General features: G+C 44.3%; 57 protein-coding genes, 2 tRNA genes, 3 riboswitches and 2 other annotated features (1 of these 64 running past the window's edge). Of the genes, 36 read left to right on the top strand and 23 right to left on the bottom strand.

Annotated features, from left to right (window positions below; translation table 11 throughout):
• Nucleotides 1-185 precede the first annotated feature (185 nt).
• The 10 genes from GX348_05615 to GX348_05660 form a co-directional block, all read right to left on the bottom strand.
• A complete protein-coding gene (locus tag GX348_05615) occupies nt 186-1,457 on the bottom strand; it encodes an MFS transporter (protein NLP41667.1) in 1,272 nt (423 codons plus the stop codon).
• 350 nt (nt 1,458-1,807) lie between these two features.
• Complete coding sequence (locus tag GX348_05620; GenBank protein ID NLP41668.1) at nt 1,808-3,469, bottom strand: ribonuclease J; 1,662 nt, start codon at nt 3,467-3,469, stop codon at nt 1,808-1,810.
• Nucleotides 3,470-3,699: 230 nt separating this feature from the next.
• Nucleotides 3,700-4,593 (bottom strand): glycine/betaine ABC transporter substrate-binding protein, encoded by an 894-nt coding sequence (locus GX348_05625; GenBank protein ID NLP41669.1) that lies wholly within the window; start codon nt 4,591-4,593, stop codon nt 3,700-3,702.
• 6 nt (nt 4,594-4,599) lie between these two features.
• Nucleotides 4,600-5,250 (bottom strand): ABC transporter permease, encoded by a 651-nt coding sequence (locus GX348_05630; GenBank protein NLP41670.1) that lies wholly within the window; start codon nt 5,248-5,250, stop codon nt 4,600-4,602.
• The gene (locus tag GX348_05635; GenBank protein NLP41671.1) at nt 5,244-6,392 is read right to left on the bottom strand and encodes a betaine/proline/choline family ABC transporter ATP-binding protein; all 1,149 of its coding nucleotides are present in this window, start codon (nt 6,390-6,392) and stop codon (nt 5,244-5,246) included. Before GX348_05635 ends, GX348_05630 begins: the two co-directional genes overlap by 7 nt.
• Nucleotides 6,393-6,603: 211 nt before the next feature.
• The gene (locus tag GX348_05640; GenBank protein ID NLP41672.1) at nt 6,604-7,254 is read right to left on the bottom strand and encodes a GntR family transcriptional regulator; all 651 of its coding nucleotides are present in this window, start codon (nt 7,252-7,254) and stop codon (nt 6,604-6,606) included.
• A gap of 137 nt (nt 7,255-7,391) precedes the next feature.
• A complete protein-coding gene (locus tag GX348_05645; GenBank protein ID NLP41673.1) occupies nt 7,392-7,865 on the bottom strand; it encodes a hypothetical protein in 474 nt (157 codons plus the stop codon).
• A gap of 51 nt (nt 7,866-7,916) precedes the next feature.
• Nucleotides 7,917-8,549 carry a phosphoribosyltransferase gene (locus tag GX348_05650; GenBank protein NLP41674.1) on the bottom strand — a complete coding sequence of 211 codons (633 nt, stop codon included), beginning with the start codon at nt 8,547-8,549 and terminating at the stop codon, nt 7,917-7,919.
• A 136-nt stretch (nt 8,550-8,685) separates the two neighbouring features.
• The gene (locus GX348_05655) at nt 8,686-9,411 is read right to left on the bottom strand and encodes a hypothetical protein (GenBank protein NLP41675.1); all 726 of its coding nucleotides are present in this window, start codon (nt 9,409-9,411) and stop codon (nt 8,686-8,688) included.
• A gap of 131 nt (nt 9,412-9,542) precedes the next feature.
• The gene (locus tag GX348_05660) at nt 9,543-10,382 is read right to left on the bottom strand and encodes a hypothetical protein (protein NLP41676.1); all 840 of its coding nucleotides are present in this window, start codon (nt 10,380-10,382) and stop codon (nt 9,543-9,545) included.
• A gap of 176 nt (nt 10,383-10,558) precedes the next feature.
• Here GX348_05660 and GX348_05665 point away from each other — a divergent pair, with 176 nt between their 5' ends.
• Nucleotides 10,559-11,716, top strand: a complete 1,158-nt coding sequence (locus GX348_05665) for a DNA polymerase IV (GenBank protein ID NLP41677.1) — start codon at nt 10,559-10,561, stop codon at nt 11,714-11,716.
• Here the strand turns inward: GX348_05665 and GX348_05670 are convergent.
• Nucleotides 11,713-11,958 carry a DUF1450 domain-containing protein gene (locus GX348_05670; protein NLP41678.1) on the bottom strand — a complete coding sequence of 82 codons (246 nt, stop codon included), beginning with the start codon at nt 11,956-11,958 and terminating at the stop codon, nt 11,713-11,715. The genes GX348_05665 and GX348_05670 overlap by 4 nt on opposite strands.
• Before the next feature lie 26 nt (nt 11,959-11,984).
• Nucleotides 11,985-12,311, bottom strand: coding sequence for a hypothetical protein (locus GX348_05675; protein ID NLP41679.1), 327 nt, complete (start codon nt 12,309-12,311; stop codon nt 11,985-11,987).
• A gap of 238 nt (nt 12,312-12,549) precedes the next feature.
• Here GX348_05675 and GX348_05680 point away from each other — a divergent pair, with 238 nt between their 5' ends.
• On the top strand, nt 12,550-13,680 hold the full coding sequence (locus GX348_05680; protein ID NLP41680.1) for a M20/M25/M40 family metallo-hydrolase: 1,131 nt from the start codon (nt 12,550-12,552) through the stop codon (nt 13,678-13,680).
• Nucleotides 13,681-13,718: 38 nt separating this feature from the next.
• On the opposite strand, the gene GX348_05685 is transcribed toward GX348_05680, so the two are convergent.
• Nucleotides 13,719-14,789, bottom strand: coding sequence for a tetraprenyl-beta-curcumene synthase family protein (locus tag GX348_05685; GenBank protein ID NLP41681.1), 1,071 nt, complete (start codon nt 14,787-14,789; stop codon nt 13,719-13,721).
• A 202-nt stretch (nt 14,790-14,991) separates the two neighbouring features.
• On the opposite strand from GX348_05685, the gene GX348_05690 reads away from it, so the two are divergent.
• From GX348_05690 to GX348_05715, 6 genes are all read left to right on the top strand, one after another.
• Nucleotides 14,992-15,279 carry a hypothetical protein gene (locus tag GX348_05690; GenBank protein ID NLP41682.1) on the top strand — a complete coding sequence of 96 codons (288 nt, stop codon included), beginning with the start codon at nt 14,992-14,994 and terminating at the stop codon, nt 15,277-15,279.
• A gap of 440 nt (nt 15,280-15,719) precedes the next feature.
• Nucleotides 15,720-15,796: transfer RNA gene (locus tag GX348_05695), tRNA-Arg, on the top strand.
• Between the two features lie 231 nt (nt 15,797-16,027).
• A complete protein-coding gene (locus GX348_05700; GenBank protein NLP41683.1) occupies nt 16,028-17,176 on the top strand; it encodes a glycosyltransferase family 4 protein in 1,149 nt (382 codons plus the stop codon).
• A gap of 18 nt (nt 17,177-17,194) precedes the next feature.
• Entirely contained in the window at nt 17,195-17,839 is a 645-nt protein-coding gene (locus GX348_05705) for an acetyltransferase (GenBank protein NLP41684.1), read from the top strand.
• Between the two features lie 35 nt (nt 17,840-17,874).
• Entirely contained in the window at nt 17,875-18,987 is a 1,113-nt protein-coding gene (locus GX348_05710) for a DegT/DnrJ/EryC1/StrS family aminotransferase (protein ID NLP41685.1), read from the top strand.
• Complete coding sequence (locus GX348_05715; GenBank protein ID NLP41686.1) at nt 18,947-20,173, top strand: glycosyltransferase family 4 protein; 1,227 nt, start codon at nt 18,947-18,949, stop codon at nt 20,171-20,173. Before GX348_05710 ends, GX348_05715 begins: the two co-directional genes overlap by 41 nt.
• Here the strand turns inward: GX348_05715 and GX348_05720 are convergent.
• Nucleotides 20,154-21,305: a glycosyltransferase family 4 protein gene (locus GX348_05720; GenBank protein NLP41687.1), complete on the bottom strand. Its 1,152-nt coding sequence runs from the start codon at nt 21,303-21,305 to the stop codon at nt 20,154-20,156. The genes GX348_05715 and GX348_05720 overlap by 20 nt on opposite strands.
• A gap of 33 nt (nt 21,306-21,338) precedes the next feature.
• Entirely contained in the window at nt 21,339-22,328 is a 990-nt protein-coding gene (locus GX348_05725; GenBank protein ID NLP41688.1) for a GSCFA domain-containing protein, read from the bottom strand.
• Between the two features lie 358 nt (nt 22,329-22,686).
• Nucleotides 22,687-22,775, top strand: a riboswitch (cyclic di-GMP riboswitch).
• Nucleotides 22,776-22,978: 203 nt separating this feature from the next.
• Here GX348_05725 and GX348_05730 point away from each other — a divergent pair.
• The 3 genes from GX348_05730 to GX348_05740 all read left to right on the top strand — a co-directional run bounded on the left by GX348_05730 (nt 22,979) and on the right by GX348_05740 (nt 25,569).
• Nucleotides 22,979-24,025, top strand: coding sequence for a GGDEF domain-containing protein (locus tag GX348_05730; GenBank protein ID NLP41689.1), 1,047 nt, complete (start codon nt 22,979-22,981; stop codon nt 24,023-24,025).
• A gap of 175 nt (nt 24,026-24,200) precedes the next feature.
• A tRNA-Arg gene (locus GX348_05735) sits at nt 24,201-24,277 on the top strand.
• Nucleotides 24,278-24,411: 134 nt separating this feature from the next.
• Entirely contained in the window at nt 24,412-25,569 is a 1,158-nt protein-coding gene (locus tag GX348_05740; protein NLP41690.1) for a hypothetical protein, read from the top strand.
• Between the two features lie 48 nt (nt 25,570-25,617).
• On the opposite strand, the gene GX348_05745 is transcribed toward GX348_05740, so the two are convergent.
• Nucleotides 25,618-26,406 carry a hypothetical protein gene (locus GX348_05745; GenBank protein NLP41691.1) on the bottom strand — a complete coding sequence of 263 codons (789 nt, stop codon included), beginning with the start codon at nt 26,404-26,406 and terminating at the stop codon, nt 25,618-25,620.
• 160 nt (nt 26,407-26,566) lie between these two features.
• Between GX348_05745 and GX348_05750 the strand changes: the two genes are divergently transcribed.
• Together GX348_05750 and GX348_05755 are read left to right on the top strand one after the other, a co-directional pair.
• Entirely contained in the window at nt 26,567-27,415 is an 849-nt protein-coding gene (locus GX348_05750; GenBank protein ID NLP41692.1) for a DNRLRE domain-containing protein, read from the top strand.
• Between the two features lie 149 nt (nt 27,416-27,564).
• Nucleotides 27,565-27,650, top strand: a riboswitch (cyclic di-GMP riboswitch).
• Nucleotides 27,651-27,781: 131 nt separating this feature from the next.
• On the top strand, nt 27,782-29,554 hold the full coding sequence (locus GX348_05755; protein NLP41693.1) for a HAMP domain-containing protein: 1,773 nt from the start codon (nt 27,782-27,784) through the stop codon (nt 29,552-29,554).
• A gap of 65 nt (nt 29,555-29,619) precedes the next feature.
• On the opposite strand, the gene GX348_05760 is transcribed toward GX348_05755, so the two are convergent.
• Nucleotides 29,620-30,771 (bottom strand): hypothetical protein, encoded by a 1,152-nt coding sequence (locus GX348_05760; protein ID NLP41694.1) that lies wholly within the window; start codon nt 30,769-30,771, stop codon nt 29,620-29,622.
• A 76-nt stretch (nt 30,772-30,847) separates the two neighbouring features.
• Nucleotides 30,848-31,077, bottom strand: a binding site (T-box leader).
• 194 nt (nt 31,078-31,271) lie between these two features.
• Nucleotides 31,272-31,527 (top strand) — a binding site (T-box leader).
• A 53-nt stretch (nt 31,528-31,580) separates the two neighbouring features.
• Between GX348_05760 and GX348_05765 the strand changes: the two genes are divergently transcribed.
• Entirely contained in the window at nt 31,581-32,963 is a 1,383-nt protein-coding gene (locus GX348_05765; GenBank protein NLP41695.1) for a UbiD family decarboxylase, read from the top strand.
• Between the two features lie 35 nt (nt 32,964-32,998).
• Nucleotides 32,999-34,177 (top strand): tryptophan synthase subunit beta, encoded by a 1,179-nt coding sequence (gene trpB, locus GX348_05770; protein ID NLP41696.1) that lies wholly within the window; start codon nt 32,999-33,001, stop codon nt 34,175-34,177.
• Between the two features lie 72 nt (nt 34,178-34,249).
• On the opposite strand, the gene GX348_05775 is transcribed toward trpB, so the two are convergent.
• Nucleotides 34,250-34,639 (bottom strand): hypothetical protein, encoded by a 390-nt coding sequence (locus tag GX348_05775; protein NLP41697.1) that lies wholly within the window; start codon nt 34,637-34,639, stop codon nt 34,250-34,252.
• 186 nt (nt 34,640-34,825) lie between these two features.
• On the opposite strand from GX348_05775, the gene GX348_05780 reads away from it, so the two are divergent.
• From GX348_05780 to GX348_05795, 4 genes are all read left to right on the top strand, one after another.
• Nucleotides 34,826-36,826, top strand: coding sequence for an EAL domain-containing protein (locus GX348_05780; protein NLP41698.1), 2,001 nt, complete (start codon nt 34,826-34,828; stop codon nt 36,824-36,826).
• A 415-nt stretch (nt 36,827-37,241) separates the two neighbouring features.
• Nucleotides 37,242-37,850 (top strand): UbiX family flavin prenyltransferase, encoded by a 609-nt coding sequence (locus GX348_05785; protein ID NLP41699.1) that lies wholly within the window; start codon nt 37,242-37,244, stop codon nt 37,848-37,850.
• 11 nt (nt 37,851-37,861) lie between these two features.
• Nucleotides 37,862-38,230 (top strand): hypothetical protein, encoded by a 369-nt coding sequence (locus GX348_05790; GenBank protein NLP41700.1) that lies wholly within the window; start codon nt 37,862-37,864, stop codon nt 38,228-38,230.
• Between the two features lie 116 nt (nt 38,231-38,346).
• Entirely contained in the window at nt 38,347-39,030 is a 684-nt protein-coding gene (locus GX348_05795; GenBank protein NLP41701.1) for a manganese catalase family protein, read from the top strand.
• Between the two features lie 168 nt (nt 39,031-39,198).
• Here the strand turns inward: GX348_05795 and GX348_05800 are convergent, their stop codons facing one another.
• Nucleotides 39,199-39,747 carry a helix-turn-helix domain-containing protein gene (locus GX348_05800; GenBank protein NLP41702.1) on the bottom strand — a complete coding sequence of 183 codons (549 nt, stop codon included), beginning with the start codon at nt 39,745-39,747 and terminating at the stop codon, nt 39,199-39,201.
• A gap of 125 nt (nt 39,748-39,872) precedes the next feature.
• Between GX348_05800 and GX348_05805 the strand changes: the two genes are divergently transcribed.
• The 4 genes from GX348_05805 to GX348_05820 all read left to right on the top strand — a co-directional run bounded on the left by GX348_05805 (nt 39,873) and on the right by GX348_05820 (nt 42,898).
• Nucleotides 39,873-40,529: an HD-GYP domain-containing protein gene (locus GX348_05805; GenBank protein ID NLP41703.1), complete on the top strand. Its 657-nt coding sequence runs from the start codon at nt 39,873-39,875 to the stop codon at nt 40,527-40,529.
• A 124-nt stretch (nt 40,530-40,653) separates the two neighbouring features.
• On the top strand, nt 40,654-40,881 hold the full coding sequence (locus GX348_05810) for a purine-binding chemotaxis protein CheW (GenBank protein NLP41704.1): 228 nt from the start codon (nt 40,654-40,656) through the stop codon (nt 40,879-40,881).
• Nucleotides 40,836-41,093 carry a hypothetical protein gene (locus GX348_05815; GenBank protein NLP41705.1) on the top strand — a complete coding sequence of 86 codons (258 nt, stop codon included), beginning with the start codon at nt 40,836-40,838 and terminating at the stop codon, nt 41,091-41,093. Before GX348_05810 ends, GX348_05815 begins: the two co-directional genes overlap by 46 nt.
• A gap of 119 nt (nt 41,094-41,212) precedes the next feature.
• The gene (locus GX348_05820) at nt 41,213-42,898 is read left to right on the top strand and encodes a HAMP domain-containing protein (protein ID NLP41706.1); all 1,686 of its coding nucleotides are present in this window, start codon (nt 41,213-41,215) and stop codon (nt 42,896-42,898) included.
• 122 nt (nt 42,899-43,020) lie between these two features.
• Here the strand turns inward: GX348_05820 and GX348_05825 are convergent, their stop codons facing one another.
• The 3 genes from GX348_05825 to GX348_05835 all read right to left on the bottom strand — a co-directional run bounded on the left by GX348_05825 (nt 43,021) and on the right by GX348_05835 (nt 46,437).
• Nucleotides 43,021-43,665 (bottom strand): polysaccharide deacetylase family protein, encoded by a 645-nt coding sequence (locus GX348_05825; protein NLP41707.1) that lies wholly within the window; start codon nt 43,663-43,665, stop codon nt 43,021-43,023.
• 117 nt (nt 43,666-43,782) lie between these two features.
• Entirely contained in the window at nt 43,783-44,835 is a 1,053-nt protein-coding gene (locus GX348_05830) for a D-TA family PLP-dependent enzyme (protein NLP41708.1), read from the bottom strand.
• Between the two features lie 225 nt (nt 44,836-45,060).
• The gene (locus GX348_05835) at nt 45,061-46,437 is read right to left on the bottom strand and encodes an MFS transporter (GenBank protein ID NLP41709.1); all 1,377 of its coding nucleotides are present in this window, start codon (nt 46,435-46,437) and stop codon (nt 45,061-45,063) included.
• Nucleotides 46,438-46,569: 132 nt separating this feature from the next.
• On the opposite strand from GX348_05835, the gene GX348_05840 reads away from it, so the two are divergent.
• Nucleotides 46,570-47,445, top strand: coding sequence for an EamA family transporter (locus GX348_05840; GenBank protein ID NLP41710.1), 876 nt, complete (start codon nt 46,570-46,572; stop codon nt 47,443-47,445).
• Nucleotides 47,446-47,480: 35 nt separating this feature from the next.
• Nucleotides 47,481-48,416, top strand: a complete 936-nt coding sequence (locus GX348_05845; protein ID NLP41711.1) for a methyltransferase — start codon at nt 47,481-47,483, stop codon at nt 48,414-48,416.
• Between the two features lie 132 nt (nt 48,417-48,548).
• On the opposite strand, the gene GX348_05850 is transcribed toward GX348_05845, so the two are convergent.
• Nucleotides 48,549-48,815 (bottom strand): hypothetical protein, encoded by a 267-nt coding sequence (locus GX348_05850; protein ID NLP41712.1) that lies wholly within the window; start codon nt 48,813-48,815, stop codon nt 48,549-48,551.
• A 261-nt stretch (nt 48,816-49,076) separates the two neighbouring features.
• Here GX348_05850 and GX348_05855 point away from each other — a divergent pair, with 261 nt between their 5' ends.
• The 11 genes from GX348_05855 to thiH all read left to right on the top strand — a co-directional run.
• Complete coding sequence (locus GX348_05855) at nt 49,077-49,844, top strand: LamB/YcsF family protein (GenBank protein NLP41713.1); 768 nt, start codon at nt 49,077-49,079, stop codon at nt 49,842-49,844.
• Between the two features lie 13 nt (nt 49,845-49,857).
• The gene (locus GX348_05860; protein ID NLP41714.1) at nt 49,858-50,649 is read left to right on the top strand and encodes a putative hydro-lyase; all 792 of its coding nucleotides are present in this window, start codon (nt 49,858-49,860) and stop codon (nt 50,647-50,649) included.
• Nucleotides 50,650-50,709: 60 nt separating this feature from the next.
• Nucleotides 50,710-51,939 carry a divalent metal cation transporter gene (locus tag GX348_05865; GenBank protein ID NLP41715.1) on the top strand — a complete coding sequence of 410 codons (1,230 nt, stop codon included), beginning with the start codon at nt 50,710-50,712 and terminating at the stop codon, nt 51,937-51,939.
• A gap of 31 nt (nt 51,940-51,970) precedes the next feature.
• A complete protein-coding gene (pxpB, locus tag GX348_05870; protein ID NLP41716.1) occupies nt 51,971-52,708 on the top strand; it encodes a 5-oxoprolinase subunit PxpB in 738 nt (245 codons plus the stop codon).
• A 1-nt stretch (nt 52,709) separates the two neighbouring features.
• Nucleotides 52,710-53,735, top strand: a complete 1,026-nt coding sequence (locus GX348_05875) for a biotin-dependent carboxyltransferase (GenBank protein NLP41717.1) — start codon at nt 52,710-52,712, stop codon at nt 53,733-53,735.
• A 212-nt stretch (nt 53,736-53,947) separates the two neighbouring features.
• Nucleotides 53,948-55,357: a long-chain fatty acid--CoA ligase gene (locus GX348_05880; protein NLP41718.1), complete on the top strand. Its 1,410-nt coding sequence runs from the start codon at nt 53,948-53,950 to the stop codon at nt 55,355-55,357.
• Nucleotides 55,354-55,692 (top strand): hypothetical protein, encoded by a 339-nt coding sequence (locus GX348_05885; GenBank protein NLP41719.1) that lies wholly within the window; start codon nt 55,354-55,356, stop codon nt 55,690-55,692. Before GX348_05880 ends, GX348_05885 begins: the two co-directional genes overlap by 4 nt.
• Nucleotides 55,677-56,066, top strand: a complete 390-nt coding sequence (locus GX348_05890) for an SGNH/GDSL hydrolase family protein (GenBank protein ID NLP41720.1) — start codon at nt 55,677-55,679, stop codon at nt 56,064-56,066. The genes GX348_05885 and GX348_05890 overlap by 16 nt, the downstream gene beginning before the upstream one ends.
• A 47-nt stretch (nt 56,067-56,113) precedes the next feature.
• A riboswitch (TPP riboswitch) is annotated at nt 56,114-56,221 on the top strand.
• Between the two features lie 86 nt (nt 56,222-56,307).
• Nucleotides 56,308-56,532, top strand: coding sequence for a sulfur carrier protein ThiS (thiS, locus tag GX348_05895; GenBank protein ID NLP41721.1), 225 nt, complete (start codon nt 56,308-56,310; stop codon nt 56,530-56,532).
• A 3-nt stretch (nt 56,533-56,535) separates the two neighbouring features.
• A complete protein-coding gene (locus tag GX348_05900) occupies nt 56,536-57,315 on the top strand; it encodes a thiazole synthase (protein NLP41722.1) in 780 nt (259 codons plus the stop codon).
• Nucleotides 57,316-57,320: 5 nt separating this feature from the next.
• Nucleotides 57,321-57,671 carry the 5' portion of a 2-iminoacetate synthase ThiH gene (gene thiH, locus GX348_05905; GenBank protein ID NLP41723.1) on the top strand. 750 nt of this gene lie beyond the right edge of the window, so the window shows 351 of its 1,101 coding nt (coding positions 1-351); its start codon is at nt 57,321-57,323; its stop codon lies beyond the right edge, outside the window.

Below are 57,671 nucleotides of genomic sequence, written 5' to 3' on the forward strand. Positions count from 1 at the left end.
CAATGTTTCCCACGGTTCTGTTTCCCTAGACAATGTTATCCTCGTACCTGCTATCCTCGTTAAACTGTAGTTGTTAGTTGTTCCAATAATCAATCTTAGGCTTAATGAAAAAAGGGTGCAGGGAATGAACCTGCACCCTTTATCTAACAAAGTAGCGATATACAAGCTGTTGTACACTGCGAAATTTAATATTTCTGAACTGAAAGAATCAGCATGCAAACTGCGGCAACTAAGCCCAGTCCCACTAAGAACATTAGACCGCCGACATAGCTTCCGGTAACGCTGATAAAGAAACCGATCAAGACAGGAGAGAAGGCTGATCCGCCGTTTGATATACCGTTCATCATTCCGGCTCCGGCACCGATGGCTTTGCCGGGAACAATCTGCTGCAGCAGGGTCCACACTGACGGAAGGCCAATGCCGATTGAAGCAATGCCTAGGGATATTAGAATAGCCGCAGTAGTATTATCCGGGGCATGAGCGCCAAAGTATATTCCGGCAGCGGCGCCCAACATAGAGATGGCGCATAAGGGGGCGCGGCGGCCAATTTTATCTGAAAGATAGCCAAAGATTACAACGCTGGCGACACCTAACACGTATGGAAGTGATGACCAGGCTCCCATCGCAACCCAGGAGAAGCCTCGGGCGACTTTGAGATAAGAGGGAAGCCAAGCCATTGTTCCCCAGAATATCGAGGCGAGACAGAAATAGAAGATAGTTATCAGCCAGAAACGATAGTTAAAAATAAAGACCTTCATGTTTTCCCAGAGTGTAGTGTTTTTAGTCTGGGCTTCGGCTTCTTTTTCAGCCCGCTGACCTTCCTCAATAAGATTGAGTTCGGCTAGGTTAACCCGCTTGTGCTGTCGGGGATAATCCGTTGTCCAGAACCATAACAAGATGAGCGGTAGCAATCCTAGGACAACTAATATAAAGAAACTCGCCCGCCAGCCAAAATCCTGAACAATCCAGGTAAAGAAGGGCATTGCAATAGCAGGGCCTACCATTAGGCCGATTATCCAAACTGCATTAGCCTTGCCTCGTTCATGCGGAGGAAACCAATTTTTAACATAACTGCTTTGCATCGGCCAATGCATACCTTCACCCAGGCCAAGAATTACCCGTGCTACAAGCATTGTCGAGAAAGACATTGCAAATCCGCCGATTAATAGTGATACTCCCCACAAAACTATGGATAAAGACATGGCTTTTCGCGGTCCTAATATATCACCTAACGGACTTAATAAAACATTAGAAAAGCCGTAAGCAATCAAAAACAATGTCATTAGCATTCCCATTTGAACCGGTTGCCCTTTAATGCCCATTTCAGTCAGAAAGGCATTGTCGGCGGCTAGGACTGACACGTTTACCCGATCAAGATAAGCTACGAGAAGGGTAATTAATAGTATAAAGACAAGAATATACCTTTGATTAGTGGGTTTCGTTTCAGTATCCAGCATTGGCCCGCCTGTTTTAGCTACCCCGGCATTAGCATTCTCCATCGTGATCCCCCTTTACAATAATACCTGTATGGTTAAAGATTATTTCGTTACAATTGCAGAATCACCTCCTTGGGTATAAATATTTTAATACAAAAGTTTATTAAGAGAGGATAAAAATAATTACAAGGAAATAAGTACACGAATTAGTGCGGTTATGTACGCAGTACGAATACAAACGATGAAATAATAATGTTAAAATGTTAGAAAGCAAAAGGCTGCAATATCTTATAGATATTGCAGCCTTTTGTTAAGGGGTTTAAACATGTTTAGTATTATTGCTGAGTCATTTCTAAAATGCTGTTTGGATGTTAAACTTCCATGATTATTGGCAGAATCATTGGCCGGCGACCGGTTTTTTCGTAAAGATACTTGCCCAAGGCTTCGCGGATTTGAGTCTTTATGGTAGCCCAATCAGTAATTTTACCGTTCTCGAATTTCTCTAAGGCCTGTTTTACTCGACCCTGAGCTTCATTCATTAGAGTCTCGGATTCTCTAATATAGACAAAGCCTCTTGATACCAAATCAGGCCCGGCAAGGACATGGCCGCGTTGCTTGTCAAGTGTAACCACGACAATTAAAACGCCTTCTTTAGAGAGCTGTTGCCGGTCTCTAATAACAATGTTGCCGACATCGCCGACGCCAAGACCGTCAACAAAGACGCGTCCGGCAGTCACCTTGCCGGCAACCCGGCCAGTCTCAGCTGTGAATTCAAAGACGTTGCCGTTTTCACCGATGAAGATATTCTCGCGCGGGATACCCAATGTTTCGGCAATTCTCCCATGCTGCTTAAGCATCCGGTATTCGCCATGGACGGGGATAAAGAATTTAGGACGTACCAGATTGAGAATGAGCTTGACCTCCTCCTTGCTGGCATGACCTGATACATGGATACCTGAGGATTTTTCATACACGACATGGGCGCCTAGTCTAAGCAGACTGTCAATAGTCCTTCCGACCGACTTTTCATTGCCGGGAATAGGGGTGGCTGAAATTACCACTGTATCTTCAGGGTAGATAGCTACAGTTCGATGGTTGCTTGTTGCCATCCGGCTGAGGCCCGACATGGGCTCACCTTGGCTGCCGGTTGTGAGAATCAGTAGTCTATTACTAGGATAACGATTGATTTCCTCAGCATCAATGAGCGTCCCTTCCGGAACATCCAGGTAGCCTAAGTCCATTGCAATGGAAACGACATTTATCATACTGCGGCCAAAGATGGCGACTTTGCGGCCATATTTAACGGCTGAATTAATAGCTTGCTGGACGCGCAGCACATTTGAGGCAAAAGTCGCCATTATAATCCGGCCTTTAGCAGCCCGGAATGCATCATCTAAGGCGACTCCGACCGTTCTTTCCGACTCGGTAAATCCCGGACGTTCCGCGTTGGTGCTGTCAGAAAGCAGTACTAGTACGCCTTGGTCGCCAAGCTCGGCAAACTTATGAATATCAATCATTTTGCCGTCTACCGGGGTCTGATCAATTTTAAAATCGCCGGTGTGAATAACGGTTCCTACCGGGGTTTTAAAATAAATAGCCATTGCGTCAGGGATGGAGTGGCTCACCCTAATGAACCCGACCTTCAGATTCCCAATATCAATTTGGTCGCCAGGATTTACCGGTATCAGTTCGTAGTTAGCGACATTGTTTTCTTTAAGCCGGCTTTCGACTAAGCCTAATGACAGTCGAGCTCCGTAGACCGGGACATTAATTTTCTTTAACAGATATGACAAGGAGCCGATATGATCCTCGTGGCCGTGGGTCAATACTACGGCGCGTACTTTGTCCATATTTTCGAGAAGATATGTAATGTCGGGAATAACTAGGTCAATGCCTAGCAGGTCGTCTTCAGGGAAGGCAAGACCTGCGTCGAGGACGATAATGTCGTCGCCGTAACGAAACACAGTCATGTTCTTGCCGATTTCTCCTAAACCGCCGAGCGGAATAATTTGCAGTTTGTCTTTTTGGTCCATAAATGATCTCCTTTGGTTGGGTACTTTTATATATACCTCTATTATGCCAGAAAAAGCCTTGATAAAACACGTTTTTCTGGCAAACAGGCCGTATTTCCGGGAAATATTTTGCAAATCTATCCAATTTACCGCTTAAAAGCAAAATTGCCGCCTTGCTATCGTTCGCATGACAATAGGAGGGAGTTGTCATGCGAACGATGGAAGCAGGCGGCTATCTCAGCTATTAAATTCTAAATAAGACCTTGAGATTTAAGCCATTCGCGGGCTACTTGTTGGGGATCCTGTTTTTCAAGGTCAACCTTTGCATTTAGGGTAGACATCTGTTTGTCATCCAGTTTGCCGGCCAGCAGGTTGAGGACCTCGGCCAGTTCAGGATGTTTCTTGAGGGTATCCTCGCGGACGATTGGAGCAGCATAATATGGCGGGAAAAAGTTCTTGTCATCTTTCAGCACTTTAAGATTAAAGGCTGGTATGCGGCCGTCGGTTGCGAAAGCATCAATTACGTCTACTTTGCCATCGCGACAGGCGGCATAAGTCAGACCAGGGTCCATGCCTTTGGCTGTACCGAAGTTTAAGCCATAGACCTTTTTGACACCTCTATAGCCGTCATCGCGCTCTAAAAATTCGTGGGTAACGCCGAGGGTAAGGCTAGATTGATGTTCAAGCAAGTCGCTGATTTTTTCCAGACCCAATTGCTTGGCTTGGTCGGCTCTGACTGAAAGCGTATATGTGTTGTTAAAACCCAAAGGCTTTAGCCAGACAATCTGCTTTTTGTCTTTGTACATTTGCTTTACTTTTTGATAGGCGGCTTCAGGATCGTTAATTACCTTCTCACCTAGGATATGCATGAGCCCTGTCCCGGTGTATTCAGCATAGAGATCAAGATCGCCGCGCTCGAGCGCCTGGGCTACAACGTTGGTTCCACCAAGATATGGCTTCACTTCGACTTTAAGATTTGTTTTAGCCTCGATTAAATCCCGCATTATATAGACGAGAATATCTTGTTCAGTGAAGTTCTTACCGCCGATTACGATTTTATCAGAGTTTACTGAGGCGGTACTTGAGCAGCCTACTAACGACAAACTCAGGACAAGTATCATTACCAACAAAATAATTTTTTTCAAATACAATCACCCTTTCATAGTACTTAAGCCTTTCGGCTGAGCGCTGGTTTCCATTCTCTTGAGGGCAAAATCAAAAGCTAAGGCCAAAACTGCCGCCGGGATGGCACCAGCTAAAATCAATTCTTGATTTGCCATTGAAATACCGCGGAATATCAAATCGCCCAACCCGCCAGCACCAATGAGCGCAGCCAAGGTAGCAACGCCAACAAGCAGAACGGTAGCGGTACGAATCCCCGCCATTATTACCGACAGGGCTAATGGCAGTTCGACCATAAACAAGACCTGAAATGAAGTCATTCCCATACCGACCCCGGCTTCGGTAGCGGCCGGGTTAACCCCGAGAATACCGGTATAGGTGTTGCGCAAAATGGGAAGCAAGCCATAGATTGTCAGAGCAATGACGGCCGGAGTAAAGCCGATGCCAAAGAGCGGTATCATTAATCCCAGCAGTGCAAGACTTGGGATCGTTTGGAAAACTGCGGCAATGCCGATAATAGGCTCAGCCCATTTTTGCTTGCGGGTGAGAATAACCCCGACCGGAATAGCAATCAAGATTGCGAGAGCAAGTGAAATAGCTGTTAGTTCAATATGTTGGATTGATGCAGCAAGGATATCATCAGAACGGTCCTGCCAAATTTCAACTATTGTTTTTAACATGCTGCATTAACACCTCCGGCTCGTCGCTGTTTGGTGCTAAAGTTTTTGGCCATAACGTCTACTAAGCTGGCTCTTGTTATTACCCCGAGGAGTTCTCTGTCGCGATTAACTACCGGCAAGTAAGCTACCCGATGTTTGCTGATAAGATAAATGGCGTCATTTAATGTTTGGGTATTAAGTAGCGTGGGGAAATCGCGACGCATAATATCTTCAAGAATCAAATGCTCTTCATTAAAGGAACTTTGAATTTCCCATACGCCAACAATACCTAGCAGCTTTTCGTCCTGATTAACGACTAACAAAGTATCAACCTTCTGCTTCCGCATCGTATTGATGCTTTCTGCCAGGCCCCGGTTAGGTCTTGCCGTTACCGGTTTAATCATCAAATCTTCAATTGTAGGAAGTGTTTCCACCTGACCAATGCGGTTGGCGCCGATAAAACTGCGGACAAAATCGTTGGCAGGATGGCGCAGTATTTGTTCAGGGGTATCGAATTGAATAACTTGACCGCTCTTCATTATGCAGATGCGATCAGCAATTTTAATGGCCTCGTCAATATCATGGGTAACAAAAACAACTGTTTTTTGAAGCTTTTGTTGTAAGTTGAGTAGTTCATCCTGCAATTGTTCCCGGCTAATCGGGTCTAAGGCGCTGAACGGTTCGTCCATTAAAATGATGGGTGGATCAGCAGCTAATGCTCTTATGACCCCAACCCGCTGTTGCTGACCGCCGCTCAGTTCAAGCGGGTAACGGTCGCGATAGACATCCGGGTCGAGGCCGACCATTGCCAGCAATTCATCGACGCGCTGGAGATAAACTTGTTTATCCCATTTTTTTAGTTTTGGGACAATAGCGATGTTATCGGCAATAGTCATGTGCGGTAGCAGGCCTACATGTTGAATAACATAACCGATATTGCGGCGTAGCTCAATCGGGTCCTGTTCGAGAACGTTTTTCCCGTTGATGTAGATGGCGCCGTGCGTTGGTTCGATTAAGCGATTAATCATTTTGAGCGTTGTCGTCTTGCCCGACCCGCTCGGGCCAATCAAAGCCACAATTTCACCTTGTTTAATATCAAGATTGATGTTATCTACGGCACGAAAATCACCATATATCTTTGACAAATTATCGAAAGAAATCATCAAACTCCTCCTTCTTATATAGCTAAATCCCTTAATAGGACAGGAATCAAATGGGATGTAATGAAAATGTTAACTAACAACCCTAGGTATATTATAAGGTTGTTAGGATATAATTGTAAATGTAAATTTTTGGTAATGCCTCTTGACAAGTACAAAAAAAGATGCCCTGAGAGTAGGAATTTACTACTCTCAGGGCATCTTGAAATTTTTTTTAGCCGAAGCTTAAATCTTTCTCTGCAGTTTCATTGGATTTGTTCAAAAAACTGGTCATTTGCTGAAGGACATCATCTTTGCCGACGACAACAATACGATCATTAGCTTGAATAGCTGCCAGCGGCCCCGGCGATATAATTATTTCCGTCCCGCGGCGTATAGCCACCACTGTCGCGCCGGTATGCTGCCACAGCTTGAGCTGAGCAATTGTTTTACCTACAACATGCGAATTCTCGGGGGCTTTAACTTCAATCGGATTATAGGGGGTAAGGTTTTTAAGTCGATCGGAATAACCAATAATATCATTTATAATCTGCTCAAACCGTCGGTCGGTTGCCTGCTTTTCAGCTAGCAGGACCTCAAGTTCTTGTTTCAAAGAGTATACTGATTGCATGCTTTTATGATGCTCAATAAAGTGATAAGCTTCGGCAACTGATATTACTACTACTTCTTTTCCCTGCGAAACTGAAACCACATTAGCATCCTTTAGTAGGCTGACAGCCTTACGAATGGTTTCAGATGAGACATTATAATGACTGGCTAATAGTGTTCGCCCAGAAACCTTGGTGCCGACAGGAAACTCATCATTAATTATTCTTTGTGCAATATCTAAGGCGATAGAATGGTACATGGACATATTGACGCTCATCAATCTCCCTCCGCAGACTTTATTTCGAGGTGCGTAACTTTTCTCCTGCTTAACAAAGGATTAGGACAAAATTTAGCTGATTTAAGCCATTTCTATCGCTCAGTTCAAGTCATTATTGAGTAGGCGTATAACTCAAGCTAGACGGCAAAACCAATCGGGTTGGAAGTTGATTTGATAAAACCGTCTCTTTGATAGTAGTTTTTGATACTGTCATAAATATAGTCAAAGGCGGGGATAAAATCTTCTTTAGCGCTTATCTCAAATTCTTTTCGGCTTAACCCAACTTTCACAAGGAAGTAATCAGAAGCTTTTTTAATTCGTAGAGCTGCTAAGACAACATCCTGCTCACCTGAATTTTTAAGCGTAAGTGAAAAACACAAAGAATAATAGCCGTCAGGGCTGTGGAGCAGAGCTTTTTTGAGGTCGCAGCCTTGTTTGATATCGAGCATATCCTGAGGGGCATAAAATTTTATTGTATCATCAGGGCAGTCTAAATACTCTTTCAAACCGGTAAAAAATTCATCGGTAAATGTGTAACAGTAATCGGCATATTGGTTAAAACGAGCCGATGCCTGTTGATATTCGGCGCATAAATCATCATACTTAGACATTTTGGTCCCTCCTTGGCTGTTATACTTCACTCTATGCAGCCAAGGGGGTGTTTAGTTACCTACTTCAGTTAAAATATCAACAACTTCTTGGTCGGAAGTTTGCGAAAAATCCTGATAATATTGGCCGACTGCCATAAAGTCATAAGGTTGGATAGGACAGATTACGGTATCAACTTGTTTACTTAAATTAGCTGCTACATCAGGCGGGGCAACCGGGACGGCAATGATAATTTTTCCGGGTGTCAGGGTTTTAAGCCATTGGACAGCGGCGTAGATGGTGTAACCGGTAGCGATACCGTCGTCGACGAGCACTATGGTTTTACCGCTTACGTTAGCAATGCGTTCTGTCCCGGTATAGGCAATCAGACGCCGCTTAATTTCCTGGTATTGCTCGCTGACTAGCTCGCTTAGCCTATTATCATCGAGTCCCAGGCGTTCTGCAGCAGCTTCATCAAGTACGGCGGTGCCATCAGGCATTACTGCCCCGATTGCAACTTCGGGATTAAGGGGATGGCCGATTTTGCGGGTAATTAAAACGCCGACACTGAGGCCGAGTTTTTCGGCTATCGGTTGGGCAACGACTATGCCGCCCCGAGGTATTGCCAAAAGATAAGGCTTCTCCAGATTAAGCGCTGCCAGTTTTTCAGCAAGATTTTCGCCGGCTTCGATCCGGTTTTTAAACATAGCTGTCAGTCCTCTCGCATGGATATGTGAGGCGGTAATTTTCTTAGCCTTAATTATTAGTGTGCTATGACGGCTAAGCCGCTATACTAAAAATCTCTCGTCAACTACTGACGAGAGATTTTTCGCACTATTATGGTTAAATTTTAAATTTGCGTACAATATCATGGAGAGCAACAGCTGATTTGGCGAGCGTATCAGCATTGGCATTGATTTCATGCATGCTGGCCGTCTGCTCTTCGGACGAAGCGGCAACTGTTTGGGCATTTGCTGTCGACTGCTGAGCAACAGCACTGATGTTTTCAATCCCAGCTACCATGGATTGTGTTCCCTTAGCGGTTTGGTTTATTGCGGCGGCAATTTGGCTGATGCCGGCTTTGACGGAATCCAATTTTTCAATTATTGCTTTAAAGCCTTGCTGGGTATGTAGCGTGGTGTCCTTGCCTTTTGCCACTTCAAGGCGGGCTTTATCAGCTGAAGCTACTGCGATGGTAATTTCACTACCCATATTGCTGATAATATTAGCAATATCCCGTGTTGCATGGCTGCTTTGCTCGGCCAGTTTGCGGACTTCTTCGGCTACAACGGCAAAACCGCGTCCGGCTTCGCCGGCTCGAGCAGCCTCAATAGCGGCGTTTAGGGCCAGAAGGTTAGTCTGACCAGCAATATTACTGATAACATCAATAATACCTTTAATATCCTCGGAGGCTTTGGCAAGCTTAGCTGTAACCTCGGTAATATCGCTCATGGCGTGGTCAATTGACTCGTTTTGGGCAACAACCTGTCCGAGCATTGCCATGCCTTGATGGGCCTCAGATACAGCCTCTTCACTCCCGGCATTTACCTGGCTAGCGCTGGCGCTCATTTCTTGGGCTCCCGCGGCTACTTCCTCTAAGGTAGCCGAGATGTTTGTTATATTTGTGGAATTGTGATGAGCAGAGGAGGCAATTTCTTCAACACTTTTGGCTACTACCTCGACGGCGTTAAGATTTTCGCTTACAGTCGCGCTAAGCTGCTGGCTGCCGCTACCGTTTCACCGCTGTTTTGAAGCTCGTTGACCATCGCCTTTAATTTATGACGCATGTCAACAATAACCTTTGCCATATCGCCGACTTCGTCATTTAGTGAAGCGTGGATATCGGGGCGGGAAAGATCAAGCGCACCTATCGCAGCCAGTTCTTGATAGATAGCAGTAAACCGCTTATTCATCCAGCGACTGAACAGGACGACCAGGACGACAACTAAGGCAATCATTAGAAAACTTGCGACAAAAACGGTAGTCTTGATTGAAGCAATGGTATTCTCCAGGCTAAGGACGGTATTTGACATAACCTTACTCTGGTGTTCCGAAAGACTGTTAAACTGAGCGTCAGTGTCGGCTACAATCTGGCGGCCTTCGCCAGTATATTTATTGAGATTTGGGTCGTTGGCTTTTTTGGCGGCAATTACTTTATCGCCAACGGCAAGATAACTGGTAATTAGCCTTTCCAGTTTAGCGCCTTCCTCCTTAGTTTCCGGAGTATTGCTTTCGTCTTTATACTTCTTAGCAATCTCGATGCTCTTCTGCATGTCGGCTCGATAGCCCTGTTCATATGCCGAGCCGTCCGGGTAGAGCAAGAACCCCCGCATATTGAGAAGGGCTCTGGTAAAATACATATGCCCGTCTTTTAGGGATACCGAGCGAGCTGCAGTATAGTTGGCCATTGTTTGGGCTTGCTCGCCAACTTTGATTAGATCAAATACGGTGTAACCTAGTAGTGCGAGTAGGAGAATGGTAACTAGTCCAAACATACTAAATAGTTGGGCAATTAAGGGTATCCGTCGTTTGCTGTCCATAGGCTAAAACTCCTTTTATGTAAAGTGTCTTTAAGATTCGTTATTAGATCGTAAAATCCTGTATAATTAAGCCAGTTCTTACAAAATGAGGACATAGGTCCTAAGGCTCTAGTTTAGATCCTTAAAAGCAGGGAATTAGCCACATGATAGAGAAAACATAAGTTCGGGTGAAGAATATGCAACGCTGGATTATTCATATCGATATGGATGCCTTCTTTGCGGCAGTTGAGCAGCGCGACAATCCTGAATTCAGAGGTAAACCGGTAATTATCGGCGGTTTAAGCGGCCGCGGGGTAGTCGCAACAGCATCGTACGAGGCCAGAAAATTTGGCGTGCGGTCGGCTATGCCAATGGTTGAAGCTCGGCGGCGCTGTCCGCAGGGGATGTTTCTGAATTGTAATCATAATAAATATAGCGCTGTTTCCCAAGAGATTATGGCAATTCTGAGTGACTTTTCGCCGCTTATCGAGCCGTTGTCGCTAGATGAAGCCTTCTTGGATATGACGGGAACCGAGTGGTTGTTTCCTGATATAGTAGATGCGGCGAAGCAAATAAAAGCCCGCATAAAAGCCGAGGTCGGTCTGGTAGCCTCGGCCGGAATAGCGCCTAATAAATTTTTGGCTAAATTAGCGTCAGATTTAAAAAAGCCAGACGGATTATATATTATAAGGCCGGGTGAAGAACAAACCGCTATCGCTCACTTGCCGGTTGGCAGGCTGTGGGGCGTTGGCGAGGCGACGGCCAGCATTCTCACCAAACTGGGGATAGCTACCATCGGCCAATTAGCCCAAACCGACTTGAGCGTACTCAGGAAACATTGCGGCAATTTTGCCGCTGACCTTCAAAGGCTGGCGCACGGTATCGATAACCGGCCGGTTATTGCCGAACAAGAGCCTAAATCAATCGGCAAGGAAACAACCTATGATACCGATTTGGTAAGTCCCAAGCAAGTTGAAGCGGAACTTCTCCGTTTAGCCGAAAAGGTGGGGTGGCGGCTGAGGCGTTACGGCTATGCGGCGCGGACTATTACGGTAAAGATTCGCTTTGCATCGTTTCGCACGATTACGCGCAGTAAAACATTGGCTGATCCAACTAATTTCGATGACGTGATATTTTCGGTTGCCCAGGAAATTTGGCATAATACGACCATGACCGAAGGAGTACGATTAATAGGAATAACCGCAGCCAACCTTCAGGCCGGCTGCGGTCAAATGTCATTATTCAGCGAGGAAAATGATAAGCGTCAAGCCATCTATCAAACGGTAGATAAGCTTAAAGCCAAGTTCGGTGAAACTATTATTACTAAAGGCCGGATAAATCGGGACGAAGGTTAGCGGTCTATGGCAGATTTCTTTTCGCCAATGATGTTTTTGATTCTTTCAAACAAAGCGTGGGTGGTATCCGCCGTTACTAAAGTATCGTTAGCTACCGCGATAAAGCTTTCGGCACAGTCGCCGCACTCGCCGAGGCACGGTTCGACGGCAATATCAACATTGGTAAATTCAGTTTTTGTCTTTTCAACCAGCTGCGGCATATCGTCGCGCATGTTGTTCTCACAAAAGCGAAGTGTGTTCATTAAAAGACCTCCTAGTTTGGTTTTAGTCAGCTATGACTGTGGTGATGTCGCCGCAAGTGACGGTCAAGGGAATCGCGGACTTGATCGGGGCCCATGCCGGTAATGTTAATTCTTACGGGTGAGGATAGTTCATCACAAAAGTCGTGGCGAATGTTGCCAAGGCTAATATCGACTCTTTCGGTAAAACTAGAGTATGTGGCTAGAATATCAGGATGGTAGCCTGTACATAAAACGGCGTCGACCTTAGTACCGGGACGTTCTGCGGTAGAATAATCGACTACTTTGTAGCCTTGTTCAGTTAAATATTTAGCAAGTGCTCCCGAGGCAGAATGTAAGGCAATTACTTTCGGCATAGTGTTCCTTTCCAGCGTATAGCTTTACTCATTAGTAGTAATAGTATGCCCGTTCTGGGAAAAGTTTAGCGGTATTATGCTGAATTTTATCCGACGACCAAGACGCTGTAAAACTCCTATCTTATTAAGTAGGAGTTAACAGCATTAAGTCCCCGGATAATTTCGACTAGAATTCAGTGGTGTTAAAGCGCCATCTAGATTAAGTTTCTATTTATCAATTTAATAGCGGAGGTGTGTTATGATCAACCGTAAACGAATGTTGGACGAATTTTTTGAGCTGGTTCAAATAACCTGCACCAGCGGCAAAGAGCGGGAGGTAGCAGACTTAGTCAAGCAGCGGTTGGAGGATTTAGGACTTGAGGTAACTGAAGATAAGGCCGGTGAAAAAATAGGGGGGAATACCGGCAATATTCTAGGATACCTAAAAGGGACTGCCGCCGGCGCGCCGGTGATAATGCTAAGCGCTCATTTAGATAGTGTTGAGCCATGCAGCGGCGTTAAACCGCAGCTGAAAGACGGGGTAATTACTTCGGCCGGTGATACAATTTTAGGTTCAGATGATAAGGCCGGAGTGGCATCAATATTGGAGGCTTTACGGATTGTTACCGAAAAGCAAATACCGCATGGTGATGTGCAAGTTGTTTTTACTGTTCAGGAAGAAAGCGGACTATGCGGGTCTAAAAATATTGACCGCGAATGGATTAAGGCTGATTTTGCTTATGCGCTTGATTCAAGCGGCGAGCCCGGCAAGATTATTATTAAGGCTCCGGGGGAAAACACAATTAAGGTTACCGTCAAAGGTAAAACTGCCCACGCCGGTATCGCTCCTGAAGAAGGCATAAATGCCATAGTAGTCGCCGGCAAGGCTTTGGCTCAACTCAAACAGGGGCGGCTTGATGAGGAAACAACGGCTAATGTCGGCATAATAAAAGGCGGCCAGGCAACCAATGTTGTACCTGACCGGGTGGAGATTGTCTGCGAGGCTCGCAGTCATAATATGGACAAATTACAAAAGGTCACTCAGGATATGAAAGCGACTTTTGAGCGAGTAGCCCAAGAAAATGGCGCCAAAGCAGAAGTTGAAATCATTGAGGACTTCGTGGCCTACGCCTTGAAGGAAGATTCGCAGCCGGTAGCCTTGGCGGTCAAAGCGGCTGCAAGCATCAACCTTAAGCCCCAGCTTGAAGCGACAGGTGGCGGCAGTGATGCCAATGTGTTTAACAGTTTTGGAATACCAACAGCCGTAATGGGCATGGGCATGAGCAAGGTGCATACAACTGAGGAATATATTAAGGAAGAAGAATTATACCAAGGGGCCGAACTTGCAGTAGCCTTAATTAAGGCGGCCGCCGAAACTAATAAGGCATAAATAGTAATCTTCCCCAAGATGCCAACAATGAGCATAGCTTACAAGATGGATTTTTTCCTAAGTAAGCGGCACAATTGATATACCAAACCAGTATAAATCCCGCCGGTTTCCAAAAGCGCAGCACGGATGGCCTGTTCAGCGGGGCGTTCGGTTTTCGGATCGGAAAGATACATTGCCAATAGTCCGTGAATGATAGTTGTTGTGAATATTGGTTCGGGGATATACTCAGCCTGCGCCAAAGCCTGCTTGGTAAAAAGTTCTAGGCGGGTTAGCGTTTCTTGGTGGTCTTTATAGTAAGCAACAAAATTAAGATCGCCGTTCGCCAGGTCTTCGGCAGCATCAATAAAATAGTCGAGCAGAATGTGGAGCCCGTTAATCCAAGGGAAATAGGCGCTGGCAAACTTGGCAGCATCGGAAGGTTTAAGATTGGGATCGCTGGCGGCGGCGCACAACATAAACATCCCTAAAGTAGAGCCAGTGGCTGCCGCAAACTCCCAATTGCTGATTTCAGGATAGTTTCTAAGGTAAGGGTCTATCCAGGTCTTCATCTTGTCCTCCCGGATAGCAAGGTCAAGGTGTTTATAGGTCTGTAATTCACTATATAAAGAAGCAAATTTTAACGCGTCAGCCTTTACTAGGTGATAGGAAGGCAGCTTAGCTACTTCTTGACGGCAAGTTTTTATAAGTTCTTTAAGATAACCGCCATCATCTTTAAAGGGGTAAAACCGGTAGTAGTCATTATCACGACTGCCCGGGTCGAGTGCATCGGTCATGGCCAGATGAAGCTGGCGAAATGCCAGTTCATCGGCAACGCCGGCCCGGTCACATAGATTGTCAAGATAGTCGCTGATGGTCTGAAGGGCAACGACTAGCCGTACGAAATCCGGAGTTGATACTCCGCGGTATAAACTATAGACGCTGCCGCCCTGACAATGAAACTTTTTATCCCTGATGCTGGCAAGAGCCTGTTCGCGCAGTTCATGACAGCCATTTTGTTCGGCGTAATGGCGCCAATGGGCAAGCTCGGCGTTCACCAAGGGGAATACTTGACGGACAAACTTTGTTATCAAGCTCAAACTAGCAGCAGAGTTTTTAAGTGAAGCAAACATGGCGGCCTCCTAATTTTTCTATATACCTTTATTTTACCCCGTTACCAGTATAATGCAAACATACTACCAATTGTTCCTGTTCCTAAACAACCTCATATTACCATAAAAACCAACTCGTACTTGCGTTGGAACTGTTCTGCTTGTTATAATGAGTTCATATGAGAATTTTTAGCCGTTCTATTTTGTAAAGGTGGGTGTACTTATGGCAGATGTATATCGCGTAGCTGTTCATTATGGCAATGACAATGGTTTTGTTGAATACAACCTTGAAACTAAGACGATTAAAGTTAAACTAGCTAATGATGCTAAACGTCGCGAGGCTGAGGAGTATCTGGCCAAGGAACATACTATCGCCGTTGCGGGCGCGGATATTCGTGATTTTGAAGCTCGACAGGTTATAGCGTCGCAAGATGTTGAAAGCTTTAAGCTAGCGCTTACCCGGATGTGGGAAGCCACTGACGTTCATGTTGACTGGAGCCGTCCGGCTTAGCTGGCGATTTATAAAGATACCTAGTCCAAAAGGACTAGGTATCTTTATTTCCATGGCACACACCTCACGAAAGGCTTATTAGTATTCCGCACAACCGTTGTGGATAAGTTTACGCGGTAAACTGCCGCAATAGGGGCTTCCTATCAGCCAGAAGGCCTAGGACAGGAGTCTTATCCACAAAAGTATCCACAAAAACCACTTATCTGTGGATAAGTTAACAATTCCATCGTGGATATTGTGGAAAAATCCTGTGAAAACCGATAAAAGTTAGTCACTGGCTGTGGATAAAATTGTGGAAATGTCGGTAAATCATTTTCGTTGCGGTATTTTCGTTGTGGATAGGCTGTTGATTATAACCAAGTTACATTAGAACAAGTTAATGCTTGACTTTAAATAGTGGGTGTGATAAAATGCTTTTTGTTCACCAAATAAATATATATGACTCCGTAGCTCAGCTGGATAGAGCGTTTGACTACGAATCAAAAGGTCGCAGGTTCGAATCCTGCCGGGGTCGCCATTGATATTTAAGAGCTTTACGAGGTTTTCGTAAAGCTCTTTTTTCGTTTTCATAGCAGTTTTATAAAAAAAGAAATAACCGTCCTCCGGCGGCCCTTATAAGTCTTTATGGTAAAAGTTACACGCTAGCGGTTTTTTTAGTCTCCATAAGTATATTCACCGATAAAATTAAGGGTACATATAATAGCATAAGAAGATCACTTCACTATTTCCGGCCAAAGGAGTTAGTATTATGCTGCGTATAGGGATATTCTGGGTTTGCGGGTTTCGTGCTCAACTGACTGCTGAGGGTATTGGACGACATATGATCAGACTGGCTGACGGACTACTAGCGGTTGATAGTCAGCTCGAAATTATTTTAGTCACTGATACGGTTAACTTTGAGGAAGCTGTAACAGCATTCTCACATGTAGGGCGTAGATATGGAACCAGAATCAACTTTATTGCAGTCGATGACGTGGGATTAGTTAACGCTAATGCAGCCGTAGACATTTGGATTGTTCCTAATGCCGGGTTATGGAAGGCCCTTCAATTAAATAAACCGTTTATTCTTTGTCTGCATGATTTAGGTTATATCCATTTTCCTGAGCGGCCACAGGATAATCATTCGCAGCTAATCGATACCGTTGTTCCGTATTTAGCGCAAAATGCTGCCGCTGTTGTGTGTAATTCAAATTTTGTAAGAGAAAATGAGGGGCTTCGCTATCTTAAACTGCCGCCTGACAAGGTTAAAACTGTAAGATTAGCCTCTCCCCTGGAGGAATATCAGTCTTTCGGCATAATGGAAGAGGCCGCCTTCCGCAAAAAGTATGGCTTTACTACGCCATACTTTGTCTATCCTTCGGCAATGCGCTATTACAAAAATCATTACCGCCTTATCGAAGCTTTTATCAATTTCAGAAATAGCTCCAAAGGATATGATACTAATCTCCTGCTGATAATGACTGATAACTTTTTACATTACCCAGACATGCACGAAATCAAAGAGTTAGCCCCTAAGTGCTTGGATGAAACAGTTCGTAACAGCATTGTGTTTACCGGCCGCTTTCCTGCAAACGAGATGCCGTCTTTATATTCGTATGCTGCAGGGACGATTGTTCCAACCTTATTTGAAGGAAGCTGTCCATTTCCCATCCTGGAGTCGTCAATAGTTGGGACGCCGGTAGCTTTCAGTGATATCTCTGTTGTGTGGGAAGTGATACCCAAAACCAAAGAAGTGATATCCTTTGACCCTTATTCAGTAAAGGATATGGAGAAAGCAATATGCCGGTTATGGCAAAATAGAAAGCTTTGCAGTGACCGGCAGTTTAGAATTCCGGATCGTACATGGCAAGATGTAGCCCGCGAATATATTAGCATTATTCAGACGGTATTAAATTAATAACTAGGTGGAGTGCATATGTTCCATAGCAACGATTTGCTTGTTATTGGCGGCGGCGGTCATGCAAAAGTAATAATTGATATATTGGCGCAACAAAAGACCTTTACGCTGGTAGGGATTATTGACCGAAGAGACCGCATGGGCCAACATCTTAATGGAATACCAATTATTGGCGATGACAGCCAGTTGGAAAGCTTTTTTCGAAACGGGCTACGCAATGCTGTTATTGCAATTGGCGATAATCAGCGGCGGGCGGATTTATATGAAATTCTAAAGAAACTAGGATTCAACATTGTCAGCATAGCACACCCCTCGGCTGTCATAGCAGCCACAGTTCATCTTTCTACGGGCGCGGCAATTATGCCGGGTGCGGTACTCAACGCTGATTGTATGGTAAAAGAAAATGTAATTATCAATACCAAAGCCTCAATTGATCATGATTGTAGAGTAATGGAGCACTGTCATATCGCTCCGGGATGTACGCTGGCAGGCGGAGTGTCGGTAGGGGCGGGAACTTTGCTTGGTGCGGGTACAACTGTGTTGCCCGGTATCGATATTGGGGCATGGAGCATAATCGGGGCCGGGTCTGTTGTAGTTTCGGCGATTCCCGACCGGGTAGTCGCTTATGGCGTTCCGGCTAGAATCATTCGCCACTTAGATTGAGTGGGTTTACATTAAATGGAAAAGGGGTGTAGACTGTGGACTTTATACCTGTGGCAGCACCTGCGTTTGCTGGAAATGAAGTCAAGTATGTAATGGACTGCTTGGAGTCAGTATGGATTTCGTCAAAGGGAAGGTATATCGAGGAGTTCGAGAATAAGTTTGCCCAATATATCGGCTCTAAGCATGCGATAACGGTCAGTAACGGAACGGTGGCGCTCCATCTCAGCTTATTGGCTTATGATATTAGGTCTGGTGATGAAATAATCGTACCGACCTTAACCTATATCGCTACTGTAAACGCTGTTAGCTATTGCGGAGCAACTCCAGTTTTTATTGATTCAGAAATGGCAACCTGGAATATTGATGCCGCAGCAATTGAAGCCAAGATTACAGCGCGCACCAAAGGGATAATCGTAACTCATTTGTATGGTCACCCGGTCGATATGGATCAAGTTATGAAGATTGCCCGCAAATACAATTTGTTTGTTATTGAAGATGCTGCCGAGGCGCATGGCGCTCAATATAATGGGAATAAAGTCGGTTCAATCGGCGATATCGGAGTATTTAGCCTGTATGGGAATAAAGTGATTACCACCGGGGAAGGCGGGATAATTACAACCAATAATGATCAAGCGGCAAAAAAAATTAACTTACTGAAAAGTCAAGGAATGGACACCAAGAAACGGTTTTGGCATACCTGTATCGGCTATAACTATCGAATGACCAATATTCAGGCCGCTATTGGACTGGGGCAGCTGGAACAAATCGACTGGCATATTGAGCGGCGCTTGCAAGTTGCCGCCTTTTATGAGCAGTATTTCGCGGGGAATGAAAAAATCATTTTACCGCCGCGGCAGCCCTGGGCAAAAAATATTTATTGGCTCTATACAATTTTATTGCCGCCGGAATTAGCCGTTTTCCGGGATGAAGTCATGAAAGACCTTGCCGATGCCAATATTGAGACTCGGCCGGTGTTTTACCCTATCCATTTATTGCCGCCGTATAGCAGACTTGCGGAAGGGCAATCTTACCCGGTCGCTGAGTTGATTGCACGCAGCGGAATAAACTTACCAACGCATGCTAATATTTCGGAACGTGAAGTTGAGTATGTATGCAACTGTCTTATCAGGGCTGTTGAACGCTTGTAAGCAGAAACTGAATTATGGTTCGGTGATTACCATGAATATTGGAATTTTTCTTGGCTATGAGGGAAAAGTAGCTTTATCAGGCGAAGGCATTATGCGCTACGCAGTTCGCCTCGCTGAAGGCTTGCTGGGCGTTGATGCTAATCTAAAAATAAGCGTAAGCACGAATCAAGAGAATGCTGCTGAAGTGCGAGAAATCTTTTCGCAAGTAGCAGCTTCTTTTGAAGATAGTATCCAAATAAACGATTTCCAGGATATAAAATTGATTGAGGAACGCGATATTGATGTGTGGGTGGTACCCTACGTCGGAATGGAACTTGCGCTTAAACTACGGAAGCCAATAATCGTATGTTTACACGACCTTGTATATATTCATTTCAGAGAAGGATATTATAATATCTACCCCGATTTTTGCCGCCGCATCGACTATCTGGCCAGAGCCATAACTGAGAAAGCTGAGATGGTAGTATTTAGTTCTGAGTACGTTAGAGATAATGAAGGTTTATCATACTTAAAGCTTCCAGCAGATAAAGTCCGGCTTATAAGGCCGGCCCCAATCCTCAGGGAAGCTGACCTTGCAAAAGTAACGCCTGAAAGCGAGTTTAAAGTAAAATATCAGTTGGCTAATCGGTATATCGTTTATCCGTCAGTTATTCGGCTGCATAAAAATCATGCCAGGCTAATTGATGCCTTTTTACAATTTCGTCGGAGCGCGGAAGGCCAGGGTTCTGAAATTGAGTTGGCCATAACCGACAATTATCAGACCAGTCCAAACTGTCAAGAGATAGCGTCGGTTTTAAAACGGTATCCTAGTGAAATCAGTGCGCTAGTACGGTTCTTAGGCCGACTGCCGTCTAACGATATACCGGCCCTTTACCGCTATGCGTCAGGCACGATAATACCGACGCTTTTTGAAGGCAGCTGCCCGTTTCCCATATTTGAATCGCTTGCGATGGATACCCCTGTGGCTTTTGGCAGAATACCGGTTGTTACTGAGGTGATCGAAAGTACGGCACATTTAATCACTTTCGATCCCTATTCGACCGCGAGTATAAAAGAAGCGATAGCAGCCTTGCAGCTAGGCAGCGGCCATATTTCACAACAAAAAGCCGCATTTAGCGGCTTTTTAAAAAGAAGCTGGCAGGAGGTTGCCAAAGAATATTTGCAGGCTATTTATTCTCGGAGTTGAAATCATTGATGGCTGAGCGGAAAACATCCAGGTATTGCCGGGCGACGTCATCCCAATTATAGGTGATATCTGAGGAGCCTTTAACGGCTGATTTTTTGTACTTGTCGTATTTGGTAACTAACCGGTCAAGGGCGGCTAGAATCGATTCATATGATTCAGGATCGAACCAAATCACTTTAGCGCTGCGTTTGGCTAATTGTTCCCTCATAACGGGGATATCAGAACATAGTACCGGGATGCCCAGATTAAGGGCTTCTTCTACCGGATAACTGCCGCCACCTTCAGAAAGGCTGGGCATAATTAATGCCTTGGCCTTTTTTATTAATGGCGTAACTAGGCTGTCGCCTATATAGCCGAGAGGATATAAATCTTTATCAACTTCGAGTCCAACCCGCTTAATCAGTGATGTCAAAGTAGGTAGGTAAGCTATTTCCGGCCACTCCGGAGGCTGCTTACGCAACTGATCGGTAAGGTAACCGAACAAAACAAGCGGGAGCTTTTTGCGCTGGGCAAATTTAGAATAGGCAAGTAAAAGGTTGTAGTGGTTTTTGTGCGGGGAGGTATTAGCCGGATAAATGATATATTCTGCGGGTAAGTTTAGTCCTGTTTCCGTAGGGACGTCAGCGAAGGCTTTGGCAGGCGATATAGCATGGGGAACTACAGCCGCTTCACGGCACTTTTCACCAAAATGCGCAATTAGCCGACTTTTTACATGTTCGGAAGAAACAACAATTTTAGTGACCGTATCTAGCCAGTCTTTTGAGGTTTCCCAATATTGTCGGGTAAAGGAGCCGGTAACAAAGGGGGGCACATGGTCGAGGATGGTAGTATCATGGTAGGTTATTACATAAGGTTTATTAATTTTTGGGCAGGCCTGGCCATGCGGCCAAAAACAGTAGACCACGTCGGCTTCATTTATATAATTATTGAAGGCGGGCGAATCTTCCCAATATACGATATTAATTTTTGAACTATCGATATTTGCTGTCCGCTCCTTGAATTGTGTTTCTGAGGATATTACCAACGATATAGAGGCTACCTCAGGATTGCTGGCGAAGGCTTTAAGCAGATTAGTTAATAATCGGGAGCCGCCCCCAATAGAAATTACCGTACACCAAATAAGGATTCGCATAGTTTTCTCCTTCCCTTAGTGTAGACTATAAGCTCAAGCATCATATACGCTTAATAGATGGTCAATAATCGCCAGAGTAAAGCTTGGCTGTAAATGGATGGCATCATCGCGCCATACCGTTTCCCGGCGAGAATTCATCGCCATTTCAAAACTGGGGAAGTATTCGATTTCTTCATGGGCTTGAGCCCAACAGTCAGCCGCGGTACGCAGCATAGCTTTTGAATAAGTGTTAGCAGTTAGAATATCCCTGTTCGTAAAAGTAGCATATAGCGGACTAGGGCCCATCATTACGATTATACGGAAGCCGGGCCGGCAATGCTGCTTTAAAAGCGTATAAATTTCCTCAAGGGCAGCCATATTTTGATTAAAGGTCGATACTTCAAATGAAAAACGGTTCGGGTAGTTTTCACTTATGCTGCTGGTAGGGGAAATATTAATATATAATTTTGTTTTATTATCAAACCAGACCTCAGCTACGCCGAGTGTAATCAGAATAACATCACATTCGGTAATTTTCTTAAAAACATTGGTCATCAGGGCTTGGCGATACTGCAGAGCATCTAATTTGTCCGGTACCCCATTAAAAATACGGGTTCCGCCGCCGCCATGCAAATCTACGAAAAGGCCATTACGAGGGTCTTGAACAATAGCCTCTTCAGGAAACCGAAACTTCTTATCCAAGGCCCATCTTAATTCATTCAAGACAGAAAAGCAGTTGTACTTGCTAATGCCGTATTCCTCAATAGAGCAGCCGCGATTTCGCAAGGTTGTTTCTGCCTGGTGCTTATATTCTAAAGTGTGGAGGCAGAGCCTGCCCCGCTTAGCCAGCGCGAAATCTAGCTCACGGGCAAAGCAAGAGCCTATTACGAATAACTTGCTGTCTTTACCAATTATCGGTTTAGGCTGAACGTAAGGAATAACAATATCCGTGCTGTCGAGTCTTGCTTTTACGGAACTTGGGCCATAGTTCCAGAAACCGAATTTATTTTTTGTGAGATTCTGATATGCTTCGACGCCGTCCACTTATTTATGTCTCCTTTCTATGTCTTTGTTTCATTTTATGCTGCAAGCTAGATGATGGTGTTTAGAAGTCGATTGAAATTGTCTTCCAATTGGTTCACAGTAATTAAGGTGTTATACTAATTAACGTTAATTTGCGCCAATGGCTCAGGTGGATAGAGCAGCGGTTTCCAAAAACAATGGTTCCAAGGTTTTTTCCTTGGAACCATTGTTTTTATTGCCCAAATTACTGCCAAAGTGCCGATTTGGGCCATCTGCCGTTATGCTAAACTCTAATTCGGCTTAATTTATTAACTCCCAAATAGGCTTAAATACAATATTTATGTGGATTAATTTGTAAAAAAGAGTTAAAATTATCTTAAGTAAATATTGGCAAACTTACTGAAAAGTAAGGACGCAAAGCCATGAGTCTAAGATACCATTGGGTATTATGACGGTCAGGTTGCCGTTTTGGTCGAGCCAAAATGATTTTTGCCAGACTAAACGTCTGGTTTTTTCATTTATTGAGATGTTCATAGCTGTAGCTATTGAAGGAAGTGATGTCGATTAATACAATCCTTGCAATTCAGTTGAATATTTTTATGGTAATATTATTATTTAGCATTGTTGTGCATGGTTGTTTTAGGCTAAATAGAAAAGAAAAAGCTCATAGGCTGTTTTGGATATTAATATGCTTAACGACATTTATATTGATATTGGAAATTTTAAGTGTGGTATTAAATTCTAGTGAGTATATTAATTACATTGTTGTACATAAATTGGTTGATACATTAGGATTCACATTAACGCCAGTAGTGCCAATTGTTGCAATGCTATACGCTTATAAAAAAATAAATAAGTTCAAAAAAATATCTATAAAGACGTTTGGTTGGCTTGCAGTTCCGTTTATTATTAATGGTATTTTATCGTTAGGTAGTTATCATTTTAATTTAATTTTTAGCATAACTGATGAAAACCTATATGTGCGGGGGCCTTTATTCTTTGTTTCACCAATGACAAGCTTTTTTTATTACATAATACACTTACTGTTTTTATATGATAATCATGAGAAAGTGAGCAAAGAAGAACTAATCATACTGGGCTCGCTCACGCTTTTTCCTGCTGTGCTGTCAATTTTTCAATTGTATTATTTCATTTATTTAACGATTTGGAATAGTATAGGGCTTGCAGTCGTTATTAACTATATTTACATTATGCACGAACAGGCGAAACGTGACCCACTAACAGGGTTAGGTAATCGAATGGCTTATGAGGAATACATTTCAATTTGGAACAGAAAAAGCGATATTACTTTGTCAGTGGTCAATATTGACTTAGATGGCTTTAAAAAAATTAATGATGTTTATGGTCATCAGGAGGGTGATAAAGTATTAAAGTTCTTTGCCAGAAAACTGGAAGAAGTTTTTGGCGAAATAGGTTTTGCCATCCGTTGGGGCGGTGACGAATTTATTCTATTGCTGAATGAGAAAAGAAGAGAAAGATTAGAGCAGTATGTTAAAATACTACATGATAAAATTGATGAATATAATGATAGCAATGACAGAGCTTACCGTATCCAATTTAGTTGCGGTATAGCAATATATGATGATTCATTTGGAAATGTATATGAGTTTATTCAGCATAGCGATAAGCTCATGTACGAAGAGAAGCAAAAGAAGAAGCTATCTGAAAAGTTTGTAGCAATCCCAGTTTCCGATTAAATGCGTTAATAAAGATATCCATTTGCGCCGAATTAGGTAGAGCCTGTCATCATGTAGGAAGAACGCTTAACCGATTAGGTGCTGAACAATTGCCTGTACCATTAAACCCAATGAAATCAATGGTCTTTGACAACATACCATTGATTTGTTATAATGTCTTTTGTATTAAATACGTGCGCCCGTAGCTCAGGTGGATAGAGCAGCAGTTTCCTAAACTGCGTGCCGGTGGTTCGAGTCCTCCCGGGCGCACCATAAAAAAGACAAGGTCTGGAACGCATTTTTAAAAATGTGCTCCAGACCTTATTTTTTATTACATTTCGCTTTTCTCACAGAACAGTTTCATAACACATATTATATACTAGTGGAGTGTATAAGGAGGTATGTTAATGGATAATACTCGCGAGGACGAGCGTAAAAAGTTTTCGCCGTGCTGTGATCCAAAAGAGGTCGCTGATATAATCACCTGTTTAAGTGAACTTAAGGATACCATAGACTGTGTTTTAGAGTGTACCAACGACCATTCCAGTGGTATCAAAGACCGCATCATTCTCTGTAAACTGCTCGATGAAATTCGTAAAATTGAGGCCAAATTGGATAACCCTAAATTCGGTTTGAAAGAAATAAAAGAAGAAATCATCGAAATTAATGATATTGTCAGCAATTCGGTTTTTGGGCTTAAAGAAATCAAAAACGAAGTACGAGATATTGAGGAATTGCTTAGCAACGAGGTTTTCGGTTTAAATGAAATTAAAAATGAAATCATCGAAATCAACGATCTGCTAAACAATGCGACTTTTGGTATCCCTGAGTTGAAGAATGAGATCCGAATTATCGAAAACAATACTGGACTGACTAATAACCTGCTTACTAATGAAATATTTGGCCTAAATGAGATAAAAACTGAGGTCCGCAGTATCGAAAATATGGTTGCTGAAATAGGCAATCGCTCGCTAACCTGTGCTAATGACAGTATCCGGGTCTGTGGCGAGGGTGTTGACAACCGGATTCGGACACTTAGGACAGATATGCATAATGTAACAGCAGCACTGCCAAGCGCCAGTACACAGTCGCAAATCGGCCGATTATTTTCCGTAGCAGGCGGTTTTGATCTTACTGAATCCAACCGCGGGTTTATTCTCCGCAATCCGGCAAACTCCGGACGGCTCATGTATCTGCATAAAATAATTGGCGGCAATGTGCTTGATCAGGATGTTCCAACTAACAATCCAGGTATTCGAGTTGCCATACGAAAAAACCCAACCGCTACTGTAGAAGTGGCCGCTGAGGAACGAGTGCTGAATCTTGCTTTTGCCGACGGTACGAGTGTAGTTCAAACTGAAAGAGCCAATAACATCTTAGGAACAGATCTTGTCCTCTTCATAAACGATGAAGGGCGATTCTCGGAAAGGTTTGATGGGGAAATTATAGTACCACCCGGGCAATTTATAGGAGTTTCTATGTTTTTGTTGAATCCAGCAGCCGATGTACAGCTTTTTGCTGATTTAACTGTAATCTGGTATGAGCTTGATCTCCCTACCCCATAAGTAAGACTCCGCAAGCCAGAAAGCTTGCGGAGTCTTTTTGTGCAGGCTTTAAGCCTGAGCCTGAAAGGTTATGTTTAAATTCGCAGATTGCCCGGGGGCTTGGGATTTGTAGGCAACACGTGCGTAGCGAAGATAATGTGAAGTTGATGCAATATTAAATGCTCCCTGATCTAAGGTTACTTCGGCGCTGTCGTCTACCCATTTAGTATTATCCGGGCTGATTTGTAGTTTAAAAACTGCCGAATTTGCTTCTGCTGAAGTGTTTTCTACAAAGAAGGTAAAGGTGCGCCAAACGCTGACGTCTTGACCGGGCGTGCCGGTGTAGGTATCCGTTGTGGCGAAGGCCCCCAAGTCAGTTTCTGTGTGGGCAATACTCATGACAGCGGTAATGGTATCATCGCTTGTCAGCGGTCTGATATCAAGCTGGCCGGTGTCAGTAGTTTTAATGATGTGGTTTTGAGTGCCGTCATTACCGTATACTGCGACGCTGTCGGTTGTATTAGCCAGATCACGGATGTCGAGGTCGGTGGCAGTAACTGTAACATTATCGCTGCTCGTCAGCGGCCTGATATCAAGCTGACCAGTTTCGGTAGTTTTAATGATGCGGTTTTGGGTGCCGTCATTACCGTATACAGAGACGCTATCAGTTGTATTGGCCAGATCACGTATATCTAGGTCGTTTGCTACAGCAGTCACGGTGTCGGCATTAGTAAGAAGACGGATGTTAGTTCTGCCAGTTTCATCTGCCAGTAATGGCACTACATTTGTGCCGTCGAAACCATAAAGTTGGCTTTTTAACTTTTCAGGTTGATCTTGTAAAACCTTTAAGTTAGCCATAATTACAACTCCTTTACTTTATTCGAAGGATAATAAGTCATCCTGTATTCATTATATGGAGAGGTCATTGTAAACGTTACATATTAGGTTAGCATAAGTATGCTATTCACCTATTTTCATTGCCGGAATATGATATTGATAGGGGTGATAGCATGGGGTAATATATATAAAACCGCCAATTGTCGATACATATATCGTTAGCAGTGGCCCAACCAGCCCGAAGCGCTGTTATTATGATGAACAACTCTTAATCGGGGCGCATAAAGGAAAATATTATCGTACCCTGCTAATATTTGATATGTCTTCGTTACCGCAGTGTTTGCCGATTGTTAATGTACAAATGAAGTTATATTTATCGCTGTGCGAACTGGCCGCAGATACTAAAATCGAAGTGTATCAGGTGATTTCTAAATATAATCCTAAGAAGATATCCTGGCGGCGTCACCCGCTGATTGCTGAATGCCCTGTAGATGTCATTGAACTTAAGGGGAAGCCGGGCATGGCTGTAGCCTTTCGGCTAACGTCATTAGCTGCTAATTGGTACAGCGGGGCAGAGGCAAACTTCGGGGTACTCATTAGAGTAAGCGATGAAACTAGTGGCGGGCGCGCTGGGTTTTGCAGCCGTGAATGGGACGATGCCCGTTGTTGGCCTGTTCTCGAAGTTCATTATGCGCAGCCGGACAAACCTGGCTGTGAGCCAACTTTAGATGTGAGGGAAGACTTTTTGGCTACCAATGAATATACATATTCTTCGGCGCTCGATGTTTTGATTTTTAACTATACTTATGAGTTGCACAATAGCGGCGATTTCCCGGTTGAGGCTTCTTTACAGCTTAGTTTGAATGGCCATGATTGGAGTGACAACGTTCCACCACAAATAATCCCTCCAAACGGGATTGAAGTGCTAATGCCTGACACAATTACTCGTTATGCCAGGCTGCAATTTCGTACCTTAGAGCCGGAGCATACTTCTCCAATTCAGGTCTATATTCAGGGTAGGAAGGGATAGCGTGAGACTCGCTTAGGCAAGCTTATCAAGCGTTTTGGTCAGCGGGTAAATTGACAATCCTACAAAATATACATTAATATCGGGAAATATTGACAAAATTTTTAAAAAGCTGTAAAATTAAGTCAACTCAGATTTAACTTGTCTAAAAATTTTACACTTGCCAAACTTATCGAAAGATAAGGACGCAAAACTATGGGTCTAAAGATGAATTGTCGATGACTGCCAGGTTGCGAATATGTTATACCACCGTGAAATTCCGCGCTCCCAGGCAGAAGCCTGAATTTTTTTTTAGGCATGGGTTTCAAAGAGTAAGGAGGCTGAAACACACTAGTCTTATCAAAACATTAAGGAGGCGACATGATGCAGATTAACTCGATTAAGCACAAAATTATATTGGCAATGATATTAACCGGATTGATTGGATCGCTGCTAGTTGGTGTTTACAACATCTACAGGAGTATCGATGACAATGAGAAGACGGTGAATCAGTATCGCACCCTTCTTTATGAGCAGTTTGACCGCAGTATTAAGCTCCAGGTAGAAACGGCGGTAAGTTTACTGCAGGACGTCTACAATCAGCAGCAACAAGGGCTGCTTTCGGAAGCTGATGCCAAAAAGCGCGGCGCTGACATCGTTAGAAACCTCCGGTTCGATAATGGTAATTACTTCTGGATAGATACTACGGAAGGCGTAAATGTCGTCTTGCTTGGCCAGGATACGGAAGGAAAATCGCGTATTGATGCTGAAGATGCGAAAGGATATCACTTTATTCAAGGGTTCCTTGAAAACGGGAAGAAACCGGGCGGCGGCTATACTGACTACGCATTTCCCAAACCTAATGAAACCCAGGAGTCGCCTAAACGTGCATATTCCATGTTGTTCGAGCCATATGACTGGGTTGTCGGCACAGGTAACTGGACAGACGATATCGATAAATTTGTTGCTGTAAAGACGCAGGAGCTAGCAAGTCAGTTAAAAGCGCAAATAATGATGCAGGTATTGTTCTGCGTAATTTCGCTTGTATTATCAGTTCTGCTTGCATTCTATTTGGGGAATCTCTTCACCAAGCCGATTGCCAGCCTTCGTGAACGGACGATGGAGATGGCTGACGGTGATTATTCAAAGGATATTGATGCGTCACTTATGGAGCGCAAAGATGAGCTTGGTGATATGGCAAAGGCATTTGATACATTAAATAAAAACATGCGTAAAGTTCTCCGCAACATACAAGAGTCGGCTGAGCATGTCGCAGCATCTTCGGAAGAATTGACGGCCAGCGCTGAGCAGTCGGCCACAGTTGTTACGCAGGTTGCCGGAGATATCAATGAAGTTGCCTATGGTGCAGAACAGCAATTAAAGGCTGTTGATGAAACAACTGCCGTTGTTGAAGAAATGTCTGCCGGGATTCAGCAGGCAGCAGCTACTTCTAACCAGGTAGCCGCCCATTCAGCGCAAGCTGCTAATAAAGCCAAAGAAGGCAATACATCGGTAGAAAAAGCCATAAATCAGATGGCTAATATTGAAACAACTGTTAACAATTCTGCGCAAGTCGTTGCAAAATTGGGTGAGAGATCGAAGGAAATCGGGCAGATCGTTGATACGATATCGGGTATAGCCGGGCAAACGAACTTACTGGCCCTTAATGCGGCCATCGAGGCAGCCAGGGCGGGTGAGCAGGGAAGAGGATTTGCCGTTGTCGCCGAAGAAGTCCGTAAGTTGGCTGAGCAATCACAAGAGGCAGCCAAAAAAATAGCGGAATTGATTAGTGAAATTCAGGACGATACCGATAAAGCTGTTGTAGCTATGGATGAAGGTACGCGTGAAGTTAAAGTAGGGACCGAAGTTGTTACTGTAGCCGGAAAGGCCTTTGAAGAAATTGTTGGGTTGGTAGAAGGTGTATCAGGGCAAGTAAGAGAAATTTCGGCTGTTATGCAGCAAATGGCTAGCGGCAGTCAACAAATAGTCGCCTCGGTAAAAGACATAGACAAACTGAGTAAAGCGGCAGTTGGGCAGGCCCAATCGGTATCAGCCGCTACAGAAGAACAATCAGCCTGTATGCAGGAAATTGCTTCTTCCAGTCAAAGTCTTTCCAAGCTGGCCCAGGACCTTCAGGAGGCCGTCAGCCAATTTAGGGTTTAGAATTCAATTAGGCATAATAAAGGCTCCGCAGACGTTTTTAGTCTGCGGAGCCTTTTATTAGAGTATTAAACTGCTTCGCTTATGCCCTGCTCTTTGCGCATTTTAGCATTCTTTCTGATTTTGATTGTACCGACGACAATTTCCGGAAGCAGAACAAAGAGTAAGCCAATATAACCAACCGAACCGTAACCTTTAACAACGATATTAGTTAAGCCAAATACCGAGATGCCAGTGCATATTGCGATAGTAATGAAAGAAATAGCGATTCTCCGAGCACGTAGGCTGTTTAAGATATTCTTTTTAACCAGGACTGGTTCGAAGCGGGCTACTGAGGAGAACACTAAGGATATTCCAGTACCAAGCAAAGCCACAAACAGTATAACACTGTATAAAATTTTCAGCCACGGTATGCCAAGCTCAGTTGTAACATAGTAGACTGGAAGGGTCTGCTTAAGCACTTCAGGACTGAACCCTAGCAACATAATACAGATAACTGCCAAGAAGACGCCGTTTAACAGGGTGCCAAACAGCATAAACATATTGCATTCTTTCGTAGTTTTGATGTTATGCGATACCGAAATGATGGGCAGAACAGTAAAGGCTTGAAAGCCGATATAGATTAGACTGTACCAAACTGCATCGCCAAAATTGGTGCCAAAGGCTTCTCGGGTTGTCATAATGTGCTGGAAGTTAAAAGCGCCCATTTGAATACCCAGAACGCAGAGCATCAGCAAAGTAACGATCAGGAAATACGTTTTGTATTTTAAGACTTTAATAATCAGATTGCTCCCAAAGATGGTCAATAACAGCAAGGTAATTCCGACAGCGACAATGCCAATTCCGTAAGGAATACCCAATGAACTTTTCAACAGAGCGCCTGCTCCGGCGATGGAAGTACTTACCCCGCAAGCAATTAACATAATAAAGCCAAATTCAAATACGCCGGAAAAATATTTTTCGTAGGGGTGAAAAAGCGCATCACCAAAACTCTTATAATCATAGGTTTTAAAGTCTTTAGCTAAGACAAGCGCGTTACGGTGTCCCCAGCCTAAAATTAGCATAGCAATGATTGGCAGAAAGACTGAAACCCAGCCATACTTTACAAAGAAGTTAACCTCTTGGTTGCCGGTGGCAAACCCCCCGCCGCTATGCGTTGCAAACCAGACAGCAGCCATCGCAAAGGCCGTGCCGATTGGACCTGTTTTTTGACTTCCCATACTTATCTTCCTCTCGCCATAGTTTTTGATTGATCCCGATTATCGAGAATAAAAAAACCCCTATTGACACATTGTCAATAGGGGCGATATTATCGCGGTACCACCCTATATTAGGCTCATTACTCAGTAAGTTATAAAAACTGACTGATAACCTTAACGCGGCTGCACGCTTTTGCCTAAAATAGGATTACTCTCAGCAAAAGAATTCATGGGTGAGCTTCGCAAAAATATCTGTACCGGTTTTCACCAACCACCGGCTCTCTGCAACAAAAAATAGATTTGCTTTTTCCCAATCATCATTTTTTACAAATTAAAGTTTTCACGTTATATACGCCTGCAGGACGAAGTAACTTTAATACATTTTTACACTTATCGACGACTTTGTCAATGGAAAAGTGTAACAATGTAAACTTTTTAGAAAATAATCCGGAAATATTTAATTTTTGAGGGGATTGACAATTCTGTGTAACTATTGTTATACTCTGGTTAAACAGATAGCTTTAATATTGATGAATAGGAAGAGTACACATGAAAAGAGAGTTACAGCGAGCCAATGGCAGTGGGAGATTGGCACTGATCGTCATGTCGAATGGACCTAGGAGATGCAGCCCGAGCTGATTTTGGTGTAGGCGCTGTCGGAATCTTCCGCCGTTATCAGGAAGCGGGTATCGGACTATTGGTCCTGTACTTAGTCAAGCCGGGCTGTTTTGCATAGCCAATTAGGGTGGCACCGCGGGTTAACCCCTCGTCCCTTGAACTTATTCTTGGGATGAGGGGTTTTTTGATTTTCTTGCTTAGGGGGGGTATAGGTGAACAAATCAATTCCAATCAAACAGGAAGGTTTTGACTTACAAGCTTGTATTAAGTTCTTGCAGCAGTCGAAAAGTCTGGTGACTGTGGAAGACATGGTCAGCGCAAAGCATGAGCTGGCAGGGGTGGCGCGGAAGTTTGAAGGGAAACAGGCTGTCCTTTTCAACAACGTTGATGGTTATGAATATCCCGTATTTACAGGCTTATATTGGAATCGGCATGCTTTAGCCAAAATCTTTGGCTGCCCAGTTGAAAAGCTTTCATTGCTATTTTCTGAGGCAGTAGCCGCCTGGCAGAAAGATCCGGTTGCTCCTGTTGTGCTGGAACATGGTCCGGCCACTGAGGTGGTAATGGAAACCCCTAATTTGGAGAAACTCCCGATTCCGACTCACGCGCTTGGGGACGGCGGGCCTTATATCGACTGCAGTGTGGTAATTGCTAAGGACCCGGATACGGGGGTGCGTAACTTATCTATTCATCGGATGATGGTCACGGGCGCGAGACGTATGACGATGTTGATGGATGTGGGGCGGCACTTGCGGGATTACTATGAACGGGCTGAACGCCGCGGTAAACCGCTTGAGATAACTATTTCGAATGGTATTGATCCTTCGGTTTATATAGCTGCTGTTGTCCCTGGTTCGGCGGCGCCGATAAATACTGATGAGCTGGGGATTGCCAGCGCTCTGCTCGGACGGCCGGTCGAACTTGTCAAAGCTCGGACAGTCGATGTCGAAGGCGTTGCCAACGCGCAATTTATTATCGAAGCCGAAATCCTTCCGAACATAAGGGAGGATGAGGGACCTTTCGGCGAAGTTGCCGGTTATTATGCTAAGCGCGATAAACGTTGGGTTGTAAACATCAAGTCTATCAGTCATCGCAAGTCGCCGATTTATCATACGCTATTGCCTGGCAAGGAGGTGTTTAATTCGGTAGGCTTGATGGGTGAAGCTAATATTTACAATTTGGTTTCCCGGCAGGTTCCGGGAATTAAGGGGGTATACCTTAGTCATGGCGGTGGCGGCTTTTACCATGCCGTTGTTCAAATCAAGAAGGTATACGAGGGAACACAGCGCAATGCTATCTTGGCAACACTGGCAGCTTTTCCCCCGCTGAAGCAGGTAATTGTAGTAGATGATGATGTTGATATCTATGATGCAGAAGATGTTGAATGGGCCATGTGCACCCGGTTTAATCCTGCAAGCGATATCGTTTTAATAAATAATGCTTTTGGGCATGAATTAAACCCAGTTACCAAAAACGGCCTGACGGCAAAAGTCGGTTTTGATGCCACAGCGCATTACCCTATGCCTAAAGAGTATGAACGGGTCAAGTTTCAGGCTGTCGATATTGCTAAATACCAATTACATGGTCATGCTTGAGTCTTAAATGCAAATAAATATTGGAGGTAGAAAAGATGTACGATGAGAAGAGAGGGTTATTTGGGGAGTTTGGCGGTCAATATGTACCTAATGAATTGGTACCTGCGTTGGATGAGCTTACCGCAGCCTATGAGGAATGCCGGAACAACGCTGATTTTCAGCAGGAGCTCGCGCATTATTTGAAAGCCTATGTGGGCCGACCATCGCTGATGTATTATGCCGAGCGTTTTACTGAGAAATTAGGCGGCGCCAAAATATATCTGAAACGAGAAGATTTGAACCATACCGGGTCGCATAAAATCAATAATGCAATCGGTCAAGCCCTGCTAGCCAAAAAGATGGGCAAAAAGCGTGTAATAGCTGAAACCGGCGCCGGTCAGCATGGCGTTGCCACCGCCACTGCCGCGGCTTTATTCGGCATGGAATGCAAAATTTTTATGGGAGCAGAAGATGTTGAGCGGCAAGCGCTTAATGTGTTCCGGATGCAAATGCTGGGGGCCGAGGTCGTCGCAGTTAAGAGCGGAACGCAGACGCTAAAGGAAGCTGTCGATGAAGCGATTAACTATTGGGTTGAAAACTGCAATGATACTTTTTATGTTTTGGGGTCAGCAGTTGGTCCGCATCCATATCCAAGTATTGTTAAATATTTTCAAAGCTGTATTGGCCTCGAAGCGCGCCAGCAAATTCTGGAACTTGAGGGCAGACTGCCGGATAGTGTAGTTGCCTGTGTGGGCGGCGGCAGTAATGCGATTGGAATATTCAGCGGTTTTATCGGTGATGAGAGTGTAAAAATCTATGGTGTTGAAGCCGCCGGCAAAGGTGTTGATACTGATCAGCACGCTGCTACCATGACATTGGGGAGAGTAGGGGTTCTGCATGGTTTTAAAAGCTACGTTCTGCAGGATGATAATAATGAGGTTATTCCGGTCTACTCGATTTCGGCCGGGCTTGATTACCCCGGTGTCGGGCCTGAGCATGCATATCTCCGCGATAGCGGTCGGGTTGAGTATGCGGCCGTTACCGATAAGCAGGCTGTAGATGCTTTTTACCTATTGTCGCGGACCGAAGGGATTATCCCAGCGTTGGAAAGCTCGCATGCGCTTGCCTATGCCATCGAGCTGGCGCCTAAGCTGCCAAAAGACCATATCATGATTGTGAATTTATCAGGCCGGGGCGATAAGGATGTTCAGCAGATTGCCTCCCTTAACCGCTAAATCATATTAAAAACGTAATACCATTTAAAAAATAGAACGGATGCGCTGAGTTAACGCATCCGTTTTCTTTATTTAGTGATATTGATAATTTACATTCCACTTGACATTCCAATAGTCGAAATAGGCGTAATCTACATTAGTTATCCGAAAGGTCCAACGCCTAGACTCGCCGGGGTACAAAGTAAGATTTAAATCATTGAATATGCCGCTGGCTTGCAGCCACCAGTTTGTATTTTGCTGCCGGAAATAAACGTCCATCTTTTGCCAATTGACCCAAGTGATTGTTCGTGTACCATTGTTATAAAAATAGCCTGCGATAATCAAGCGGCCTTGATTATCATAATAAACTTGCTCTGTCTCCCAGTGAAGGTTGGGAGCGGCAAAAGCTGTTGATGCAAACCCCGCCATTAAGCCGCACAGAATCAATAGGCAGATCAGCATGCGAAACCGGGTAATCTTCACAATATTCATCCCCAATTTTATATTTATTATATAGTATTAGTAGGCTGGACTATTGGTGACGATTCTGCCAGGATTTTTGCAGGACATGTGTCAAGAGAAACGAACTATAAAATTAGTTAAAATAACGTGAAGACCTCAGACATAGGTGTGGTTGGTCTTAGCTCTATAAGGGGGAAAGTACTTCGCTTGAAGTCGAATAAAATTATTCTGGCAGTTTTATTTTGCAGTGTGCTTGGTCTTATCCTTTATTCGCGAAGTTTCTTTATCGATGAGTTAGTAAAAGTGGAAACCGGCGTATTAGAGGTGCGAAACCACGATGTACGGCAGTTAAGCCGGGTAATCGAATGCCAGGCCAAGATTGGTAAAGTTCCGTGGTTAGTTTCGAGGCTAAGAGCCACGACAAATATCGAAAAGAAGGCGTATATCGAAAATCAGATTTTAAGTGAAATTAAGGAAATTGATCAAGCCTATTTCTACGATTTTAATTATTCTGACGAAGATTTGCCGTTATACGATTATTTAAGACAAAACTGGGAGGGGTATAAGAAGTTAGTTTTTCAAGTTATCGCCGCCGATAAAAATAATAATTATGGCGAAGCCCAGCGGCAAATGGAAAACAGCCTGCTCTATGTGGAACGCGTAAATGAAGGCATGAAACACATTGTGTTATTTCACGAACGAGACGTTGCCGCAAAGACAGACAGCATTGTGCAGATCGTTCAACATTCCAAGTATAATGGCTTGTTATTTACCATTGGTTCAATAACTATCTTCTTGATGATCGGCCTTTTAGCGTTTAGAAAAGTTGTTTCAGCCGAAATCAGGCTTCAGCAACAAGTTATCGAAATGGCTGAAAAAAATATGAAGCTAATCGAGCAAGCTGAAGCGATCAATAAATTAGCTTTCCATGATACGCTTACCGGTTTGCCCAACCGTCACTCTTTTCAAAAAGCGCTGCAGGAGGAATTAGCGGCGCCGGAAACTGGTGCCGGGCATGGCGCGGTGGTTTTTCTTGATATAGATAATTTTAAGCTGGTAAATGATACATATGGTCATGATGTTGGTGATGAATTTCTTATAATTATCGCTGAACGGATTAAATCGTTGCTGGACAAAGAAGTGTTTGGCGCTCGTTTTGGCGGTGATGAGTTTGTGTTTTTTCTACGGGGGTATAACGAACAGCTGACGCGGGACTTTCTTGATTATTTACTCGAACTTATTGCGATGCCGGTAAACATAGGCGAGATAGCGTTTTCGTCAACCTCCAGTATTGGCGTTGCCTTTTATCCAGAACAGGGAAATAGTGTGGTCGACTTACTAAAAAAGGCCGATATCGCTCTCTATCAGGCTAAGTCTAGGAAGAATTCATGTGTTGTTTATGACAACAAGGCGTTAGAGGAAGTCAAAGCCCGGCAGTGTATGGAGCAAAATTTAAAAAGCGCTATCGAAAACAACGAATTGTCCTTAGTTTATCAGCCGATTATTGATGTGTACTCGCACGAATTAGTAGGTGTTGAAGCATTTATGCGCTGGAACTCTAAAGAGCATGGTCAAGTACCGCCTAATGTCTTCATTCCATTAGCAGAGTCCACTGGCTTCATTCATCCGATGGGGAAATGGGCTTTTAGCGAAGCGGCTAAAATGGTTAGACGGCTGCAGGATTTGGAATTTAAAAACATCTACATTGCTGTAAACGTTTCGGTAATGCAGTTTGCCCAAGAGGATTTTATTGATATTATTGAACAAGCAATACAGGAAAATTGTATTTCTGCCGGCAGTATTAAAATTGAACTAACCGAGACAGTTTTAATAGAATCGTTTGAACAAATTAAGGCTAAAATTGATAAGATTAGGTCACTGGGTATAAAAATCTGCTTAGATGACTTTGGAACAGGTTATAGTTCAATTAACTACTTAACGCGGCTGCCGCTCGATGTTCTAAAACTAGATAAATCTTTTATTGCCGGTCTTGCCCATGATCAAAAATCGCAGAAGGTTTTGGAAAACCTGGTCTGTATGGCTCATGGGATTGGAATTCAGGTGATAGCCGAGGGAGTGGAAACCGTCCAGCAAATGGAACTAGTCCAAAATTTGGGCTGTAATTATGTGCAGGGATATTATATCAGCAGGCCGATAACCAAAGACATGCTTATCGAAAAGCTGGTCAGCAATAGCTTACCTTTATAAATGTAAACTCCGCAGTAATAAAAATGCGGAGTTTACTGCTTTTTTAGGTTAGGTAAATTAGACGTGAAAACCAGTTCTAACAAAAATCAAAAAATTTCCGAGCATAATTATTAGAAGTATAGGATAATAATAGACTGTTACTTTAGAGGGAGGTTATATCTAAGTGCAATATTTTTTATATTTTATAATTGCCGTTAGTGTCATGGCTCTGTTGTGTTTGATCAAGTATATTCCTAAACGACAGTAAATTGGAAAGCCGTCTACCGTCGAGGTGTAGGCGGTTTGTCTTTTATACGTTCCTTTTTTAAAAGTTTGGCAAGGATAACTAATGGGATTGGTCGAATTGTAAATAATCTTGCTTCGCTAGGCGGGCGGTAAAGTTAGAAATTTATTAGATGTATAGAAAGGTTTCACCATGGACAATAATTCAATCAGCAATAATAAAAAAAGAATAGTAATTGGGATGAGTGGCGCAAGCGGCGCAATATTGGGTATCGAAATCTTAAAAATCCTCGGTCAGCAATCGGAATGGGAAACTCATTTAGTTATCTCGCGGGGCGCTGAACTAACGGTTGCGGAAGAGACAGAGTACACGCTGGACCAAGTGAAAAACTTAGCTGATAAAGTTCATGATATACAGAATATCGGCGCCAGTATAGCTAGCGGGACTTTTAAAACAGAAGGCATGATAATCGTCCCTTGCAGCATGAAAACGGTTGCCGGAGTCGTCAGCGGTTATTCTGATAATCTGTTGCTGAGAGCTGCCGATGTTACAATTAAGGAGCGAAGAACTTTGGTAGTCGTACCCAGAGAAAGTCCGCTGAGCACCATTCACTTAAGAAACATGCTCGCGTTGGCTGAAACCGGGGCTATCCTTGTTCCGCCGATGGTAACTTATTATAATAAGCCTCTTAGCCTGGAGGATATGAATAGGCATATCGTTGGCAAGGTTCTCGATAAATTTGGAATTGAAGTAACCGGCTTTAATAGATGGGGCGAAAATGCCGCGTTGCGTCAAGTGTAGAGGGTGATGTTGTGCATGAGTTAACTGGAGAAATCGGTCGGATTAAAATAAATATCAAGGCTATTACTGTAGGGCAGGATTTATGTATAATCATTTCAGGGGGCGACAGTCCTCATATTGGCTGCGTCACATTAAGTATTCCAAGGCTGAGTTTAGCAGATACAGGGAGGACCAGTGCCACAACATCGGTGCTTAATTTAGTGGGGCATAAGGATGACCACGCGGCAAGCTATGTATCAAATGTCCTCGCCGCCAAACTAAATAAGAATGTTGTTGTAACCGGCGGAATTCATGTTGACAAGATAACGCCTGAAGAAATCAGGCTTACAATGGAGCTATTAAAAAGGTTAACGGATAATCTAATCGAGAAACTCAGTTAATGATAAAGGGGTGCAATTGCTTGCATCCCTTTTGTCGATCTGTCAGACTTTGCTAGCATAATAGGATTTTTAATAATGGAGATAATGATAGTAGCAATCATGAGGGAGTTGGTATAATGTTTCGTCACGAAAAGCAATTCTTACAGGAAGTCAAGGTAGAACGGCCTAACCCAACATATGCAGCGATGCTTACCGAACAGCTTGGCGGACCGCAGGGAGAGCTGAAAGCGGCTATGCAGTATATGTCCCAAAGCTTCCGCATTAAGGACCCTGAGATAAAGGACCTTTTTATGGATATTGCCTCAGAAGAGCTAAGCCATATGGAAATGGTTGCAGCAACCATTAATCTTCTCAACGGCCACGATGTTGATGCTCAGGCCGCAGACGCTGGACATATTGAAAGTCAGGTGCTGACCGGTCTCAATCCGGCTCTCGCGACTGCTTCCGGTTATTATTGGACGGCTGCCTTTGTAAATGTAACCGGCGATCTGCCTGCAGATTTGCTTTCTAATATTGCCGCCGAACAGCGGGCAAAAGTCGTTTACGAATATTTGCATCGGCAGATTAATGACAAATATGTTCGGGAAACAATTGATTTTCTGCTCAATCGTGAAGAAGCTCATAATACTTTATTCAGGCAAGCCTTCAACCGTATCCAAGGAACAAGTTCAAATCTTGACTGGGGCGTTGATGAAAATGCCCGTCTCTACTTCAATCTCTCCACTCCCGGCAAATATTTTGATTTAAAGGACCCCTATCCGCCGGCATTCCAAAACCCTGACCCCGGAGTAAAACATTAAACAGAAGCGCAAACGGCAACCATGAAAGAAATAGCCTCTTGAAGTCCAAGCCTTGCTAAAGGCCCAAGAATTACAAGAATGGTAAGCAGGTTTAAGGTTCAAATATATAACAAAGCAGATAAGGGAACATGTCACGCCGACATGTTCCTTATATTTTAGGTACGGCGTCTATTTATTAAAAACCAAATAGTACTTGCATTCTTCGTCTGTTTGATTTTGTATTTCATGATAAACATCAGCCTTGAAAAAGATTGAATCGCCAGCATGTAAATTGTAAGAATCAGTCTGATTTAAAATTACAGTTAGCTGTCCTTCGGCCACAATGCAATATTCCTCGGAGCCACGGGCGTGGGGAGGTATTAGACGAGAACTTGAATGCGGTGGGAGGGTTGCATAAGTCAAGTCTAACCCGCTGTATGGAATACCGGGCGATAATAATTGGGCCTCAAGTCCTGTTAATGGATTAAAGACTCTTTTGCGAGCCTCTTTTCTTATTACTACGCACTGCTTCGGTTGCACGTTGTCTCCGACCAAGTCCGAGATTGATAAGGACAAGGAAGCGGATATTTGCCCGGCGACGCGAATCGTTGGTATCTTTTCACCTGTCTCTATTTTGGAGAGCATAGCAACGCTGACTCCTGACAATTCAGAAAGCTGCTTAAGCGTCCAACCGCGTTTAAGCCGAGCCTCTTTAAGGTTAGAACCAAATGTACTCATATCAAAATCCCCTCTTTTTTGTAAAAAAATGATGGAATTAGTTGAAATTATTCCCAAAGTAGTTGAAAGGCAATTTTCTTAGTAGTATACTACAGCATGTTATCCTATAGTAGAATAATTATTCCATGGTGAAACGGTGGGGCGATACTGTGAATGAGCAATTACAGCAGCATGCAGACTGGGCTTCGACGCGAGCATTCCTCAATGTTCTATGCCTCAGAAATAAGGAAACTGCTATACACTCTATCCTAGTTAGTGACATTGCGGTCAAGATAGGAACTGCACTGAAAATTAGTTGTAACCAACTAGTAGACCTCTATACGGGGGCGCTGTTACATGACATTGGCAAGCTGGCGGTTCCAGATGCGATTCTATTTAAGCCAACTAAGCTAGATGAAGCTGAGCAAGATGTAATGATGCAACATCCGATTATCGGTTATAACTTACTAGGGAGAACCGCTCATTTAAATGCAATGCCTTACATAGTTTTAGGTCATCATGAACGGTACGATGGTATGGGATATCCGTTAGGGCTTAAGGGCGATGATATTCATCTGTTGGCCCGAATATGTGCGGTTGCCGATACATTAGCTGCTATGATAACTGATCGTCCCTATCAGCAAAAGGTTTCAATCTCCGCTGCTTTGAAAGAAGTAGAACGGTGCAGAAGTACACAGTTTGACCCAAAGATAGTTGATGCTTTGTCTCTGATTGATATGGAAAAGATTGTTGTTTTAGATTCGTTTTGCGCAAATGATTTGCGAGACATAATTTCTCTTTGAACACTGAACTATCCTGAGGAGACTAGGGCCTAGGATTCTCTGATTAATGCCTCATCAAGGTCACTCAAGACCTATATCTTAAGTAAACTTAAGGTTTAAGGATATAACGAAGGAGTGGATGCGAATGGGTGAAGAACAATTGGTTGTGTTTAGGTTAGGTAACGAGGAGTACGGGGTTTCCATATCCCAAGTTCGGGAGATCATTCAGTACAGGACTGCAACGAGGCTGCCTAATACGCCCGACTTTATGGAAGGCATTATAAGTCTGCGCAGTAAAGTTATTCCGGCTCTTGATCTCGCTAAAAAATTTGGGCTAAGTATGAACGTTGGAATGACAGGCACGCTATTATAGTTGATATTGCAGGTCGTGAGGTCGGGGTGATTGTAACCGAGGTTACCGAAGTATTACTGCTATCGGGCGAGCAGATTGAAGATGCGCCTTTGCTCGCTGGCTCAAATGAATGTATTAGAGGAGTAGGCAAGACGGCTAATCGATTGCTAATAATCCTTGACTTGAGCCAGTTACTTAGTGTAGACGAGTTAGAGGCTATAGTAGTAGCGTAACATATTTGGAAGAACCTGTCATTGGGAAGTTGATGCAACAGATAGATGAATCTTTGTACTACAAGACCTTGTTCTTGACAGTGAGAAGTTAGACATTGAGAGGAGCTAAAGATATGAAGTTGACAGTCGGCCAAAAGATTATGGGAGGCTTCTTGATTGTAATCGCTATTATTACAATTTTAAGCGGTTACACCTATGTGAAAATCGGGGCTATAAATGATGAGTATCAGGCAGTGCTGGATTCAAATGTTGAAAAAATCTTACTGGCTGAGGGACTGCGGACTGACGTGGCCGAAGAGGCCGGTACCGTTAGGCGGTTTAATCTCACTGGCGATCCGGCAGCTCGCGCTAAATTCAATAATATACGCATGAGTTCGGATGAAAAAATAAGCAAGATGGAAAAAATCTTCCTTACTGAAAATGCTCAGAAACTAATTAAAACCCTTAAGCAGGAAAAAGCCGCTTATGAGGTCTTTTCGGAAAAAGCAATGCAAGCTAAGCAAGCAGGTAATCAGAAAGAACTTTTGCTGTGTATACAGCAAGGAGCTCAGCCTTACGCCAATGCCCAAGAAGGTGCTAATCAACTGGTAGAAATGATTAAAACCTTTGTTGAAGGCGAACAGACTAAAATACGGGAAGACGTAAGTAGCATTCAACAGATAATGTTGATTTTAAATATCTTAGCTATCTTAGTTGCTATTGCAATTAGTTTCGTTGTCAGCCGAGGCATTTCCAGCGTAGCCCAGCAGTTAGTTGCGGCAGCCAGTGAGATAGCTGACGGGAAAATAACAAAGACTGATTTGCAAACAAAGTCGTCAGATGAGATGGGGCAAATTGCCGCTGCCTTTAATAAAATGAAAAACAACTTAAGAGAACTCCTCCAAGCAGTGTCGCAGTCAGCCGAGCAAGTCAGCGCTTCTTCGCAGCAATTAACTGCCAGTGCTAATCAATCGGCACAGGCGGCTAATCAAGTTACTGAATCAATTACCGGTATTGCCCAAGGTGCTGAAAATCAGATGAACGCCGTGGAAGAAACGTCCGCAGTAGTACAGCAAATGTCGGCCAGTGTTCAACAAGTTGCAGCAAATGCCAATAAGGTTGCCGAAGTATCTGGCCAAGCTGCTGAGTCGGCTAGGACAGGCGGTCTGGCAGTGACGAATGCTATTAACCAAATGCTACAAATTGAGCAGACAGTGAGCACATCCGCTTCATTAGTTGAGACGCTAGGCGAGCGATCCAAGGAAATTGGTCAAATCGTAGACACCATTTCAGGAATTGCCGGACAGACTAATCTACTGGCCCTTAATGCTGCGATTGAAGCAGCTCGCGCTGGCGAGCAGGGGAGAGGCTTCGCGGTTGTAGCTGAGGAAGTGCGAAAACTCGCCGAGCAGTCCCAGGAAGCAGCTAAGCAAATCGCAAAGCTTATCGGTGAAATTCAAGGAGATACCGATAAAGCTGTTGCTGCGATGGGAGACGGAACGCGAGAAGTCAAACATGGCTCTGAAGTGGTCAATGCAGCCGGGGCAGCATTCCAAGAAATTGCAGATGAGATAACACTGGTCTCCGGCCAGGTGCGGGAAATTTCGGCGGCAATGCAGCAGATGGCTAGCGGCAGTCAGCAAATCGTGGCATCCACTAAAGATATAGATAATTTAAGCAGACAAGCAGCTAGCGAGGCTCAGACGGTATCGGCTGCTACCCAAGAACAATCGGCGTCGGTGGAGGAGATTGCCGCGTCTAGTCAGGCGTTAGCTAAAATGGCAGAAGAATTACAAACGGCTGTCAGCAGGTTTAGTGTTTCGTAAGCCTTACTTTAGTCATACGGCAATAGATAGAACGAGGTAGAATTATTCAAACAATTCTACCTCGTTTCGATATATTATGCCGTAAGAAGCTCAGCGAATTTACGCGAACGATTGTAATAGTATTACCTATAAGCTTGCAGACCCAGCAGCTCCGGAATGGTAACGAGCTGCAGCCCCTTGGCCCTTAACTGGTCAATTATTTTAGGCAGTCCTTGAACAGTTCCCGTTAAATTCGGACCTTCGCCGCTGTGAAGGAGGATAATGCTGCCTTGCCTGGTATTAGCTATTACCCGATTTACAACAGCAGTGGCATTTATTCCTTTCCAGTCCTGGGGATCGACTGACCAAAGAATAACTGAATAACCATTTTGAGCCGCTGTGTTCAGTACTGTTTGGTTGAAGGCACCGCCTACCGGCCGCAGTAAACGCGGTTGAACCCCAGTTGCCGCTGAAATGGCATTGTTCGCGCGCGCAAGTTCTAACGAGATTTGGCTTGAAGACAGTCTCGTCAGTACGGTATGGGAATAGCCATGGTTACCGATAACATGACCTTCCTGAACAATACGGGCGGCGATTTGCGGATTTTTTTCAACTTCGCGTCCCAGGACAAAAAAGGTAGCTTTAGCGCCTTTTTGATCAAGGACATCCAGTATCTGCGGTGTCCACTGGACATCAGGACCATCGTCAAAGGTTAAGGCCACCTGCGGTTTAGAAGGATCGCCCATGCGATAAAAAGCCTGTTGGCGTACTGAGTTGGCGCTATCCAAATTAAATCGCCCCTTATATAATTTCTCTTAATATAAATATGCTATCAGGATTTGAAACGACAAAAAATCCTAGGCGATTGCCTAAGATTTAGACTGGAAAACAAGAGGATCACACGATTATTGCGACTTGCCCTTACATAGAATTGGAACTTCTTTAATAATAGAACATTTTGATACTAAATAGGCTTTCTCATATAGGTTGCAGGTCGGACAGATATGATTCGGAATAACTTCAATTTTGTCGCCGACCTGAATATATTCACTAAACGCTTTACTGTAAATCAGTCCGTGTTCGTCAAATACGCCGCTTAGCCTGATGTTATCTGAGTTTTTGACAAGGCCGTAGCCCTGGGTTGAGCAGATACCTTCACTGCGGTTTTGGGACGTCAGCGATTTAGCACCGGCGTCCAGTACGATTCTTTCCTCGGTTGGTTTGCTGATAACAGTAGTTAAAACAGTTGCGGCGCATTTAGTGAAATCATTAATCGCGCTGCCTTGACCGACATCCATAAAGATATATGTTCCCGGCCGTATTTCCGTTATCCCCTCAACTATTTCAGCGTGCATCATCGACGGAGTTGCGCCGATGCTTATTGTATCAATAGCTATTCCTAACTCTTTAAGGAGATTACCGGCGTGTAGCGTTCTTTGTTGGCTCTCGATTGACGCTTTGATACATGTTTCGGGATCTTTAGCTTTATATGAATGACCTTCATGCGAGAAAACGCCTTTAAGAATGACTTTCTTTTTACGTTTAATGTGGTTTGCAAGATTAATCAGCTGGTCAACGGTGATTACCCCCGAACGGTTTTCGCCGACCTCAATTTCTATTAGCACTTCTATGCCTTTTTCTTCATTTTCAAAGACTTCTTCCAGTTGGTTGACTTGGTATTCATTGTCGACACCGATTCTGATGGTGATTTTTCTGTTTAAAGCTTTAATTCTTTCTAACTTTGTTTTGCCGACGATTTCATTGGCAATGAAAATATTGGTCAGACCGTTATTGGCCATTACTTCAGCCTCGCCAACTTTTGCAACTGTTATGCCGCATGCGCCTAATTTCATCTGCAGTTTGGCGAGCTCAGGCATTCGATGGGTTTTAGTATGAGGTCTTAAGTTTACCCCATATTTATCGGCTTTCTTTTGCATAGAATACAAATTGTTTTCCATGAGGTCTTTATCAATTAACAACGCCGGTGTATCAATAAAGCTATACGGTGATTTTGCCACGACCGGAGGCCTCCTTTGCTATATCTGTTTCGTTGGTGATATTTTTAAGTTGAGCTGTTAACCTCCCTGCATATCCACTGCTTGTGACCATGCGACGATATCAGAGATAAGTGTATCATTAGTCGTCATGCCAACTGGTATACCTCCATTCTCTCTCCTCCCTCATTAATTCATTTTGCCTCTTGCCAGCGACGCTAAGACTCCGCCGGCACAAAGAACAGTAAAGACAAGGAAGGTTGCGCGAAAACCTACGAGCAGTAAATCAGCGTGGTTTTGCGTAAGATCGGCGCCGCCGACATAGACGGACAGTAAAAGCGTAACGATTGCCATGCTCATTGCCTGCCCGGTGAGCCGGGCCGTACCAAGTGTAGAGGAAGCGACACCATAAAACTGCTTCTCAACTGAACCCATGATAGCGTTATTATTAGGGGATGAAAATAAAGCAAACCCGAGGCCAATAATGGCTAAATTAACCATTAACAACCATAATGGGGTACTGGAGGTTACAAAACTAAACACAAAAAGGCCGAGCGTGTTAAGCCCCATCCCTATTGAAGCAACGATGCGCGGTTCGATTCGATCAGAGATTGAACCGGCATAGGGCGAGAATAAGGCCATTATTAGTGGCTGCGACAGTAAAATTAATCCTGCTACATCGGAGTCTATTCTCATAACAACCTGCAGTAGCAGCGAGACCATAAAGCCGACAGCAAAGGTGGCGCTATAATTTATCATAGCCGCAAGGTTTGAAAAGGCAAAAATAGTGTTGTGGCGAAAAAGACCAATGTGAAGAATAGGATAGGGGTGTTTAGATTCGTAAAAAAGGAATAGACCAAGCAAAATGATACCTAGCCCTAAGGCGTATTTTCCCCAGCTGTCTGTAGATACTGAAGATAGTCCATACAAGATTGTCGTGATGGCCAGCATATAGCAAAGGCTGCCTAGCAAATCAAACTTCTCACCTTTAGCGCCCGCCCATTCGCCTTTAAGGCGCCATAAAGCTAATACTGCTGCTATAATACCGGCTAGAGACGAGAAGTAAAAAATGCTTCGCCAGCCAAGGTAGTGAACCATTAAGCCGCCGATAACCGGTCCCAGTGATAAACCTACATAGGTTGCCGAAGCTATTACGCCGATTGCGAACCCGCGTTTCTGCGGCGGATAGACCGACGTAATAATAGCCATACCCGTTCCAAAGATCATGGAAGTTGCAATCCCGTGCCCCACCCGAAAAATAATAATCGACTCTGCGGACCAAGCCAATCCCGACAACAGGGCGAAAAGTGAAAATAGAATCAGTCCGGTAATCAGCACCTTTTTGCGGCCAATAATATCGGCCAGCCGGCCAAACGGAAGCAGAAATGCGGCCGATGCAAGCAAATAACCTGACACTACCCAACTGAGAAAAACGGTACTGCCGCTGAACTCGGCACCGATAGCCGGAATAGCAAGATTTATTGAACTGCCCATAAATGGGGCGAGGAAGGATGTCATCATAACGACTATCAGGACGGACGTTTCTAGTGAAAGATTAAAATTCATACGTGACGCTCCATCTTTGTTTATCTCACCTTATTTTATGGTACAATGTATAAAAATGACAAGCATATTATGAGGATGCATGGCCTTTATACGGCGAAAGCTAGTGTATTGATATTCTACGGAGGAATTTAATTGACGACTTGGTCTTATGCTTTAATTGTGGCTGCAGCCGTTTTATGGGGCATTATTTCGCTCTTTGTAAAAGGATTGGCAGCATATGGGTTCACTATATTGCAGATTGTTGCCATCCGGGTTGCACTCAGCGCAATTATCCTGGCGCTTTATATTGCCGTTAAGGACAGGAGCCAATTAAGAATAAAGTTGACTGACGCTAAATACTTTATTGGAACAGGAATATTCAGCATTGCGTTTTTTAACTGGTGCTATTTTAGCGCCATTCAGGAAATCTCAGTGGCAGTGGCTGCCATTCTTCTTTATACTGCCCCTGCGTTTGTTTTGTTATTATCGCGGCTGTTATTCGGCGAAAGACTGACAACTCAAAAAATAGTAGCCTTAGTCGTAACTTTCAGCGGCTGTACGCTTGTAGTGGGCGCTTTTCCAAACTTCCAAGCGACGATATCATTTTACGGGTTGGCTGCCGGGCTTGGGGCGGGATTTGGTTATGCACTATACAGTATATTCGGCAAATTTGCGCTTCGTCATTGCAGTGCGATGACAGTTACAGTATATACCTTTATATTTGCAGCTGCGGCAATGCTGCCGATCAGCGGACTATGGCAAGTAAAGACACTGCTTTTACAATGGCCAGCGGCCCTCTACGCAATCGGCTTCAGCCTTTTTTCCACCGTCATTGCTTACTTGTGCTATACTGTTGCGTTAAATCATATCGAAGCCGGACGGGCCGCCATCATTGCTACTCTTGAGCCGATCGTAGCAGCGCTAGTAGGCACAATGTTTTTCGGCGAGGTTCTTAGTTACTGGCAAGTGAGCGGCATTGTTCTCGTAATTGCTGCGGTTGCGTCTGTCCAATTGAACAATGAGTGCTAATACTATTGTTAAAAAATTAACTTGGAGGGAAGGATATGCCAAATCTAAACAACCTTACGGTTCCGCAGGAATTGTTAGTAGTTGGCGCAGCCTTGAAGGGAGGAGTTTTCGAAAGCTTGTACGAAAAACCGGCCACGTTAGAGGCGTTAGTTAAGGATTTAGCGATGGATTCGAGGGCAGCTTGGACGGTAGTAGAGGCGCTTATTTCCCTTGGCTATATAAAAAGAAAGGACGAAGTGCTAGAGTTAACTCCGGAAGCAGTACAATTATTTTTCGACGAAACCAGTGAACATTATATTGGCTACTCGCTTATACATACCTTCAATGTTATTAGATCCTGGACTAACCTGCCGGAAATACTCAAGACAGGGCAGCCCCCGGAGCGGGTGCGGGATGAACAGGATGCCCGGGGTTTTATGGCTGCTATGAAAAAGAGTGCGAAGCAAGTTGCCGACTGGCTTGTGGATATTTGTCTGGCCGGTCTGCCGGCAAATCCCCGTATTCTTGATATTGGCGGAGGGCCGCTGAATTATGCCCGTCCTTTTGCAACTGCCGGAGCATCAGTCACTGTTCAGGACTTACCGGAAATTTGTAAGCTTATGGGACCAACTATCTTACCCGGCGAAGATATTAAATTTTCAGTTGGCGATTTTACTGAAACTATTACGCCCGGTCAATTCGATCTGGCTTTTCTGGGCAATATCTGTCATATCTACGGTGCAAATGAGAATATCCGGTTATTTAAGCGAGTAAATGGCTCGTTGATGGACGGCGGACGTATCGCGATTTTGGATTTTGTCAGAGGTGAAAGCTCAATGGCTGAACTTTTTGCCGTTAATATGCTGGCAAATACCAAAACCGGCGGTACATGGACGTTGCAACAGTATACTGACTGGCTTAAATCAGCCGGCTTTAGTCAAGTTGAGATGCATAGTAAAAATGATCGGCAGATTATTACCGCGCATAAATAAGACTAAAAGGGAGCTATAATCCCCATCAACTTGCAGTTAGTTGATGGGGATTATATTTATCGTTATCATCCTTTGTAGTGGAAGCACTGAATCTTCGCAAAGTAATGAGTATGTATGCGGCATGCTCACCACCTATCGCGGCAACGGCTGGAGATCTTCAGAAGAATCAGGTGTGGGAACTCCCTGATTAGGTGCTACTGGCGTATTATCATCTACCAACTTCATCTTAATTTTGGAATTAGCCGTTTGGTGATCCGACATGTTTCTTACGAGCGGGGTGCTACTTGGTTCCAGGGATTCAGAGGAATATACGATCGCGGCGACGGGGGCAGCCATGAAAAAAAAGGTTGTAATTATACTCATAATACCATGTACTAAACGTTTAAAATTACTTTTCATGACAAGCTCCTTTCTGGAGTGCAGCGTATTGATGGGTTTATTATAGGGTATAATTTTTAGGTTTCTTTTTGAAAAATACTTTAATGCCGTTGGTAAAATCGGGTTTTAAGAATAAAAGCGGCTGGTTGGCGGTTTTAGAACTAATTATAGAAATACTACATAATTGAATTAATAGGAGAATAAATCTATTAATAAGATGAGGATCGTGTCAGGTAAGCATTCGCAGCATTGGTGGTAAATACTTCATAGGGAGGTGCAAGTTTGAAAAAAAGTGTTGATTTGAACTCAGACCTTGGGGAAAGTTTTGGCGCCTATACTCTCGGTCTTGACCAGGACGTGCTCCGGCAGATAAGTTCAGCAAATATTGCTTGCGGTTGTCATGCCGGAGATCCAATGGTCATGAAAAAAACAGTAGGACTAGCTAAAGAATTAGGGGTTGCAATCGGGGCGCATCCGGGCTTTCCGGACCTTGTAGGCTTTGGCCGCCGTCAGATGGCCTTATCTCCTGACGAGGTAAAAAACTATGTAATTTATCAGGTGGGAGCGTTAGAGGCTTTTGCAAAAGCCACAAAAGCCAAACTCCAGCACGTCAAGCCGCATGGAGCTTTATACAATATGGCAGTCAAAGATGAAAAACTAGCCGCAGCAATTGCTGAGGCTATTGCTGCCGTTAATCCGGAACTGATTTTTGTCGGTCTTGCCGGTTCCCAGATGATCAAGGCCGGACAGCAGGTTGGTCTGCGGGTGGCCAATGAAGTGTTTGCCGATCGGGGTTATAACAGCGATGGTACGTTGATAATGCGGGGTCAGCCCGGGGCCATGATTTATGACCCGGAAGAGGCGGCAGCCCGAGTGATTAAAATGGTAGCCGAGGGCACAATTACAGCTGCCGATGGCCAAGAGATAGCAATTTGTGCCGATACCGTCTGCCTGCATGGTGACAGCCCTGGCGCAGTGGAAATGGCAAGGACTATTCGTATGAGGCTGGAAGAAGCCGGAATTCAGATTTCTCCGCTTAGTCAAAAATAGTAAGGAGGGATTGTTGTTGGATTATACAGCTCTTTCACCGTCGGAAATACGGGCCTGCATTCGCCGCGGTGAATGGCGGCGACCAACAGCCGGTTTGGCGCCGGGGGTTGCCCAGGCTAATCTTGTGTTCTTACCTAAAGTACTAGCCTTTGATTTTCTGCTGTTTTGTCAGCGCAATCCTAAGCCTTGTCCGGTTTTAGATGTAACTGATGCCGGAAACCCGGAACCCAAAATCGCGGCCCCCGGTGCAGACTTACGTACTGAAATTCCCAAATACCGGATTTATAAAAAAGGAGCTTTTGTTGACGAAGTCACCGATATAGTAAGCTACTGGCGGGAGGATTTAGTGGCTTTTCTTTTAGGTTGTAGTTTCAGTTTTGAAAGTTCAATGCTGCGGGCCGATGTGCCGGTGCGACACATCGAAGAAAACTGCAATGTGCCAATGTATATCACTAATATTGACTGTCAGCCGGCTGGGATGTTTAAAGGCCCGCTTGTCGTTAGCATGCGGCCGCTGCCGCCGGGTAAGGTGGTAAAAGCCGTTCAGATAACCTCGCGCTTCCCGGCAGTGCATGGAGCACCGGTCCATATCGGGGACCCGGCCCAGATAGGGATTAAAGATTTAAGCAAACCTGATTTTGGTGATGCCGTAACAATAAACCCTGGTGAGACGCCGGTCTTTTGGGCTTGCGGCTGTACGCCGCAGGCGGTAGCGATGGAGGCTAAGCCGGAGTTTATGATTACTCATGCTCCGGGACATATGTTTATAACCGATATCAAAGACGAGAGTATTGCAACGTTATAAAGTGAAACTTATCTAGGGGTTTGTTTATTGGGGTAAATTTAATGATGTGGAGGGGTATTAATGAGTGGACCACTTCTTACACCAGAACAAAACGCCCGCAAGGTAAAAAGAAATTGGTCGGTGCTATTGGGAGCTGCTTTTCTAATGGCAACTTCGGCAATAGGACCAGGTTTCCTAACCCAGACAGCAGTATTTACCGAAAGGTTTCAGGCTAACTTTGCTTTTGCCATTTTAGCATCAATTATTATCGATATCGGCGCTCAAATGAATGTATGGCGGGTTATAACCATGTCCGGCAAACGTGGCCAAGATATTGCCAATATGGTTTTCCCGGGTTTGGGTTATTTTGTGATTGCGCTAATTGCTTTAGGCGGCCTAGCTTTCAATATCGGTAATATCGGCGGTTGTGCTATGGGCTTTAATGTTCTGTTCGGGGCAGATTTAAAAACAGGCGCTTTAATTTCTGCCGGTATTGGCATTGCAATTTTCCTTTATAAGGAAATGGGTGTTGCCATGGATACCTTTGCGAAAGTTCTTGGCGGCATTATGATCCTCTTAACAGGTTATGTTGCCATGACTTCCAATCCGCCGGTGGCTGAAGCAGCAGTCAAGAGTGTGCTCCCAGATAATTTTGATTCCTTGTTGCTGCCAATGGTAACTCTGGTTGGTGGCACTGTAGGCGGTTATATCACGTTTGCCGGCGGTCATCGACTCTTGGATGCCGGTGTCGTTGGCAAGGAAAATTTAGGTGAGGTAAACCGGAGCGCAGTGACCGGTATTGTAGTTACCGGCGTAATGCGGGTATTGCTGTTCTTGGCTGTACTAGGCGTTGTCGTTGCCGGCTACAAACTCAATCCGGCAAATCCGCCTGCTTCGGCATTCCAAATTGCGGCAGGAGATATCGGTTATAAGTTCTTCGGCATGGTCCTCTGGGCGGCTGGGATAACTTCAGTTGTCGGCTGTGCTTATACAACCGTTTCTTTCCTGCGTTCAGTTCATAAGTGGATTGATATCAATGTTCCTAAGATGATTATCTTCTTTATCATTGCCTCAACAGCAATATTTGTAACCATTGGCAGACCAGTTAATCTGCTCATTTTAGCCGGTTCACTTAATGGCCTGATTTTGCCGATCACATTAGGTACGATGCTGCTTGCCGCCCGTAACAAGAGAATCATTGGCGACTACAAGCATCCGACCTGGCTGATGATATTTGGTATCCTGGCCGTTCTTATTACAGCTTGGGCCGGCTGGCAATCGCTTATGGGGATGCAGGCCCTGCTTAAGTAGTTAATTTAGTACGGTTGGAAGGAGGGGGGATATGTACAACAAGGCGCGCTGCCTCCCTGCCGGAGATAAAAGTTTAGTTGTAGAATTCGGCAATGAAATAAGTGAAGTGATTAACCGTAGAATACGTGGGATGATGATTGTGCTGGCTAATCAGCACATCGCCGGGATTACCGAATTAGTCCCGACCTATCGATCGCTGACTGTTTATTATGACCCGCTTGTTATTAATTTTGATGAACTATGCGGTATTATCAGCGATGCCGAGAAAAATCTGAGTACGTTAGAGCTGCCAAGTCCGCAGGTAGTAGAAATTCCGACTGTGTATGGCGGTGAATTCGGGCCCGATCTTGAATTTGTTGCTCAGTATCATAATCTTTCGGTTGACGAGGTAATTGCTATCCATACCTCGACGGACTACCTGATCTATATGCTGGGCTTCACACCAGGATTTACCTATCTAGGAGGAATGTCGGAGAAGATTGCGACACCGCGGCTCAAGACGCCGCGTACTAAGATTCCCAAAGGCAGTGTGGGAATTGCGGGTAATCAGACTGGGATGTATCCGATTGACAGTCCCGGCGGCTGGCAGCTCATCGGGCGTACGCCATTGCCGCTTTACGATCCTTCCCGGGAAATCCCGGTAATGTTGCGGGCTGGCGACTATGTGCGCTTTATCCCGATTGACGCCGACCAATATAAATTGCTGGAAAGTCAAATTAGCTCAGGGGATTATCATCCTGTGACCTATCAGCTGAATCGGAGGGAGTAATATGCGGGTACTGGAAGTAATAGAACCCGGTCTGCTGACAACGGTTCAAGATTTAGGTCGTTGGGGTTACCAGCAGTATGGGGTGCCGGTGGCAGGTGCAATGGATGGATACGCGCTGCGTCTTGCCAACCGCTTAGTCGGAAATGCGGAGAATGCGGCCGGTTTAGAAGTGACAATGCTAGGGCCGGTACTAAGGTTTTGTCAGTCGACCCTCATCGTGATAACCGGCGGTGATTTAATGCCGCAGATTAATGGATGCAGTGCCGCAATGTGGCAAACATTGGCTGTGGAGTCCGGTGATGTCCTGGACTTTGGGGGCTTGCAGAGCGGCTGCCGGGCTTATATTGCGATAGCCGGAGGCATTGATGTCCCGGTCATAATGGGGAGCCGCGCGACCTATATCCGCGGGCAGCTTGGCGGTTACCAAGGACGGCAGCTTAAAAAAGGTGATTACTTAGAAAGTGGCAATAAGACTAAGGACGTAGCAGTTGGTACCAGAATTCCTGCTGAGTTGATTCCGATGTACGGCGATGAATATAAAGTGAGAGTGGTTTTAGGCCCTCAAGATGACTACTTTCCTCCTGAAAGCATAGCCGCTTTTTTGTCCGAAACCTATACCGTAACAACCGAAGCTGATCGTATGGGGTATCGGCTTGATGGCGCTAAGATTGCCCACAAAGCTGCTGCCGATATAATCTCGGACGGAATAAGCCTGGGCTCTATTCAAGTTCCCGGTCATGGTATGCCGATTGTGATGCTTGCTGACCGGCAGACTACCGGGGGTTATACAAAAATTGCCACCGTGATTTCAAGCGACATTCCCATTCTTGCCCAAGCCAAGCCCGGTGATAAGCTGCGCTTTTCGGAAATAACAGTCGGCGAAGCGCACAAGATACTTCGTGAAACAGAAATAAAACTGGCGGCCTGGAATCCATCTCGATCAGTCGAAGTTCTAACGTCCCCCTGCAGAAGATTTCGGATAAAAGTCGATGGTTGCTTCTATGAGGTGGATGTCAGAGAAGGTTAAAGAAATTTACCAGTCAGAATAATTTCATAATCGTACAGTACAGAAAAAGGTCTCAACCTACGGGAAGAGACCTTTTTCTGTAAAAGTGGATAATTTTGTTTATAATTAATGGGGTTTTGCAGGAGTTCCGCTATTTATATGGTAATAAGTGGATAAAGTCGTTGGTAAATGGTTAGGGGAAAAGGGAAGCTTTGTTGCGGAGGATGATTAATATGCATGTCACTGATTTATTTATCCGGTCGTTAGACCGGTCCCCAAACAAAACGGCCTTAATATGGGAGTCAGGTAGTCTGACATATTATCAGCTTTATCGAATAATTCTCAGCAATATAAAGATCTTCTCTCAGAATTCTATCCAAGCAAATGATAGGGTAGTGATTCATGCATCTAATGGCCCGGAATTTTTAGCGGCTTATTTTGCGCTTTCTTTTATTGGTGCAATCCCAGTAACTATTGGACCCAAGAGTACTATCTGCGAACTTAAAAAGATGTGTGATACTGTAAAAGCCTATAAGATTGCAGCCGAAAGCAGTGTCTACGCTAAACTAAAAAAGCATTTGCCAAACTGCTCAATAGCATTAATTACAACAGAGCCAGACCGGAGGGGACCAGGAAGATTTAAACAACTAGGCAGTACTGAGTATGGTCAAATAAGGTTTACTTCAGGCACTACAGGCAAAGTTAAGGCCGTGTTGCTATCCCAAACTAATTTGACATGGCGGCTCGAACAACCGGGAACACATTGTTTGTCTGACGATGTATTTATTTGCTGTATTCCATTTACCTACCGGATTATTAAAGTTCTGTTAGCAATAGGCATGGGAGCTACAATTATTTCCATGAAAAGTTTCACGATAAAAACGCTTGCCTCATATCTTGAAAAGTATCCTGCAACATGGATATGGGGCACTCCGGGCATATACAATGTACTGACAGACGGTCTTGCTAAAGAGGCATTAAAAAGCATTCGGGGCGTGTCCAGCCTAGGTTCTTATTTGCCTCCTAAGATACAGGAATTATTCCAAAATAAATTTGGCTGCAATATTTATCAAAATTATGGGCTTGCCGAGGCTATGGACTCAACAGAGATGTCTGCTAATGAGGTTCCGTTATTCGGATCGGTCGGTAAATTACGGGCAGGTGTTGAGGTCAAGTTCTTAAATATAGATAATGACCAAGGTGAAATTTTGCTTAGAGGGCCAAATGTAATGTTGGGCTACATTAATGGGGCTCAGCTGACATCTGAGGGTATCGAGGATGGCTGGCTTAGAACCGGAGATTTAGGCTACATGGATAAGGCGGGATACCTTTATATAACCGGTCGAAAAAAGCAAATTATAAATGTTGACGGTTTAAAAGTTGTACCGCAAGAGATTGAGGAAGTTCTATATCAACTGAGTGGGGTAAACTTCGTGAAGGTTATTGGTAAGCAGGATAGTTTAAGGGGCGAAATTCCTGCTGCTTATATTAAGTTGGATAGTAGCGCAAGGCTTAGCAAAGCTGAGGTTAAGAGACATTGTTTAGAGAGATTATCCCCTCATAAAGTGCCGAGACAGATAGAATTTGTTGAAGCAATAGCACTGAGGGAAAATGGCAAGTTTGATCAGAGGAGTTGTATATGAATAATTCTTCAATACTAATAGTAGGGGCTTGTACTATAACCGGTTATCATACACCCCCCACATTGGCTTTGCCAATTCAGATTAAGCGAGCATTTAAAAATAATCCGGATGTTGATGTGTCGATAACCAGCAATACCAGTTGTGTTCATAATCAGACTCTAGAACAGATGTATGCCGTATTAGAAAGTGAACTGGAACTGAGAAAGTTTGATATTGTTATCCTGCAATTCTTTAATCATTACTTAAGCAGGTTAAGCGCAAAAAAAACCAGTAAATGGGATCGGCGAAAATTTAAGTACTTAAAAAGTATACAAAAAGATTGCCGCCGCAGTTAGGGCAGGAATTATACAGTCGGTATGCAAGCAGCTTTATAGATTCCGAATATAAAACTAAGCTAAGCAAGTGCGTTGAGTTGGTGCAAAATTATAATCAGGATTGCCATGTCTTTTTGATGACGCCAATTGCGCCCACTCACAAAAAGATCTGCTATATGACAGAGGTTTTTTATAAGCACTACCAGCTTGTCCATCAAGTAGCTGACTGCTATAGCGGCGTTAAAGTTGCTGATATCTATACTCCCCTTAAAGTATGTTCTAGTGGCGAGGTTTATCAAGCTGATGGAACTCATCTTACAGACAAGGGACAGAAAGTAGTCGCTGAAGCTATAATCAAAAACCTTGAAACGGTGATAAAGAAAGGACTAAAGTAGTCTTGACATAGAAAACTCAGAGCAGTAGAATAAAGGCAATTGAAAATGCACGTTACCGAGGGAGCTCATGTTATGGGCTGAGAGTGTGCTATAAGCACTTACCTCTGAACCTGATCGGGATAATGCCCGCGTAGGAAAGGTAGTGAAAGCGTATTTTTGCGCACCCTTTTTTTGGCGGGGTGCGCTTTTATTTATTTTTATAGCTTTTCTGCAAATCAGGAAATAGTAGCGACGTGTATTTATCTATTGGAGAGGAGGCGATTTTATTTCTATTGTAGTAAACGGGGAAGAAATTCAGCTTACAAAGGGCAGTACAGTTGAACAACTGCTCGAACAAATGGGGCTGAAGGGCAGGCATCTGGTTATAGAACTGAATGAACAAATACTAACCCGGCAAGACTGGGAGACTGTGGCTTTACAGGACGGCGACCGGTTGGAAATTGTAACATTTGTAGGAGGAGGCTGAACTATGGATATTAATAATTGGGAGATTGGCGGCAAGAAACTAAGAAGCAGACTGATTGTTGGTACAGGAAAATATGCCGATCAGAGTATCTTACCGCAGGTGATGGAAGCGGCGCAGACTGATGCGGTGACCGTTGCCGTTAGAAGAATTAGTGCCGAAAACTTGCAGGAGAATATTATGGACTGTATTCCTAAGGACGCAGTTTTAATGCCGAACACTTCAGGGGCACGAAACGCCGACGAGGCTGTGCGGATTGCTAAGCTGGCCAGAGCCGCCGGCTACGGTGACTGGGTTAAAATTGAAGTTATTGCTGACGCGCGATACTTAATGCCTGATAACCAGGAAACGATTAAAGCAACCCGAGTTCTCGCCGCTCAAGGGTTTAAAGTATTTCCCTATATGAACCCGGATATCTATGCCGCACGGGAACTTGTCGAAGCCGGAGCAGTGGCAGTTATGCCGCTTGGCGCGCCGATTGGCAGCAACCGCGGTCTGCAAACCCGAGAAATGATTCGCATCTTGCTGGCAGAGCTGCCTGATACCCCGATTATCGTTGATGCCGGCATCGGGCGTCCGTCTGAAGCAGCTGAAGCCATGGAGATGGGCGCTGCAGCAGTTATGGTCAATACTGCCATTGCCTCCGCCGGTGACCCGGTCAAGATGGCTGCCGCCTTTGCTCATGCGGTGTCAGCCGGAAGGCTTGCTTATCTTGCGGGACTAGGAAGGCAGCTGGACGCTGCGGTGGCTTCCTCGCCGCTCACCGGTTTTCTGGGGAGGAGTTGAAGCTTATGTCCGTTAACGAGTTAATAAAGGAATATAAGGATTTTGATTTTGATTCATTCTTTGAGAAGCTTACGCTGCGGGATGTTGACAGGGTGTTGGATAAAGACAGGCTATCGCCGCAAGATTACCTTACTTTGCTGTCGCCGGCTGCGGTCGGACGGTTGGAGGAGATGGCCAGACGTGCTCAGACTGAGACAATAAAGCATTTTGGGCGGACAGTCCAGCTTTTTGCACCTATTTATGTATCAAATTACTGCATAAATACCTGTGTTTACTGCGGCTTCAATCATGAAAACCAATTTGCCAGACGGCACTTATCGCTGGACGAGGTGGATAGAGAAGCTCAAGTAATCAGC

This window comes from Veillonellaceae bacterium (genome assembly GCA_012523975.1).
Classification (GTDB): domain Bacteria; phylum Bacillota; class Negativicutes; order JAAYSF01; family JAAYSF01; genus JAAYSF01.

What these genes read in the sequence shown, in the direction of transcription:
- GX348_05875 (NLP41717.1), top strand. Translation starts at nt 52,710, where the DNA reads ATGCGGGTACTGGAAGTAATAGAACCCGGTCTGCTGACAACGGTTCAA.
- GX348_05640 (NLP41672.1), bottom strand. Translation starts at nt 7,254, where the DNA reads ATGAGCGTCAATATGTCCATGTACCATTCTATCGCCTTAGATATTGCA.
- GX348_05810 (NLP41704.1), top strand. Translation starts at nt 40,654, where the DNA reads ATGGGTGAAGAACAATTGGTTGTGTTTAGGTTAGGTAACGAGGAGTAC.
- GX348_05760 (NLP41694.1), bottom strand. Translation starts at nt 30,771, where the DNA reads ATGGGAAGTCAAAAAACAGGTCCAATCGGCACGGCCTTTGCGATGGCT.
- GX348_05635 (NLP41671.1), bottom strand. Translation starts at nt 6,392, where the DNA reads ATGATTTCTTTCGATAATTTGTCAAAGATATATGGTGATTTTCGTGCC.
- GX348_05785 (NLP41699.1), top strand. Translation starts at nt 37,242, where the DNA reads ATGGACAATAATTCAATCAGCAATAATAAAAAAAGAATAGTAATTGGG.
- GX348_05655 (NLP41675.1), bottom strand. Translation starts at nt 9,411, where the DNA reads ATGAGCGCCAGCGCTAGCCAGGTAAATGCCGGGAGTGAAGAGGCTGTA.
- GX348_05615 (NLP41667.1), bottom strand. Translation starts at nt 1,457, where the DNA reads ATGCTGGATACTGAAACGAAACCCACTAATCAAAGGTATATTCTTGTC.
- GX348_05670 (NLP41678.1), bottom strand. Translation starts at nt 11,958, where the DNA reads ATGAACACACTTCGCTTTTGTGAGAACAACATGCGCGACGATATGCCG.
- GX348_05830 (NLP41708.1), bottom strand. Translation starts at nt 44,835, where the DNA reads ATGGAAAACAATTTGTATTCTATGCAAAAGAAAGCCGATAAATATGGG.
- GX348_05880 (NLP41718.1), top strand. Translation starts at nt 53,948, where the DNA reads ATGCATGTCACTGATTTATTTATCCGGTCGTTAGACCGGTCCCCAAAC.
- GX348_05800 (NLP41702.1), bottom strand. Translation starts at nt 39,747, where the DNA reads ATGAGTACATTTGGTTCTAACCTTAAAGAGGCTCGGCTTAAACGCGGT.
- GX348_05795 (NLP41701.1), top strand. Translation starts at nt 38,347, where the DNA reads ATGTTTCGTCACGAAAAGCAATTCTTACAGGAAGTCAAGGTAGAACGG.
- GX348_05845 (NLP41711.1), top strand. Translation starts at nt 47,481, where the DNA reads ATGCCAAATCTAAACAACCTTACGGTTCCGCAGGAATTGTTAGTAGTT.
- GX348_05865 (NLP41715.1), top strand. Translation starts at nt 50,710, where the DNA reads ATGAGTGGACCACTTCTTACACCAGAACAAAACGCCCGCAAGGTAAAA.
- pxpB (NLP41716.1), top strand. Translation starts at nt 51,971, where the DNA reads ATGTACAACAAGGCGCGCTGCCTCCCTGCCGGAGATAAAAGTTTAGTT.
- GX348_05680 (NLP41680.1), top strand. Translation starts at nt 12,550, where the DNA reads ATGATCAACCGTAAACGAATGTTGGACGAATTTTTTGAGCTGGTTCAA.
- GX348_05630 (NLP41670.1), bottom strand. Translation starts at nt 5,250, where the DNA reads ATGTTAAAAACAATAGTTGAAATTTGGCAGGACCGTTCTGATGATATC.
- GX348_05660 (NLP41676.1), bottom strand. Translation starts at nt 10,382, where the DNA reads ATGGACAGCAAACGACGGATACCCTTAATTGCCCAACTATTTAGTATG.
- GX348_05645 (NLP41673.1), bottom strand. Translation starts at nt 7,865, where the DNA reads ATGTCTAAGTATGATGATTTATGCGCCGAATATCAACAGGCATCGGCT.
- GX348_05835 (NLP41709.1), bottom strand. Translation starts at nt 46,437, where the DNA reads ATGAATTTTAATCTTTCACTAGAAACGTCCGTCCTGATAGTCGTTATG.
- GX348_05745 (NLP41691.1), bottom strand. Translation starts at nt 26,406, where the DNA reads ATGGCTAACTTAAAGGTTTTACAAGATCAACCTGAAAAGTTAAAAAGC.
- GX348_05740 (NLP41690.1), top strand. Translation starts at nt 24,412, where the DNA reads ATGGATAATACTCGCGAGGACGAGCGTAAAAAGTTTTCGCCGTGCTGT.
- GX348_05900 (NLP41722.1), top strand. Translation starts at nt 56,536, where the DNA reads ATGGATATTAATAATTGGGAGATTGGCGGCAAGAAACTAAGAAGCAGA.
- GX348_05665 (NLP41677.1), top strand. Translation starts at nt 10,559, where the DNA reads ATGCAACGCTGGATTATTCATATCGATATGGATGCCTTCTTTGCGGCA.
- GX348_05805 (NLP41703.1), top strand. Translation starts at nt 39,873, where the DNA reads ATGGTGAAACGGTGGGGCGATACTGTGAATGAGCAATTACAGCAGCAT.
- GX348_05685 (NLP41681.1), bottom strand. Translation starts at nt 14,789, where the DNA reads ATGTTTGCTTCACTTAAAAACTCTGCTGCTAGTTTGAGCTTGATAACA.
- GX348_05675 (NLP41679.1), bottom strand. Translation starts at nt 12,311, where the DNA reads ATGCCGAAAGTAATTGCCTTACATTCTGCCTCGGGAGCACTTGCTAAA.
- GX348_05620 (NLP41668.1), bottom strand. Translation starts at nt 3,469, where the DNA reads ATGGACCAAAAAGACAAACTGCAAATTATTCCGCTCGGCGGTTTAGGA.
- GX348_05700 (NLP41683.1), top strand. Translation starts at nt 16,028, where the DNA reads ATGCTGCGTATAGGGATATTCTGGGTTTGCGGGTTTCGTGCTCAACTG.
- GX348_05705 (NLP41684.1), top strand. Translation starts at nt 17,195, where the DNA reads ATGTTCCATAGCAACGATTTGCTTGTTATTGGCGGCGGCGGTCATGCA.
- GX348_05885 (NLP41719.1), top strand. Translation starts at nt 55,354, where the DNA reads ATGAATAATTCTTCAATACTAATAGTAGGGGCTTGTACTATAACCGGT.
- GX348_05720 (NLP41687.1), bottom strand. Translation starts at nt 21,305, where the DNA reads ATGCGAATCCTTATTTGGTGTACGGTAATTTCTATTGGGGGCGGCTCC.
- GX348_05850 (NLP41712.1), bottom strand. Translation starts at nt 48,815, where the DNA reads ATGAAAAGTAATTTTAAACGTTTAGTACATGGTATTATGAGTATAATT.
- trpB (NLP41696.1), top strand. Translation starts at nt 32,999, where the DNA reads ATGTACGATGAGAAGAGAGGGTTATTTGGGGAGTTTGGCGGTCAATAT.
- GX348_05650 (NLP41674.1), bottom strand. Translation starts at nt 8,549, where the DNA reads ATGTTTAAAAACCGGATCGAAGCCGGCGAAAATCTTGCTGAAAAACTG.
- GX348_05715 (NLP41686.1), top strand. Translation starts at nt 18,947, where the DNA reads ATGTATGCAACTGTCTTATCAGGGCTGTTGAACGCTTGTAAGCAGAAA.
- GX348_05690 (NLP41682.1), top strand. Translation starts at nt 14,992, where the DNA reads ATGGCAGATGTATATCGCGTAGCTGTTCATTATGGCAATGACAATGGT.